Origin of the sequence: Nocardioides sp. (genome assembly GCF_047602075.1) — a bacterium.
Taxonomy (GTDB): Bacteria; Actinomycetota; Actinomycetes; order Propionibacteriales; family Nocardioidaceae; genus Nocardioides.
In genome coordinates this window covers 1,188,784-1,246,454 of record NZ_JASGIF010000001.1, presented here as the reverse complement: position 1 = coordinate 1,246,454, position 57,671 = coordinate 1,188,784, and the positions used below count along the sequence as shown (strand labels likewise).

Below are 57,671 nucleotides of genomic sequence, written 5' to 3'. Positions count from 1 at the left end.
GCGAGCACGAGATCGCCGATGGCGACATCACGCATGCATGGGAGAACGCGGTCCGACTTCGCCCACGGTTCTTCGAGTTTCTGAGATGAGCTGATTGACATGGACACCACGACCAAGTCCGACAAGGCCGGTCTCGCCGAGGTCGATCCCATGACTCATGCGTCCCGAGATGCGACCCCCTTCCGACGCATTCTGGCTGCTTGTCGTCAGGTCGCCGAGGCGGAACAAGAGCTCCGAGATGCCGTGAAGGCGGCCCGCGAAGCGGGCGACTCCTGGGCGATCATCGGCGCCGCCCTCGACACCTCCCGACAGGCCGCGTTTCAACGGTTCGGGAAGGACTGACGCAGGCTCGCAAGCCCGGGATCTGGTGTCTGGTCGGGCGGGCGCTGCCCGCAGATGATCTACGGCATCCCTCCCACGGTCACCCTCCCGACGAACCGCGACAGCCTGGACGTCACCGGCTTGACGGGCGCGATCTGGATGGAGGACCTCCACGGGCTGCACATCGCCTCCGCCGGGCTCCACGCCGCCTGACGCGAACGTCGTGGGTCCCTGGCAGGATGCGCCCGTGACCGATCCCGACTCGCAGCCCGAGGAGCAACCTCGCGTGCTCCACGCCTGGGTCGACGAGTCGATGCACACGGCCTCTAGCTTGCTGGTGGAGGGCATCTATCTGTTGGCAGCGACTGTCGTGAGTCCGCAGGAGTGCGAGCCGATCCGGGACACGCTTCGTGGCCTTCTGCTCGGAAGAACCAGAGGCTGCACTGGTATCAAGAGAATCCTGACCGTCGAAGGACGATCGCTGCGGCGATCGCCGAGCACTCGCTCGCGCACACCGTTGTGGTGGGAGTGCCCCTCAACGAGCACAAGCAGGAGCGGGCGCGGCGGCTCTGCATGGAGTTGCTCATCCTCGAGCTCAACAGGCTCGGTGTCAGCCAGGTCTGGGTTGAGAGTCGCAAGGCGCGGCAGGACCAGCGCGATCTGCGCATGCTCGATGCGGTACGCAGCACCGGCCTGATCGACATGACGCTGCGTATGGACTTCGTGCAGCCGTTCGCTGAGCTGATGCTCTGGGTGCCCGATGCCGTTGCCGGGGCTGTGGGGTCAGATCGGCGTGGCGAAGATGCAGTGCCGCTGAGCCACTTGGCGGAGACCGTGACGATCCTGCCGAGGCTTCTGGGCTGAGAAAAGCGTCAGCCCCGGGTGCCAACATCCGTCAGCGTGTCCGGGGCTTTCTTCCTCACACCGGAGCCCGGGGAGGCATCTCCACGGTAGCACGAGCGCCCGACCCACCCAAGAGGTTTCCCGGCGTCGGATCGTGCACGCTGACCTGCTGGCGATGCTCCGTGCCGACTCGGTGCTGGGATTTGCGCCGAGAGAAGAGCCGTTGACGCTGGCGGTGAACCTGGAGCCTTGCGTGATGTGTCTTGGTGCAGCCATCACGCTCGGTGTCGAGCGCGTCGTCTATGCCCTCGAATCGCCAAACGATGGCGCGGTCGAACTCCTCAAGGCGTGGGAGCCGCCGATCGAGCAACCCTTCTTCAAGCGACCAGACGAGGTCCTCGGCGGTATTCGTAGACAGCGGTCACAGGAGTTGTTCGCAGAGTACGCCGACGGCGACGGCCCGCTGGGAATGCGCACCTGGGCGAGGGGACTCGCCGAGCTGTGAGTTGACCGCTAGACGGCATGTTCCTAGAGGAAGTGCCGGGCTCGCGGCGCCCCGCGTCTCGACCGGCGGCGTTCTCCTCGACTCGACGGGCCTCCGGCCCGCCTTCGCTCGTCGGCCTGGCCCTGCTCGTCCCCACGTTCTGGGGCTGGCCTTCTTCCCGATCGCGGTGCTGCTCATCTGGTGGGGCGCGATCCTGCCCGAGGAGCGGTTCTTGCGCGCGCGGTTCGGTGCGAGGTACGACGACTACACGCGACGGATGCGTCGCTGGCTGTGAGGTGGGGCCTGGCCGATCGCGAGGACCACGCCGGTCGTCGTACGCTTCGTTCTATCCGGCGGCACAGACGTAGGAGACGCGATGGCGAGGATCGGTCAGCGGTCGGGCGCGGCGGCGACGGCGATGCTCGGGCTCGGGGTCTACCGGCCGGAGCGGGTGGTGACGAACGCCGAGATCTGCGAGGTGCTCGACTCCAGCGACGAGTGGATTCGCACCAGGTCGGGCATCCGGACGCGGCGGTATGCCGGTGAGGGCGAGACCCTGGTCGCGATGGCGACCAGAGCCGCCCGCGGCGCCCTTGAAGCATCGGGTGTCGGCGTCGACGAGATCGGCACGGTCATCGTGGCGACGTCCACCCATACTCAGCACTCGCCGGCGGCGGCGCCGCTGGTTGCCCACGAGCTCGGCTCGCGGGCGGCGTCGTTCGACATGTCGGCCGGCTGCGCCGGCTTCTGCCATGCCCTCTCGGTGGGCTCGGACCTGGTCCGGAGCGGCAACGCGAGCCATGTCCTGGTCATCGGGGTCGAGATGCTCAGCCGTTTCCTGGACCCCACGGATCGCGGCACGGCCTTCATCTTCGGCGACGGCGCCGGAGCCGTGGTGGTCGGCCAGTCCGACGAGCCCGGCATCGGCCCGGTGGCGTGGGGCTCGGATGGCTCGCAGTCCCACGTGATCAGGCAAGAGCCCGGCTGTGAGCACGTCGATGCCGACCACCCGATGGCCGTGCGCATGGAAGGGACCGCCGTCTTCCGTTGGGCGCCGTTCGCGATGGCCGACGTTGCCCGCGAGGCCGTCGCGGAGGCTGGTCTGACGATGTCGGATCTGGATGCATTCATCCCACACCAGGCCAACATGCGGATCACCGAGACCCTGGTGCGCAACCTGAAACTGCCCGACGGCATCGCGATCGCTCGAGACATCCAAGACTCGGGCAACACCTCGGCGGCGTCGGTGCCGCTGGCCATCGAGGCGATGCTCCGCCATGGGGAGGCGAAGCCCGGTGACACGGCGCTGCTGATCGCGTTCGGCGCCGGCCTGAGCTATGCCTCGCAGGTGGTCACGCTTCCGGCCACGGCCGGAGTCAGCGCTTCGGTGGCTGGGTAGCAGCCACCACGGTGGTCAGGGTCGCATCGCGCTGTGTAGCCAGCGACCGGATCGACTCCCCGTCGGTGGCCTGCTTCATCCCGTCGGCGAGCCGCTCGATCGTCGCGGCGTCGAGACGCGGGTCGCCCAGGTCGTCCCACCAGCGATGGAAGCTGTCGGCGTAGCGCTCGCAGAAGGTGGCGATCCCGCCGTCATCGCCGCCGAGGTGGAACAGCTGAGTCGGCCCCATCACCGCCCACCGCAGCCCCGGTCCGGACGACACGGCGACGTCGACATCGTGCGGACTGGCCACGCCTTCGTTGACGAGGTGGATGGCCTCACGCCACAACGCAGCTTGCAGGCGGTTGGCGACGTGTCCCGGCACCTCGCGGCGCACCTCGATGGTGACCTTGCCGACCGACTCGTAGAACCGGCGGGCCGCCTCGACGACACCGGGATCGGTGTGCGCGTTGCCCATCACCTCGACCAGCGGGATGAGATGTGGGGGGTTGAAAGGATGGCCGAGGACCAAGCGTCCGGGATCCTGCCAACCGCCCTGGAGCTCGGTGAGGGTCAGCCCGGAGGCCGAGGACGCGACGACTGTGACGCCGTCGAGCGCCGGCTCGATGTCGGCGTACAACTGGTGCTTGAGCGCGACCCGCTCGGGGATGCTCTCCTGCACGAACCCGGCGCCCTCGACCGCGGCCCGGGCGTCGCGGTGGAAGGTGAGCTCGCCGGTGGGGGCGTCGGCGGTGGCGAGCCCGAGTGCGGTCAGCACCGGCCACGCCTCCTCGACCGCCTCGCGGACGCGGCCCTCCGCCGTCGGGTCCGGGTCGTGTACGGCGACCGAGTGGCCGCCGGCGAGGAACAGCGCGGCCCAGCTCCGGCCGATGAGCCCGCCCCCGAGCGCCGCGACCCTGGTGCTCGAGGAGGCGTCGGGCTCAGAAGGTGACACGGTCGGCTCCCTTGAGGGCGAGTCGTTGCCTGGTCTCGTCCGGGGTGGCCACGGTATAGCCGAGCGACTCGATGATGCCGCGGATCTTGGTGACCTGGGCGGCGTTGGACGGTGTCAGCTCGCCCGGACCGATGTAGAGGCTGTCCTCCATGCCCACTCGCAGGTTGCCGCCGAGCATCGCGGCCTGGGTGGCGAAGGACATCTGGTGCCTGCCGGCTGCCAGCACCGACCACTCGTAGGAGTCGCCGAAGAGCTTCTCGGCGATGGTGTGCAGGTGCTGGAGGTTGTCCAGGTCGGCACCCACGCCACCCAGCACACCGAACACCATCTGCACGAAGAACGGCGGCTCGAGCCAGCCCTGGTCGATCAGCCAGGCGAGGTTGTAGAGGTGGCCGAGGTCGTAGCACTCGAACTCGAACTTGGTGCCATGCCCGTGCGCGAGTTCTTTCACGACGTACTCGAGGTCGGCGAAGGTGTTCTTGAAGATGAAGTCGCGGGTCATCTCGAGGAACTCCGGCTCCCAGTCGTGCTTCCACTGGGTGTGCTTCTCCGCCATCGGGAAGATGCCGAAGTTCAGCGAGCCGACGTTGAGCGACGCCATCTCCGGCGAGGTGGCCACGGCGGCGCGGAGGCGCTCCTCGCGGCTCATCCCCAGGCCGCCGCCGGTGGAGACGTTGAGGACGGCGTCGCTCTCGGCGGAGATCCGCGACATGAAGTCGGCGAAGAGCTCTGGACGTGGATCGGGCTGGCCGGTCTCGGGGTTGCGGGCGTGCAGGTGGATGACGGCCGCACCGGCCTGCGCGGCCTCGATCGCGGCGTCGGCGATGTCTTCCGGAGTGATCGGCAGATGCGGCGACATGGTCGGCGTGTGGATGCCGCCGGTCGGGGCGCAGGTGATGATGACGGACTTGCTCATGTCAGGCTCCTGCCGCGCTCAGGTCCGCCGCCGCGACCCGGTCCGCGCCCTCTGCGTCGAGGCCGACCAGGGAGCGATAGGCCTCCAGGATCAGGCCGTGGAAGTGGTGCACCCCGTGCTCGGAGAGTCCCGGCTGCCTGGTGGTGTCGTAGACGATCCGGCCCTGGTCGAAGGCGGGGGTGCTCATCCCGCGCTGGACGCTCTCGACGATGGTGATGTCCTGCACCTGGAGCACCTCGTCGATGTAGCGGGCTGCCTCGACCTCCGCCGGCTCGAGCTCGCTGGTCTCGAGGAAGAAGTCCCAGGTCTCCAGGGTTCGGTCCGGTCCGGCAGGCAGAATCTGGAAGACCATGAAGTTGCCGCGACCGGGGTAGCGCAACAGGCAGGTGTTGGGCCACAGCCACCACACCGAGTGCTGGGTGACAGTCGCGCCCGAGACGTCGTACGCGACGTTCTCGTGCTTGCCGGCGTCGGCGAAGTGGCTGGACCAGATGCCGTGGGTCTGCACGTCGTAGGTGTCCATGTCGACTAGGTCGACGAACTCCTTGTGCGCGATGTGGCAGTGGTAGCACTCCAAGAAGTTGTCGATGACGTTCTTCCAGTTGCTGCGCACCTCGTAGCTCAGCCGCTTGGCGTGGGTCAGGGAGGCGACATCGGGCGCCCAGCGGGCGATCTCCTCGGCCAGATCCCCGGCCTGCTCGGCGAGCGGGCGGGCGCTCGGGTCGAGGTTGACGTAGACGAAGCCGCCGAACTCCTCGACCTGCACCTTGTCCAGGCAGATCTGGGTCTTGTCGAACGTCTCCATCTGGTCGGCCTTCCGGGCCCCCCTGAGCTGGCCGTCCAGCCCATAGGTCCAGGCGTGGTAGGGGCAGGCCATCACCCTGGTCGTGCCCGAGCCGGACAGCAGTTCGTGGGCACGGTGCTTGCAGACGTTGTAGAACGCCCGCAGCACTCCCTCGCGGTCACGCACCACCACGATCGGCATCTCCGCCACCGTGGCGGTCACATAGCTTCCTGGCGTCGCGAGCTTCTCGATGTGGCAGACCCACTGCCAGGTCCGGGCGAAGATCCCCTCGAGATCGGCGCGCAGCCACTTCGGATCGGTGTACGCCGGCGCGCGCAGCGACATGGACAGGGCGGGGTCGGGGTTGTATCCCGATGCGATGGAGACGACGTCGTCGACGGTGACCGAAGGCATCCTCGCAACGTACCGGAGATTTGGACGATCGTTCAAGACTCGTCGGCACGTCGGGATCCGAGCGACGCCGCGATCGTGACCCGCGGGCGCGGGTGGCGACCCGATGATCTTCCGCCGGCCGTGCACCGGGTCGCCGCCGACGTGGCCGATCCGGATCCGGTGGAGCGTCTGGCCGACGCGGCGCGCGAGGCATTCGGGACGATCACGTTGCTGGTCGACAACGCCTGCGTTCGAGTGGAGAAGACGGTGTCGGCCCAGTTCAGTCGGCCCAGTTCAGTCGGCCCAGCTCAGTCGGCTAGGGCGATCTCCTCGGTCCGCGCGACGCCACGGCGGATCGAGGTCTTGTCCAAACCCAGCAATGCGGTGAGCCACATGCCGTTCTGAAGGATGTCGATGTCGGCCGCTCGGCGCGCGCACTCCCCACGGCTCAGGCCGGGGCGGGCAGCACCGATCAGGGTCGCCAGGCCGACGCGATAGCGGTGCTGGGCCTCGGTGTTGATCTGGGCGAACTCGTCGTGTGCCTGGGCGAGCGCCCAGAGCTGCATCCGCAGGGCGAGATACTCCCTGGTCAGGAACTCGGGATCTGCAACTCGGTGCAGGGCGTTGCGTAGTCGCTTCTCGGGGGAGAGTCGTGGCTCGGGCTCGATGATGGCGAGGTCGTGCTCCTCGATCTGGCGCAGGGCGGCGGCGATCAGCGCCGTCTTGTCGTCGAAGTAGTAGTGCAGCAGCCCGAGCGCCACCCCGGCCTCGCGTGAGACCGTTCGCATGCTCACTCCCGAGATGCCATCGCGGGCCAGCACGCGGAGCACTGCCGCCAAGATCAGCGCCCGCCGGTCGACCTTCCCGGCGGTGTCAGGAGACCGACCACTCACCCTGACCACCCTAGCGACCAGAAGGTATGACGTCCCGTGGCTCGGTCAGCCGCCCCAGCCATCGGGAAGACCTCGACCACACCGCGCCACGGCTCCAACCCGTCGGTGAACTGGTCGGCGAAGATCCACCGGTTGGCGGCATCGCGGACCGTGTCGAGCACGGCGCGGCCGACGGCGATGTGATCGGCCTGGTTGAGGTTGCGCCCGCCGAAGGTGTCACCGAAGTTGCCGGTGATCACGATCTCCGGCCGATGGCGGCGGAGCGCCTCGGCGATCGCGCGGCGCAGCGGCGGCGCCGAGCTCCATGTCACCGGGGTGGGCAGCTGCACAGTGCCCGCTCCCAGTCCTCGCGGAGGAGTTCGAGCGGGGTGGGTTCCATGGCACGAGGATGCCACGCGGGGCCCGCGGGCATCGTCGTGCCCGCGGGCTCGACCCGGATCAGCCCCGGTGCGACACCCGCCCGGTGGTGAACTTGGTGTGCGTGACGGACTCACACTGTGGGCTGGAGTCGTCGTCGTCGACCCACGCATTGTCTGGACCAGTGCCACAGACCAGCCGGTCTTTGCCGCCGTCGGCCCACAAGGAGTCGGGACCCGGTCCGCCGTAGACCTTGTCGTCCCCGTCGCCGCCGTGCAAGGCGTCCTTCAACTGCTGGCCGAGGAGTCGGTCATCGCCGGGACCGCCGTCGACGACATCTCGTCCCTTGCCTCCCCGCGCCCAGTCGTCCCCAGCGCCGGTGTCGACGCGATCCCTGCCTCGGGCACCGTTGACGAAGTCGTCGCCGTCGCCGGTGTAGACGGTGTCGTTACCCCAGTCGGCCAGCACCCACATGCGGTACTTTGCCGAGAGGGTGCTCCCGTCGACGGTGTCGTTGCCCAGCCGCGTCCACACCTCGAGGAACATCGTCTCGTCGCCGCTCCACTGGTAGGGGATGCTGCACCAGGCGCTGATGCCCTTGCTGACGGAGCGCACCTCGCAGGTCTTGGGGATCTCCGGCTTGTCGTCGACCTTGCGCCACCGCTCGGTGCCGGTGTCGACATAGAGGAGGCCGCCGTCGACCTCGGTGATGGTCAGCTTGCTGTTCTGCTGGCCGGCGGTGTAGCGATACCCCCAGTCGGAGACTGTCAGCCGCGCCATGTGCTTCAGGGGGATCGGCGTTGGACCGTCACCCATCAGCTCGGTTGGCGGCAGCGAGCCGTCCTTGTGCGAGTCTGCATTGGCTGCGGGCGTCGCGATGAGGGCCAGACCGGCAGCCGTGGTGGCTGCAACAGCGGTCAGGGCAAGGGCATGTATCTGGCGTCGGAACACGTCATCCTCCGAGAGAGTGGGGAGGCCCACACAGTAGGGGTGCGCGACACGCCGCGGACGAAAATCTGAGAATTCGCCGACTTCTCCGGATCCAGTGCTCTTCTACGCTATCCTTCGCCGTCGCTACCTCGGTGTTCGCCTGGCATCTGATCGATTTGACGGTCATGCGTCGCACTTGACGGCGACATCACCCAGGAGCCCCTACTGGCGGCACCCCTGCACGGATCGAGGCTTAGAGGTTCCGCAGGTAGGCGCGTGTCGTTACCGAAGAACAGGCACGAGCCTCGGTAACAGAAGGGGTGTCTAACGCCGCCTTCCTTCCCCGAGGTGCTCGTGCCTGCCTTGCCATCCTCTGTCATCGAACCGGTCTGGGACCAGTTCGCCGCGCTGCTACCTGAACACATCGACACCCACCCTCTGGGCTGTCACAACCCACGTATCCCGGATCGGGTCATCTTCGACAAACTGATCCAGGTTCTCGTCTTGGGCGCCGCCTACGAACGCATCGCTGACTCCACATGTTCGGCGACCTCGATCCGCAACCGGCGCGATGAGTGGATCACGGCCGGGGTCTTCGCTCGGCTAGAGCAGATGTGCCTGGATGCCTACGACAAGATCGTGGGCCTTGACCTGGGCGACATCACGGTCGACGGGTGCATCGTCAAGGCACCCTGCGGCGGTGAAGCCGCAGGTAGATCCCCGGTAGATCGCGGGAAGCAGGGCACGAAACGCTCGCTCATGGTCGAGGCCCGCGGCATCCCGATCGGGTGCGTGGTCGCCGGGGCACACCGCAACGACTCCCCGCTGCTACGCCCGACTCTGGAGCGCCTGGCTCGCTTCGATGAGGGTCTGGGTGTCGGGCTACCCGAGGACATCACCGTGCATCTGGATGCCGGCTACGACTCGGGCAAGACTCGTGAACTGCTTGAGGAGTTGGGCTGCCACGGCGTCATCAGCGCCAAGGGAACCCCACTCCAAGCAGACCAACGCTGGGTCGTGGAACGGACCAACTCCTGGCACAACCGCGGCTTCAAGAAACTCACGATCTGCGCCGAACGCCGAGCCCGCGTCATCGAGGCATTCATCGCCCTGGCCAACGCCGTCATCATCACCCGCCGGCTACTCGCCGAAGCCTGGCCAACCCACCGATGGGCCCTACGACCAAAGCGACGCCCGTGACCTACCTGCGGAACCTCTTAGCCCAGGCGTTCGACCTTCAGGGACGAGAACACCGCGTGCGTGGTGCCGACGACGCGCAGGCCGACCGAGCCGCGGGTGTACGTCGCATCGCTGGCCTGCAACCGCTGGTCGGGGGCGCCTGCCAGATAGGCCGTGATCTGGTCGCCGCGTGCCTCGGCGATCACGGTCAGGGATTTCGCGCCGTCGATCGAGACGGCCCGCGAGTCCAACACCGTCCAGGTCGAGCCGTCCGAGCGGCCGAGCACGAGGCGGCCGCGGGCAACCCATCCCACGAAGTAGCCACGATGCGCGTCGACCCCCACGGCCGGCGCGCTGGTGCGCAGCAACACGCCGGCCGCCTGCCGACCCTCGACCATGCGGAGGTCGGTGCTGACGCGCAGATCGGTGAAGTCGCCGTCGCGAAGGACGACCTTCTCCGCACTGCGAAACACGTTGACGGGATGTGCCGGAGGACGGCCCAGGTGCAGCCCGTCCCCGGCCCACTCGACGTACTGCTGGTGGCCGAAGTAGTCGAACTCCCCGCGCAGATCCCTCCGCAGGTCCCAGCTCTGCCCGTCCCGACGTGGCTTGATCGGTGTGCCACCGGGCAGCGCCAGCGGGGTGCCCGCCGCGACGGGTTCGCCGAATGTGGGCAAACCGTCGGGAGTCCAGTCCATGGGCTGCACGTGCGTGACCCGCTTGAAGTTGCGACGCCGGTTGATCTTGGCGTGGAAGGCCAGCCACCACTGGGACCCGTCGGGCGTGGTCACTGCGCTCCCATGGCCGACACCGAAGGTGCTCTCCGTCGAGGTGAACACCGGCTCGGGATGCTTGTGCCAGCAGGCGGGGTCGAGCGGGTCCTCGCCGATCAGCTCCAGCAGTGCGAGCTTGTACGACGGCAGCAGGGCGCTGCCGCAGGAGAAGAGGAGGAAGGTCCGGCCGTCCCGCATCAGCACCTGCGGCGCCTCGTTGATCGCCTCGTCGGAGTCGTCCGCGATCCGCTCCCAGGGATAGTCGAACGGGGAGGTGAGTTGGACCCGCGGTCCGCCGAGAGCGGTCGGCGTGGCGAGGGGCGCGATATAGAGGTGCTGCACGGGGGTCTGCTCGTCGGGCCAGCCCGACCACACGGCGTAGCGCTGCCCGCCCAGTTCGAGGACAGTCATGTCGATCGCCCACTGAGCTGGTCCGTCGGCGTCGCCCGTCGCGAGTGGACCATGCAGGGTGTAGCAGCCCTGCGGATCGTCGGAGTCGGCGACGAGGACATAGGCCCGGTGCTCGCGGTTGTGCCCGTCCGACGCCGCAAGGTAGATGTGCCAGCGGTCGTCGAGGTGGTGCAGCTCGGGCGCCCAGACCTCACGCGAGTGCGGCCCGGTCTCGGGCGCGCGCCACACCACCCGCCGCTCGCCTCGGCTGGTGAGCCGCGTCGATCGGCTGACCGCGACCCCTCGGTCCCCCTCGCTCTGGCACCACAGGTAGGTCTCGCCGCTCCGCACGACGAACGGATCGGCACCCTCGGCGATCGGGTTGACGAACCAGTCGAGACCCAGGGCCCCCGCTGCGGGGTCCGACAGGGTCGCCGGCGGCGGAGTCTCCGCGGTGTCGTCCCTCCGCAGTCCCACCGCCCGCAGCGCACGGCCGACCCGGCTGCGGGCGCTGGCCAGCGCGTCGGAGCGGGTGGGCACGGAGCCACCCTCTCATCCGTGGAGGACCACGGTGTGATCACCGCCTCGTGGTGCCACCGAGGTCGAGACGTCTGGCCAACCAGAACGCCGTCTCTCGACGGCAGCCCCTAGCGGTGGGACCCATTCTTGGCACAGGTTCTGGAGCCAAGACCGCGGGGGACGGCACGATCGTCGGCGCCGTACCCGTGACACGCCAGGTGCGTGATCGTCACTGCCGGTGTGACGGGGGTGCCGAGCCTGCTTTCCCAGCTCGTCCTCGCCGAACTCATCGAGACCGGTGTGCTGGAACGCCAGCTGCGCTCACCACGGCTCCGCCACCGGGAACGCCGTGACGCTGCTGCCGTCCGAGCCATCACGACACACATGTCAGGCTGGTTCGGCAGATTGACCAACAAGGCCCCGGTGCCTGGGGTCGCGGTCACCGCGATCGCGGTCAGCCAAAGCTTCCCAAGTCGCGGTCCCAGCATTCGAAGAACTTGGCCTGACTAGAAGTGCCATGACACACCATCTTGGTAGAGCCGAGATTTGCGGGTGGCGCATCCGGTGACGATCCAGGCGAAGCCTTAAGCGGGACCTCTAGGTGGCTGCCGCCGAGTTCGGCGACGATTCGCGGCAGCGACGGAACGGGCGCCGCCGCCACCTGACTCGTGCCACTTGATCGAGATTCGGCGTTCCCGCCGGTGTCTGTGCAGGTCACGGGGTTGCGTCGTCGCTCATTGACACACCCCGCCCCTCGGCAGCGCCTGCTCATGGCGTTCGTGAGGAAGACCCCGGGCAGCTCCGGCAGCATCAAGATCCCGAGCTCGCGGAGCCCCGCGACGGACGAGACATCGCCCCTGAGCATGTCGGTACCGGGCAACAAGGCCGGGTCATCGTCCCGCCAGCCCCCAGATCACCATCCGCGGCCCCGGGTACGACTCAATCGCGTCGACCTGATCCCGCCGGACGGGGCCGATCATCCTGACCGCGCCGCAGATTAGCGCTCACTGACACACCCCGGTGGCACGAGTCGGGTCTAGGTGGCTGCCGCCGAGTTCGGCGACGATTCGCGGCAGCGACGGAACGGGCGCCGCCGCCACGCGAAGCGCGTAAAGCACGCTTGACGTACAGCGACCTTTACTGTCATGCTTGCTTTACATCACAGATCAGCCCCAAGGAGCACACCGTGAGCAGTTCCACCAACCCCCGACTCCGCACCCGATGGGGCCGCTCCCGCTTCGGCGGCGGTGGCGGTCTCCTCGTCGGCACGTCCATCGCCCTCGGCCTGTTGCTCTCGGCCGGCATCGGCTGGGCGTCCACCGTCGTGGAACCCGACCCCGCCAGAACCTGGGCGTTGTTCCTCGTCGCCGCCGCGGCCACCTTGCCGATCTCCGTCATGCTGGTGTGGGTGCTGCTGGTGGATCGGTCGACGATCTCAGGTGCCACCGACGACCCGGAATCCTCGATCGAAAGCCACTGGTACGACCGCGCGGCCGTGGGCGCGTTCACCGACCTCCTGGTCGCCCTCGGCGTGGGCACCGCGGTCTTCAGCTTCGTCAGGATCGACCTGGCACCCAGCATCATTCTGATCGCCCTCTTCCTGATCGCCGGCGCTAGCTTCGGCCTGCGGTACTGGTGGCTCTCCCGAAGGGAGGGCTGATGCGCAACTCGCTGGCTGAGCAGCGCGCCCGGCGCGGTTGGTCCCAACAGCACCTCGCCGACCAACTGAGGGTCTCCCGACAGACCGTCATCTCCTTGGAGAAGGGCCGCTACGACCCCTCGCTACCGCTGGCCTTCCGGATCGCGGCCACGTTCGAATGCACGATCGAGGATCTCTTCTTCCCCGACGGCGCGACAGGCTGACCCTCCGCCACCATTGGGGAAGGGACCTCTGGGAACACGTTCTGAACGACGAACATCGGGTGGGGCGGGTGGGGCTCGAACCCACGACCCAAGGATTATGAGTCCTCTGCTCTAACCGACTGAGCTACCGCCCCCACGGAGCGCGAGTGCTCCGACGTGGAGGCTACCGGGAGGTCAGGTGGCAGGGATCGACAGGCGTCCCTCGGGGACCAGCGCGCTGGGCGCAGCGCAGCGACCGTTCAAACGGCAGCGCACCACCCGCTCACGGCTGGCAGCGCCGTTGGCGCCGATCAGCACGAAAGCACGCGGTGTGCCCCAGACCGGCGTGGGGTATGCCATCCAGCGCACCTGGAAGGTGTGCCGAACCAGCCCCGTGGCGACCGCTCTGACGACGAGGTCCGGCCCGCGCGACTGGGTGCGGGCGAGCACGTTGGTCCCGTCCGGGGAAACCCTGGGGTCGACCATGGCAGCGGTCCAGGAGGGCGTCGCAGGCATAGAGAGGGAAGTCGGGCCGGACTCTCCGGTGCCGGGATCGGTGACGAAGAGGAGATCGTGGCCCAGGTCAGCCCCCGCGGCGTTGACGCCAAGATCGGTCACCGTCCCGTCGGGTCCGTCCTCGTAGTCCCAGATGACGGTGTCGGTCGTCCCGATCACGGCCTGCGACCCGGATAGGTCCAGCACCTTGCCGTCGCTGTCGAAGAGCCGACTCGCCAGTCGGTGCCCGGTCAGGTCGAAGATGCCGACGAACTGCCCGTCCTCGCCGTCGGTGTAGGCCCGGGCGGCATAGTGCTGGCCGTCCTCCGCGAGACGGAACCCGACCACGTCGCCTTCGGACACCGAGTGGGTCGACAGCAGGGTGCGCTTGCCCCGGGATACCAGCCATACCGTCCAGGTGTCTCCCGAGAAGCCCTTGACCAACCATCCGCGCGGAGTGCGACCGATCAGGCGCAGTGAGTGCTGCAAGGCGGCGCTCTTGCCCCAGGGCAGCCTCGTGGCGCCGCCATCTGCCTTGTGCAACACGCGCCCGGCAAGCCAGGGCACGTCGGGGGCGCGGTGTCGCATCGGGAGCGAGCGCACCTTCACCACCGTGGAGTCGGGCGCCGCCGCGACCCCGAGTGCGGGTGCGGCGAAGACGCCGACTATGACTGTGCTCGCGACGCTCGCGGCCAAGATAGGTCGTCCACGACGACAGAACCGATAGAGCCGACAGCGCAGCATTGGTCGTACCCCCTTCGTGGTGCCGGAGGCGCAAGGCGTCTGCGGCACACCTGACGCTGGCTACTCCGAGAACGCTAGCGCACCGTAGCCCCGGAATGAGACAAGCAATCGGGGGAGGAGCGGGCGGACCGGTCCGATGCGGCAGACTGAGCGCGACCCCTACCCGGCGGCAACCGGTCCTCGTGATTGCTTCGCGGTCGCCTGTCCCCTTCGAAGGAGTTCGACGTGTTCAGCCCGAACGTTCTCGACGACCTCGTGTGGCGCGGCCTCGTCGCCCACTCGACCGACCTCGACGATCTCCGTCAGGCACTCGCGAGCGGCAGCATTCGGTACTACGTGGGCTTCGACCCCACCGCGCCGAGCCTGCACATGGGCAACCTGGTCCAATTGGTGACGGCCCGGCGCCTGCAGAAGGCCGGGCACACGCCGTACATCCTGGTTGGCGGAGCGACCGGCATGATCGGTGACCCGAAGGACTCCGGCGAGCGGACCCTGAACTCCGCAGACACGGTCGCGGAGTGGACCGAGCGCGTGCGCAGCCAGGTGAGCGGCTTCGTCTCCTTCGAAGGGGAGAACGCCGCCACCGTGGTGAACAACCACGACTGGACGGCCGACATGTCGGTGATCGACTTCCTGCGCGACATCGGTAAGCACTTCCCGATCAACAGGATGCTGGCTCGCGACACCGTGCGCCGGAGGCTGGAGTCGGGCATCAGTTACACCGAGTTCAGCTACGTGCTGCTGCAGTCGATGGACTTCTTGACCTTGAACAGGCTGTACGGCGTCACGCTGCAGCACGGTGGCTCCGACCAGTGGGGCAACATCACCGCCGGTGCGGAACTGATCCGGCGGGTGACGGGCGGACAGGCCCATGCCTTCGCCACGCCGCTGATCACCAAGGCCGACGGGACGAAGTACGGCAAGACCGAGGGCGGGGCACTGTGGCTCGACCCCGAGATGATGACGCCCTACGCCTTCTACCAGTTCTGGCTCAACGTCGAGGACGAGAAGGTCGGCGAACTGCTCCGCATCTTCACCGAGTTGTCACACGAGGAGATCGAGGCGCTCGACACACAAACCGTTGAGAAGCCGTTCCTGCGGGCGGGCCAGAAGGCCCTGGCAGCCGAGGTCACCACGCTGGTGCACGGCGCCGAGGAGACCGAGCGGATCAAGGCCGCCTCGGCTGCCCTTTTCGGGGGCGGTGATCTGCACGACCTCCCGTTGGCAACCCTCGATGCCGCGCTCGTCGAGGCGGGGGGAGGCCGCCTCGACGGAGGTGTTGCGTTGCCGACGATCGTGGATCTCTTGGTCGACGCTGGTCTCGCCAACAGCCGCGGGGACGCGCGACGCACGGTCAACGAGGGGGGCGCCTACCTGAACAATCAGCGGGTCACCGACCCGGAGCTGGTGCCAGGTGCCGACGACCTGCTGGCGGGTGCCTGGCTGGTGCTACGTCGAGGCAAGAAGCGGTTCGCCGGCATCCGCGTCGGGTGATCTCAGGTCGCTGTTGCCTTGTCCAGGGCGCTGACCTGCGCAAACGGGCGAGGTGTACGGCGGTCAGGGTCGCGCGGAGACGACTGTGCGCCGACTCACAGCGTCGTGATTTGACCCCTCTCCCAGCACTCGCCTAATCTTGTTCCTGTCGCGCCGGGTGCGGCGGGGAGCAAGTCCTTCCGGACGGGCTCTCGGCCCCGAACCGACACTCTCCTTCCTCACCAAACCCGGTGACTTCCGGTGCGCCCCTAGGCGACCCGGATCGGCTGGGTCCACGGTGCGCGGAAGGGACCGGGATCGGTTCGCCGTCGATTTGATGGCGAGGATCGAGCCCGGTAGCATTGACCAGCCCCAACACGCCAGTCCCGCAAGGGATTTGCGATGGTGCGTGTCTGATTTTTGAGAACTCAACAGTGTGTGATAGTCGATGAATTGATTTGTTTACTCGTTGATCCTTGGGCTCTGTTTTTTGGGGTGTTTTTGGGTTGATGTTTTTGATGATTCTGTGACAGGCTAGCTTGTCTGTTGCCAGATCGGTTTTCTGTTTAGTGCTGAATGCTCTGGGGTCCTGTTTGGGGTTTTGGGGTTTTTGGTTTTCGATGGAGAGTTTGATCCTGGCTCAGGACGAACGCTGGCGGCGTGCTTAACACATGCAAGTCGTGCGGAAAGGCCTCTTTTGGGGTGCTCGAGCGGCGAACGGGTGAGTAACACGTGAGTAATCTGCCCTGCACTTTCGGATAACTGTCGGAAACGGTGGCTAATACGGGATAGGACTACATGGCGCATGTTGTGTGGTGGAAAGCCTCTTCGGGGGTGGTGTGGGATGTGCTCGCGGCCTATCAGCTTGATGGTGGGGTAGTGGCCTACCATGGCTTTGACGGGTAGCCGGCCTGAGAGGGTGTCCGGCCACACTGGGACTGAGACACGGCCCAGACTCCTGCGGGAGGCAGCAGTGGGGAATATTGGACAATGGGCGGAAGCCTGATCCAGCAACGCCGCGTGGGGGATGACGGCCTTCGGGTTGTAAACCTCTTTCACCTATGACGAAGTTCTCACTTTTTGGTGGGGGTGACGGTAGTGGGAGAAGAAGCACCGGCCAACTACGTGCCAGCAGCCGCGGTAATACGTAGGGTGCGAGCGTTGTCCGGAATTATTGGGCGTAAAGGGCTCGTAGGCGGTTTGTCGCGTCGGGAGTGAAATCCGCCAGCTTAACTGGTGGCTTGCTTTCGATACGGGCAGACTAGAGGGATGCAGGGGAGAACGGAATTCCTGGTGTAGCGGTGAAATGCGCAGATATCAGGAGGAACACCGGTGGCGAAGGCGGTTCTCTGGGCATGTCCTGACGCTGAGGAGCGAAAGTGTGGGGAGCGAACAGGATTAGATACCCTGGTAGTCCACACCGTAAACGTTGGGCGCTAGGTGTGGGATCCATTCCACGGGTTCCGTGCCGTAGCTAACGCATTAAGCGCCCCGCCTGGGGAGTACGGCCGCAAGGCTAAAACTCAAAGGAATTGACGGGGGCCCGCACAAGCGGCGGAGCATGCGGATTAATTCGATGCAACGCGAAGAACCTTACCTGGGTTTGACATAGGAAGAAATCCATCAGAGATGGTGGGTCCGTAAGGGTTTCCTACAGGTGGTGCATGGCTGTCGTCAGCTCGTGTCGTGAGATGTTGGGTTAAGTCCCGCAACGAGCGCAACCCTTGTCTTATGTTGCCAGCACGCCCTTCGGGGTGGTGGGGACTCATGAGAGACTGCCGGGGTCAACTCGGAGGAAGGTGGGGATGACGTCAAGTCATCATGCCCCTTATGTCCAGGGCTTCACGCATGCTACAATGGCCGGTACAGACCGTTGCGATCCCGTGAGGGGGAGCGAATCGGAAAAAGCCGGTCTCAGTTCGGATTGGGGTCTGCAACTCGACCCCATGAAGTCGGAGTCGCTAGTAATCGCAGATCAGCAACGCTGCGGTGAATACGTTCCCGGGCCTTGTACACACCGCCCGTCACGTCACGAAAGTCGGCAACACCCGAAGCCCATGGCCCAACCCCACTTGTGGGGAGGGAGTGGTCGAAGGTGGGGCTGGCGATTGGGACGAAGTCGTAACAAGGTAGCCGTACCGGAAGGTGCGGCTGGATCACCTCCTTTCTAAGGAGCACCACCCCCTACAGTGTCTGCTGCCGACCACGGCAGCAGACCACTACTGGGTGGAACTCATAGTGGAATCATCGACAACCCCGCCCGACCCCCCTGGGGCCGGCCCGGGGTTCCCCGTGTTCCCCACCCGAATCAGTGGGGGGACACGCCCCTCCCGGTGGCCCGTCTGGGCTGGTGTGGTGGGGGTGTGGGGTGTCGCATGCTGTTGGGGTTCTGAGGAATCAGCCCGTGTGCTGCCAGTGATGGTGGTGGGGGTTGGTTGCTTGGAGGGCCCCGTCCCCTTCTGGCCAGGTTTCTGGTTGGCCAGGTTTCTGGTTGGCCGGTTTGTTCTGGTTGTGGGGGTGTGGGTGGGTTGTTTGGTTTTTGTATAGTGGATGCGAGTGTCTTTGTAGTGTATGTTTTGTGGTTCTTTGCAGTGTTTGTCTGAGTGTAGTTTGCAATGGCACTTTGTTGGGTGTTGTTTTTTGATGCTCTGCATGGTGTGTGTTGTGTTGGTTTGTTTGGCAAGCTGTGAAGGGCGCATGGTGGATGCCTTGGCATCAAGAGCCGATGAAGGACGTAGGAGCCTGCGATAAGCCCTGGGGAGTTGGCAACCGAGCTGTGATCCGGGGGTGTCCGAATGGGGTAACCTGGCTGGAGTCATGTCCAGTCGCCTGCACCTGAATGAAATAGGGTGTTGGGAGGGAACGCCGGGAAGTGAAACATCTCAGTACCGGTAGGAAGAGAAAACAATAGTGATTCCGTGAGTAGTGGCGAGCGAAAGTGGATGAGGCTAAACCCGTGGCATGTTCAAGCTGGCAGGTGTTGTGTTGCGGGGGTTGTGGGACGCGATGGGCCCGGGCTGCCATACTGGGTGCGTAGTGAGAAACCATTGGGTGAAGACGAGGCCGTTGGAAAGCGGTGCCGTAGAGGGTGATAGTCCCGTAGTTGTAAGCCTGTGGCTGCGTTGTCGTGTTCCCGAGTAGCACGGAACTCGTGGAATTCTGTGTGAATCTGGCGGGACCACCCGTCAAGCCTAAATACTTCTTGATGACCGATAGCGGACGAGTACCGTGAGGGAAAGGTGAAAAGTACCCCTGGCGGGGAGTGAAATAGTACCTGAAACCATGTGCCTACAATCCGTCAGAGCCTCATCCTTTTGGGTGGGGTGATGGCGTGCCTTTTGAAGAATGAGCCTGCGAGTTTGTGTTGTGTTGCGAGGTTAACCCGTGGGGGGTAGCCGTAGCGAAAGCGAGTCCGAACAGGGCGTAGCCGCATCTTTTTGGGTGTGGTGTAGTAGCGCGATCAAGACCCGAAGCGGAGTGATCTAGCCATGGGCAGGTTGAAGCGTCGGTAAGACGTCGTGGAGGACCGAACCCACTTCAGTTGAAAATGGAGGGGATGACCTGTGGTTAGGGGTGAAAGGCCAATCAAACTCCGTGATAGCTGGTTCTCCCCGAAATGCATTTAGGTGCAGCGTTGCGTGTTTCTTGTTCCAGGTAGAGCACTGGATAGCCGATGGGCCCGACCAGGTTACTGACGTTAGCCAAACTCCGAATGGGAGCAAGCCATAGCGTGGCAGTGAGACTGCGGGGGATAAGCTCCGTAGTCGAGAGGGAAACAGCCCAGACCATCAGCTAAGGCCCCTAAGCGGCGGCTAAGTGGAAAAGGATGTGGAGTCGCAGTGACAACCAGGAGGTTGGCTTGGAAGCAGCCATCCTTGAAAGAGTGCGTAATAGCTCACTGGTCAAGTGATTCCGCGCCGACAATGTAGCGGGGCTCAAGTCGTCCGCCGAAGCTATGGCACCCATGCGTTTGTCCTAGCCTGTCTCTCTTTGTGGGGGTGGGTTCAGGTGTGTGGGTGGGTAGGGGAGCGTCGTGTCGCCGGTGAAGCGTCGGAGTGATCTAGGCGTGGAGGCGACACGAGTGAGAATGCAGGCATGAGTAGCGAATCGCGTGTGAGAAACACGCGCGCCGAATGATCAAGGGTTCCAGGGTCAAGCTCATCTGCCCTGGGTAAGTCGGGACCTAAGGCGAGGCCGACAGGCGTAGTCGATGGACAACCAGTTGATATTCTGGTACCGGCAAGGTAGCGACCCTGACGAGGTCCGTGATGCTAACCACCCAAAGCCACCCACGACCATCGCCTTCGGGTGCTGGCGGGGTGGGGCTGCGTGGGACCCGACCGGGTAGTAGTCAAGCGATGGGGTGACACAGGAAGGTAGCCCAGCCGCGGCGATGGTTGTCCGCGGGTAAGGATGTAGCACGCAGCCCAGGCAAATCCGGGTTGTACCCGCCACTGGCGGGGGTGTGAGATCTGATGCCGAGCCAGATAGTGGTGAAGTGGGTGATCCTATGCTGTCGAGAAAAACCTCTAGCGAGCTATGCGCCGCCCGTACCCCAAACCGACTCAGGTGATCAGGTAGAGAATACCAAGGCGATCGAGCGAACCATGGTTAAGGAACTCGGCAAAATGCCCCCGTAACTTCGGGAGAAGGGGGACCCGACCCGTCAACACCCTTTGCGGTGGGTAGCGGTGAGGGTCGCAGAGACCAGGCCCAAGCGACTGTTTACTAAAAACACAGGTCCGTGCGAAGTCGTAAGACGATGTATACGGACTGACTCCTGCCCGGTGCTGGAAGGTTAAGAGGACCCGTCAACACCCTACGGGTGTGAAGCGGAGAATTTAAGCCCCAGTAAACGGCGGTGGTAACTATAACCATCCTAAGGTAGCGAAATTCCTTGTCGGGTAAGTTCCGACCTGCACGAATGGAGTAACGACTTGGGCGCTGTCTCAACCATGGGCTCGGCGAAATTGCACTACGAGTAAAGATGCTCGTTACGCGCGGCAGGACGGAAAGACCCCGGGACCTTTACTATAGTTTGGTATTGGTGTTTGGTACGGTTTGTGTAGGATAGGTGGGAGACTGTGAAGCGGCCACGCCAGTGGTGGTGGAGTCAACGTTGAAATACCACTCTGGCCGTACTAGATGTCTAACCTCGGACCGTGATCCGGTTCAGGGACAGTGCCTGATGGGTAGTTTAACTGGGGCGGTTGCCTCCTAAAATGTAACGGAGGCGCTCAAAGGTTCCCTCAGCCTGGTTGGCAATCAGGTGGCGAGTGTAAGTGCACAAGGGAGCTTGACTGTGAGACAGACACGTCGAGCAGGGACGAAAGTCGGAACTAGTGATCTGGCCACGGCATGTGGAAGCGTGGTCACTCAACGGATAAAAGGTACCCCGGGGATAACAGGCTGATCTTCCCCAAGAGTCCATATCGACGGGATGGTTTGGCACCTCGATGTCGGCTCGTCGCATCCTGGGGCTGGAGCAGGTCCCAAGGGTTGGGCTGTTCGCCCATTAAAGCGGCACGCGAGCTGGGTTTAGAACGTCGTGAGACAGTTCGGTCCCTATCCGCCGCGCGCGCAGGAAACTTGAGAAAAGCTGTCCCTAGTACGAGAGGACCGGGATGGACGAACCTCTGGTATGCCAGTTGTCCCGCCAGGGGCACCGCTGGTTAGCTACGTCCGGACGTGATAACCGCTGAACGCATCTAAGCGGGAAGCACATTTCAAGACAAGGTTTCCCACACCATATGGTGGTAAGGCCCCCCACAGACCATGGGGTCGATAGGCCGGAGGTCTACAGCAGCAATGCCCAGCCGACCGGTACTAATAGGCCGAGGGCTTGCCACACACACCACCACACCACACACCCCACCAGACAACACAGTCCAAGGGGACCACAGCGCACAACTACTGGTGCTCGCATCCACTACACAAAAACCAAAACCCCACCCAAACAACCCCACCCAAACAACAGGGGCCCCGGTATAACAACAAAACCACCCCAACAGCCAACAACCGGCACAAAAAGGGGTGGCATAGAGTTACGGCGGCCACAGCGACAGGGAAACACCCGGACCCATCCCGAACCCGGAAGTTAAGCCTGCCAGCGCCAATGGTACTGCAACCACACGGCTGTGGGAGAGTAGGACGCCGCCGAACAAACACCCGTAGAGGGCCACCACGGTGGCCCTCTACACCATTTACCACCCAAACCGGCCGAGGAGGGCACGTGGCGGAGCAGAGCCGTGGGAAGCGCCCGTCGAGTGGCGGGCGGAAGTCAGGTCCGTCCCGCAGCGGCGGCTCCGACCGCGCTCCGGACCGAGGTCGGCAGGACAAGGGCCGCCAGGGAGGCGGGAACCGCTCGAGCGGCGGTAAGGGCCGGCCACAGGACGCGCGCCGGTCGGAGGATCGCCGCAGCGGCCAGTCGAGCCGGCGCGAGCCGGTCCGCAAGGAGGTCCGCGGCGTGTCCGCGGCGACCTACGACGGGCCGCCGATCCCCGACGACATCACCGGCGGAGAGCTGGACCGGCAGGTTGCCGCACAGCTCAAGGGCCTGCCGGAGAAGCTCGCCGCGCGAGTCGCTCGGCACCTGGTGGCCGCCGGTCGGCTGATCGACGAGGACCCGGAGACGGCCTATCAGCACACTCTGGCCGCGCGGGCTCGAGCCGCTCGGCTGGCGGTGGTGCGCGAGGCCGCCGGCGAGGCGGCGTACGCCGCGGGTCACTACGCGGAGGCGCTCACCGAGCTACGCGCGGCCAAGCGGATCAACGGCGCAACCGCCTATCTGCCGATCATGGCGGACTGTCTGCGCGCGGTGGGCAAGCCGCAGGAGGCACTCCGACTGTCACGGAGCCCCTCGGTGGCCAACTTCCACCCGGCTGCGAAGGCGGAGATGACGCTGGTCGCCGCTGGCGCGCGCAGGGACATGGGGGACCTGGACGCCGCGCTGCGCACCTTGGAGGCCGCACCCTTGATGTCGCGCAGTCGAGAGCCGTGGGTGGCCCGGCTTCGCTACGCCTACGCCGACACGTTGCTCGCGGCCGGTCGGGAGCAGGAGGCACTGACCTGGTTCCACCGGACCCATGCGATCGACAGTGACGAGGTCACCGACGCCGCACAGCGGGCCGAGGAGCTCGAGCGCTGACCTCACGCGGGACGAGCCCGTCGAGACCAGGCCATGATCTCGACGGGCTCGACCGACGACGCTCCTAGCGGAGCGGCTCCTCGTCCGCGTCGTGCAGATTGTGGCCATCGAACTGGTGGCCGTCGGCCGGGTGAGCCAGGCTGGACTGCAACTCGAGCTCGTGGTCGACGTGGTGATGCGCCTCGTCGAGCTCCTCGGCTGTGGGCGGCTGCACGTTGTCGGCGTAGTTGAGCGCGGAGAGCTGGGCGCGCAGGTTCTGTAGACGCGTCCCGCGGGCTGCCACGCCGTTCTCGTCGGCATCGGACTCGATGCTGTAGACCTCGTCCGGCTCACGACCACCGACCAACCGGTAGGCGTGCTCCTCGGAGACGGGCAGGTGCCGCTCGGAGTAGCCGCCTTCTGGCGAGCGCATGATCACACCGGACTCGTAGCCGTGCAGCAGCATCTCCTTGTCGTGACGCTGGAGCGAGATGCACCAGCGCCTGGTGATCAAGAAGGCGACCAGCGGCCCGACGAAGATGAGAACCCGGTTGATGTAGGTGATCTGGTTGATGCTCAGATGGAAGGTGGTGGCGATGATGTCGTTGCCGCCGGCCTCCCACAAGATGCCGTAGAAGGTCATCAAGGCGACCATCGTCGCGGTGCGGGTCGGCGCGTTGCGTGGCCGCTCGAGCAGGTGATGGTCGCGCTTGTCGCCGGTGATCCAAGCCTCGATGAACGGCAACATGAGCAGGATGGTGAACATCACGCCGGGCAGCACGATGATCGGCAAGAAGATGTTCCACGAGATCGTGTGGTGCCAGATGTGGGTCTCCCAGCCGGGCATGATGCGCAGGGCACCGTCAGGCCAGCCCATGTACCAGTCCGGTTGGGAGCCGGCGGTGACCTTGGACGGGTCGTAGGGTCCGAACTTCCAGACCGGGTTGATGGTGAGGAGACCTCCCATCAGTGCGGTCATGCCGAACACCACGAAGAAGAACCCGCCCGCTTTGGCCATGTAGACCGGCAGCATGGGGTAGCCGACTACGTTCTCCTGCGTCCGGCCAGGACCGGGCCACTGGGTGTGCTTGTGGTAGACGAGCAGCAGCATGTGGGCGGCCACCAGCGCGAGCAGGATGCCGGGGATCAGCAAGATGTGGATGGCATACAGCCGCGGGATGATCGACTCGCCCGGGAACTCGCCACCGAACAGCAGGAAGGACATGTAGGTGCCGATGATGGGCATCGACTTCATGAAGCCGTCGGCGGCTCGGATGCCGGTGCCGGAGAGCAGGTCGTCGGGCAACGAGTAGCCGGTGAAGCCCTCGAGCGTGCCGAGCAGCAGAAGCAGGGAGCCGATGACCCAGTTGAGCTCGCGGGGCTTGCGGAAGGCGCCGGTGAAGAACACCCGCATCATGTGCACCATCATCGCGGCGACGAAGAGCATGGCTGCCCAGTGGTGCATCTGCCGCAGCAGCAGGCCGCCGCGCACGTCGAAGGAGATGTGCAGGCTGGAGGCGTACGCCTCGGACATGTGGATGCCGCGTAGCTGGCTGTAGGAGCCTTCGTAGAGGACCTCGCTCATGCTCGGTCGGAACCAGAAGGTCAACAGCGTGCCGGTGATGAGGAGAACGACGAAGCTCCACAGCGCGATCTCGCCGAGCATGAAGGACCAGTGGTCGGGAAAGACCTTGCGGAGGTTCTTCCGCATCATGCCCGCGAGGCCGAGCCGGTCGTCTGCCCAGCCGGCGGCGGCTCCGACCTTGCTCGGAGGCTTGGCGGTGGCCGGCTCGTCGCGGTTGCTGTCCGCGACCTTGCTGGTGTCGATGCTCACTGCGAGTCACGCTCCCAAAAGCTCGGTCCGACCGGTTCGGTGAAATCGCTCTGGGCAACCAGGTAGCCCTCTGCGTCCTCCATCAGGGGCAACTGCGGTAGTGCCCGGGCGGCGGGGCCGAAGACGACCTTCCCGGCGTCGGCCAGGTCGAAGGTGGACTGGTGGCACGGGCACAGCAGGTGGTGGGTGGTGCGCTCGTTCAGCGAGATCGGGCAGCCGACGTGGGTGCAGATCTTGGAGTAGCAGACGATGCCGTCCACCGCCCAGTCATCGCGGCCCGGCCCAGGCTTGTTGTCGGCGGGGTCCATCCGGAGCAGGATCACCGAGGCCTTGGCCTTCTCGACCTGCAGTTGAGCGCCCTCGACAAGGGGCTCGCCGTCCTCGTCTGTCTCGAAGAAGGCGGCCGGCTGAGCGTTCACCAGGTCGCCGACCTCGAGCTCGGAGACCTTGATCGGGGTGCCAACCACGTCGCGGACCACGCGCATGCCCTTGTCCCAGATGGTGTGCTTGAGCACGCTGATGTCGAGGGGACCGAGGTCGCGCAAGAGCAGGATGGGGGAGAGCCCGGCGAGCCCGATCGCCCCGAGCAGCGTGTTGCGGATCAGCGGGCGGCGGCCGATCCCGGACTCCTCCAGGCCGAGCTGGAGGATCTGCACGGTGGCCTCGCGGTCCTCCTCGCTGGAGGCGGCCGGGTGGCGGAGCTCGACGATCTCATGGTCGGCCATCAGCTTCCGGGCCCAGTGGATGATGCCGATGCCGATGAAGAGGAACGCGCCACCCATGCACAACCCGAGGGCCATGTTGGAGCTGCGGAAGTGCAGGAACGTTGACGGGTCGTCGCCGACTGCGAAGACGAAGTAGGAGACGAAGAAGAGCACCGCGCAGACCATCGAGAGGCCGAACCAGGCGGCGACCTGGCGCTCGGCCCGCCTCGCCATCTTCTCGTCGACGTCGGTGGGTCGCCACTGGTGCTCGGGGAGTCCAGGGTTGGCGATCGGCTCCTCGGCATCGAGGACGGGCAGGGTGGACTCGTCGTGGCTCACGCTTCCTCCACCTTCTTCTTGCTCGTGCGCGTGGTGTGGGCGGCGATCCAGGTCGCGATGCCGACCAGGACGGCGATGCCGAGCCAGGTGAACAGACCCTCGGCGACCGGGCCGACCGCGCCGAGTCCGAAGCCGCCGGCCTCAGGCTCCTCGCGGATCGACTCGATGTAGGCGATCACGGCCCGCTTGTCGTCGGGCGAGATGTTGCCGTTGGAGAACTTGTCCATCGGGCCAGGGCCGGTGAGCAGTGCCTCGTAGATGTGCTTCGGGCTGGTGTCGTGCAGCGACGGTGCGTAGCCGCCGCGCGGCATGGCGCCGCCGGCGCCGTCGAAGTTGTGGCACGCGGTGCAATTGGCGAGGAAGATCTGCCCGCCCAGGACGATCGCCTTCTCGCGCTCCTCGTCCGACATCCCGGCGGTGGAGTAGTCCTCCTCGTTGGGGATGGCCGGGCCTGGGCCCAGGGTGGCCACGAAGGCGGCGATCGCCTCGCGCTCCTCGTCGGTGAAGACCGTCTGCTTCGCCGGGCCCTGCTGGCCGGGCTGGGTCAGGGGCATCCGGCCGGTGCCGACCTGGAAGTCGACCGCAGCGGCGCCGACGCCGACCAGGGACGGCCCCATCTGGTCCTGGCCGTCGCCATCGGTGAGCTTGATGCCCTCCCCGTTGAGTCCGTGGCAGGTCGAGCAGTTGACCGTGAAGAGCTCTCGGCCCTGGGCGACCTGGGCGTCCGTGCTCGTCGTCTCATCGGCTTGCGCCGGCGCGAAGGCGGCGTACAGGCCGCCCATCGCCAGCAGACCGAGGGCCATCACGAGCAGGCCCGCCAGTCGGCTCCGGCGATGCCGGGAAAGCCGTCCGACGGATCGATTCAAGAAGCGCACCGTTTGGTCCTCTGCTTGTCGTGACTACTTGATGAGGTAGATCGCTGAGAACAAGATGATCCACACGACGTCGACGAAGTGCCAGTAATAGGACACCACGATCGCGCTCACCGCTTGCTCATGGGTGAACCGGCGGGCCATGAAGGTGCGGCCCAGCACGAACAGGAAGGCGATCAGCCCGCCCGTCACGTGGAGGCCGTGGAAGCCGGTCGCGAGGAAGAACAGAGTGGAATAGGCGTTGTCGGGGAGGGTGAAGCCCTCGCGGACCAGGTTGGCGTACTCGAACGACTGGCCAGCGATGAAGACCGCACCCATCAAATAGGTGAGCACGAACCACTCGCGCAGTCCCCACTTGCCGACTTGCAGCAGCGAGCCGGAGCGTCCCACCTGCCCACGCTCGGCGGCGAAGACTCCCATCTGACAGGTCACCGAGGAGGCGACCAGGATGATGGTGTTGACCGCGGAGAAGGGCACGTCCAACTTGGCGCTCTGCTCGGCCCACAGCTCGGGACTGACCGCGCGAACGGTGAAGTACGCCGCGAACAGGGCCGCGAAGAACATCAGCTCGCTCGCCAGCCAGATGATCGTCCCGACGCTCACCATGCTGGGTCGGTCGTGATGCCCGTGCAAGCGGGAAGCAGGTATCGCGGAAGCAGTCGCCACGCAGTCATTATGTCGGTAGTTCAGCCGACCGCCACCCCGACCCCCGGGTTAAACAGACAGATTGTCACGAGAACGTGCGCGAGGCCGGTGGGAGCGGCCTGGGACCTACGGGCGCTCCGAGGCTGCGGAGCGGTAGCATCGCCCCCGTGAGCGACGCGACCTCTGCCCGGACCCAGCCGCTGAAGGTGCTCGTCTACAGCGACGATGTCACCACTCGCCAGCAGGTCATTTTGGCGCTGGGGCGCCGCCCCCACCCTGATCTGCCCGAGGTGGAGTACGTCGAGGTGGCCACCGAGCCGGTGGTGATCCAGAACATGGACGCCGGTGGGATCGCGTTGGCGATCTTGGACGGTGAGGCGGTGCCGGCCGGGGGCATGGGCATCGCCAAGCAGTTGAAGGACGAGATCTACCACTGCCCGCCGCTGCTGGTGCTGATCGGACGCCCGCAGGACGCGTGGCTGGCGACCTGGTCGCGTGCCGACGCCGCCGTACCCCACCCGCTGGACCCGGTGCAGCTGGCCGAGACCGTGATCTCGCTGCTGCGGTCGCGAGTGCCCGCCAGCGCCTGAGCTGAGCCTGAGTCTGCTCGATCCTGCCCTGTCGATCCTGGGAGCATCCGATGACCCACTCCTGGCCCGAAGTGCTGTCCGGGCTGATCGCTGGCCACGACCTGACGGCCGAGCAGACCGCTTGGGCGATGGGCGAGGTGCTGGCCGGTGAAGCGACCCCGTCCCAGATCGCTGGCTTCGCGGTCGCGCTGCGCGGCAAGGGGGAGACCGTCGAGGAGGTCGACGGACTCGTTTGCGCCATGCTCGCCGAGGCGACGCCGATCGCCGTCCCGGGTCGGCTGCTCGACGTGGTCGGCACCGGCGGGGACCGCTCGATGTCGGTGAATATCTCGACGATGGCCGCGATCGTGGCCGCCGCGGCCGGCGCCCGGGTGGTCAAGCACGGCAACCGGTCTGCGTCCTCGCAGTCCGGCAGCGCCGACGTGCTGGAGGCATTGGGCATCCGGCTCGACTTGCCCGCCGCTCGGGTGGCGGAGGTCGTCGAGGAGGTCGGCATCAGCTTCTGCTTCGCAGCGGCCTTCCACCCCGCCCTGCGGCATGCGGCGGTGCCGCGCCGAGAGCTGGGCGTGGGCACCACGTTCAACTTCCTCGGGCCGCTAGCCAACCCGGTGCAGCCCGCTGCCCAGGCGATCGGCTGCGCGGACACGCGGATGGCGCCCGTGATGGCCGGTGTCTTCGCACGCCGTGGGGTCGATGCCTGGGTGTTCCGTGGCGACGACGGGCTGGACGAGTTGACCACGACGACCACCTCGACGGTGTGGTTGGTCCACGACGGCGAGGTAGCCACCGCCAGCATCGACCCAGCAGACCACGGGCTCGCCCGGAGCACGGTCGACGACCTGCGTGGGGGCGGCGCCGAACACAACGCCGACGTCGTACGCCGTGTGGTCGGCGGCGAGCCCGGCCCGATCCGCGACGCCGTCGTGCTCAACGCCGGCGCTGCCCTGGCCGTCTACGACGCAGCACCCGGGACGCCCGACGAACGGCTCGGCGCCGGGCTCGCCCGGGCCCAGCAGGCCATCGACGACGGAGCCGCTGCCGCGCTGCTCGACCGCTGGATCGCTGCGACCAGCAACTGAGTGTGGCTCTGGTCGGCGGGAGTCACGCGGCCTGTTCGGCTGAGAAGGTGTTTCCCAAACACGTTCTCAGTCGAGGCCGACGGAGAAGGCGGACTCCAGGTCGTGGCGGGAGTAGCTGCGGAAGGCGATGTGGGTCTCGGTCTCGGTCACGCCGTCCACCTTGTTGAGCTGGTCGGCCACCACCGCCGCGACGTCGTCGTGGTTGCGCACGCGGACCAGCGCGATCAGGTCGATCTGGCCGGTCACCGAGTAGACCTCGCTGACGCCGTCGAGAGAAGCGATCGCCTCGGCGACCTCGGGGATCCGAGCGACGTCGGCCTTCACGAAGACGATGGCGGTGATCATGGGCACACCCTAGTCCGAGAGTGCCTTCACCGCGTCGGCGAGCCGGTCGACGAAGAGATCGACATGGTGCTCCTCCCAGACCAACGGCGGCCGGACCTTCAAGACGTTGCCACGCGGGCCGGTGAGCCCGGCGAGCGCTCCCCGCTCCACGAGTGCCTCGAGGAGATCGCGCGCGGTCGTGCGAGGGCTGTCACCGACAATGTCGACGCCGACCACCAGGCCGAATCCGCGAACCTCACCGATCACGGCAGACTCGGCGGCCAACGCCTGCAGGCGCGACTTCAGATAGCCGCCCACCTCGACGGCCCGCTGAGGGAGCCGACGGTCCTCGAGGACGTCGAGCACCGCGTTGCCCGCCGCTGCGGCCGCGGGAGTGGCGGCGAAGGTGGAGAAGTACTCATACCGCCCCGCGAACCGATCGACGAGTTCTCGGCGGGTGATCACGGCACCGATCGGATAGCCAGCACCCATCGGCTTGCCCAAGGTGACGATGTCCGGGGTGATCCCGGCCTGTCGGAAGCGCCACAGGTCCGGCCCGCTCCGGCCATAGCCGACCTGGACCTCGTCGGCGACATAGAGCGCGCCCGCGGCATGCGCGCCCGCGACCAGGCCCTGGAGGTACGAGGCCGGTGCGTCGAGGACTCCCTCGCTGGTGAACCCGCTGTCGGCAATCACCAGCGCGGGACGATAGCCACGGCCGGCCAGGTCGGCGGCGGCGGCCCTCACGCGCTGCGCGGCGACTGCGGAACTGAGCTCACCCGAGCCGACAGGTGCCTCGAAGGTGCCGACGGCGGCAGGTCGGTGGTCGGGCGGCCACTCGTTCGAGCTCAGGTCGGCCATCCATCGGGTGCTCCCGTGATAGGAGTGCTCCACGATGATCGCGCCTTCGGCCCCGGTGGCCTCGGTCGCGAGGCGCCACGCCAACTCGTTGGCCTCGGTCCCCGAGGTGGTGAACAAGCAGGTGTCCAGGCCCTCCGGCATGGTGGCCACCAGCCGCTCGGCCAACTCCACGATCTCGGTGTGCAGGTAGCGCGAGTGGGTGTTCAGCCTCGCGAGCTGGCGGCCGACGCGGCCGACGACGGTGGGGTCCGCGTGCCCGACGACCGCGACATTGTTGTAGGCATCGAGGTAGCGGCGACCGGTCTCGTCGATCAGCCAAGGTCCCTCGCCTGCCACCATCTGGACCGGGCTGCGGTAGAACAACGGGGCAACCGACCCGCCCATCACTTCGGCCCGCCGCGCGGCAAGACGCTCGGTGGCGACGGGCGCCTGGCCGCCACGGGTGCCGGCCATTCGGTGGAAGCGCGCCGCGAGCTCCTCTAGCGAGAGCCCTCCCATGACCGTGAGAATGCGGTCGGCGGCGGCGTCGTACTGCGTGATGTAGGCGGTGTTCTCGGTGTGCACGGCGGCGCGGGTGCGCGAGATCAAGATGCCGACCGCCAGTCGGGCGAGCACCATGGCGCCGAGCGCATCGACTTCGGCGTCGGTGAGCAGCCGATGGCGTTGGTAGCCGCGGATCACCGCGGCCGCGAGATCCCAGGTCCCGGCTAGCTGGATCTCGGCGGTGTTGCGGATCACCGAGGTCAGAGACACGGCCAGATCGCAGGCGTTGGCGGTGTGGTGCATGTCGCCGAAGTCGATGATGCCGCTGACGAGACCGCCCGAGGCGAGCACGTTGGTGAGCGTGACGTCCGCGTGCTGGATGCCGCTGGGCAGGTGGCTGCTGGCACCGAGCGCAGGGGTGGCTCGTCGGATCAGCTCCCAGAGCGGATCGCTGGGCCTCAATTGGCCGGCGTCCTGCGCCGTGCGCGCTGCCTGCGGGAGGCGGCGGAGGTCCCAATCGAGATCACGGTCGCCCGCAGCGGGGTGGTAGAAGCCCTGGAGCGCCACACTGACTCGGGCGGCGGCGCTGCCCACCTGCTCGGCCATGTCCTCGGTGATCGGAGAGCCCTCCAGCGGAGCTCCGGGCACGATCGTGATGAGCCGAGTCAGGCACCGGCGACCGCTCTGGTCGGTGATCGGATGGATCGCGTCGCCGGCGAGGGTGGGCACGGTGCGGGGCAGCGGCAGGTCCGGATCGCACCGCGCGGCGTGAGCCATCGCGGCCACCTCCATGTCCACGACCTCGGCGGGCTCGGCCGGGTTGGAGACCTTCAGCACGTGGCTGTCGTCCACCAGGATGTTGAGGTCCCGCTCGCTGGCCAGAGGGGTCACGCGCGGTGCCGCCAGTCCCCACGTCTCGCCGACGAGGTCGCTGGCCGCCGCCAGGGACAATTGGGGAGCTCTCTCCGATAGCACACTTCCGGGCACGGTCGATGGTCTCATTGACGATCAGCTAACGCGTCGGCCGAGCCGCCGTGGTCAGTTCGTGACGCTCGTCGAACGGGACCAGGGCCTCGCGAGCACGCAGCGCGAGGTCGTGTCTGGCGAGATGTCGCGCTGCTCCGCGCACCGGGCAGGTCCATGCGCCGTCGACCTCCACGAGCCGCACTCCCGGCTGCTCGAGCCAGTGCAGGATCCGCTCGGTCTCCTCGGCGCTCGCCGCGGGAACGGGTCCAGGCCCTGCCGCCACGGTCTCGGCGGCGGCGCGCAGCTGCGCGACGTACGCGTGGGCATCGCCGCCAGGTGGGATCACCCCGGCCGCCGCGAGGCGGCCGTGCCGGATCACGTGGACCTGCCAGCGGCCGCGCTCGTCACAGCGGATGGCGGTCAGCTCACTGCGCCCGGTGAGCGCGGCCAGCCGCTGGGTGCGAGAGGCGGCGCGGAGGAACGCGCCGAGGCGGTCGCGGTGCACGCCGGCCTCCTCGTAGCGCTCGTCCGCGGCCAGGCCGGCCATCTTGGCCCCGATCACGTCGACCACCGCCTCGGGGTCGTGGATCAGGGTGTGGCGCAGCGCCTCGATGATCGAGGCGTACGACGCCGGGTCGGCGCTGCCGTCGCAGGGGGACAGACAGCGCCCCATCTCGGCCAGCACGCAGGCCGATCTGGACGGCTCGCGAGGCAGCCGGCCCGAGCACTGCCGGATCGGGAAGGTCTCGTGCAGGGCGGCCAGGCACTGCTCGGCGACCCGCTTGGACCCGAACGGGCCGAGATAGCAGGCATCGTCGTCGAGGACTCGGCGCACCAGCGACAGCCGTGGCCAGGGCTCATTGGTGAGTTTGAGAAAGTGCATCTTCTCGGGGAACCGGGATCGCCGGTTGTAGCGCGGCTTGTGCTGGGCGATCAGCCGCAGCTCACGCACCTCCGCCTCCAGAGGAGTCGCGCACTCGATCCCCTCCACCGTCTCGGCCAGGGCGACCATCTCGCCGATCCGGCTGCGGGTCTCCGAGGCGGTGAAGTAGCTGCGCACCCGAGTGCGCAGATCGCGAGAGGTGCCGACATAGAGCACGTGGCCGGAGCCGTCCCGGAAGAGATAGACGCCGGGGGCGTGGGGGAGCGGCTTAGCGAGGTGGCGTTTGCGGCGCTGCTCCGGCGAGACCCGCGCGGTGTAGGCCTGCAGCTCCTCCAGGGTGTGCACGCCCAGCGCGCCGAGCCGCTCCAGCAGGCCGTGCAGCACGTCCACGGTCGCGCGGGCGTCGGCCAGTGCTCGGTGGTTGGGGGTGGTGCTCGCCCGGAAGGTGCGTGCGAGTGAGGAGAGCTTGCAGTCGGGCGCCTCGTCGCGGGTCACCACCCGCCGCGCGAGCCGGACGGTGTCGACGACCTCGAAGCCTGGCCACGGACGGCCCTGCGCCTCGGCGAAGTGCTGCAGGAAGCCGACGTCGAACGGGGCGTTGTGGGCGACCAGCACGCTGCCGGCCGCGAACTCGAGGAACGCCGGCAGTGCTGCCTCGATGCGCGGGGAGTCGGCCACCATCGAGTTGGTGATGCCTGTCAGCACCGCGATGAAGGGCGGGATCTCGGCCTCCGGGTTCACCAGCGTCTGGAACTCGCCCAGGATCTTCCCACCCTCGACCCGGACCGCCCCGATCTCGGTGATCATCGACCCACCCTGGGCCGACCCGCCGGTGGTCTCCAGGTCGACCACGCAGAAGGTGACCTCGCGCAGCAGCCGGCCCATCTCGTCGAAGCCGCGCTGCGCCTCCCACCGCGGAGCTCGGGTCACCGCCTCGGTCATGGTCACCGACGCTATGTCCGACCCCCGACATGAATGCGGTGCCGCGCGGAGGAGGCGCCGATAGGGTCGTCTGGTGATCACCTTGCTGCCGGATCGGGCTCATCGCTGGCGATGTGCGGGATGTGGGAACCTCACCCGTTTCGACGTGACCCGGACACGCCGCACGGCAGAGTTCTGGCACCTCGACCTGGGCGGCGAGGCGAGTGTCGAGGAGACCGAGGTGCTGGGGGAGACGATCGAGTCGGTGCGCTGCCGTTGGTGCGGCCGCGACGACGCCATCGAGCTGGTCCCGCGAGCGGAGTAGCGCGTTCTCCGCGGAGGATGTGTCGGAGGGCTCCGGCAACCTTGTTGGCATGACGACGCGAATCGACTGTGACACCTGTGTGGTGCGCGGGGCTGGCTGTCACGACTGTGTGGTGACAGTGCTGCTGGGACCACCGCCTGAGCTGAGCTTCGACGACGACGAGCGGCGTGCCCTCGACGTCTTGGCCGGAGCCGGACTGGTCCCGCCGCTGCGGATGGTCCAGCCGATGTCCGGCCCGGAGATCGAATCGGCGTGACTGCGCCCGGCTCCGTGACCGCGCAAGCACCCCGACCCCGCGACGGTGCGTGCCTGACACGGCACCACCATGTTTCTCCTGAGACAGATGGGTCTGATGTGACGCACGTGAAGGCGAATCTCGGCACGTGAGACGAGTCACCCAGGAATCGCCGTGGCCAATTTGTGACCTTTCCCGGGACCCGGCTAGTGTCAGGCGCGATGGTGCTCGTGGAAGTGGGTCAGACCGGCCCGCGCGAGCACCGCGTCGAGTCTCGAGACGCGGTCGGGGGGACGACCGCGAGCGAGAGCCGGGGACCCACCGCACTCTGGGGTGAATCAGGTCCAAGACGTCCGCGTGCGGACGTGGAGGTGCTGTAGGGCCACGTCGTGCCCGAACCCGTCAGCTCACCCGGTAGACGTACGACACCCAAGGAGTAGGTCCGCTCGTGCCCCACGGTCGGAAGCGCTTCCTCGCGGCATTCGCCGCAGTGGCCGCCCTCGCCAGTTTCGGTCTTATCCAGAGCACCCCCGGATACGCCGCCCCCAGCATCGATGACGTGCAGAAGCGCGTCGATCGCCTCTACGACGAGGCGGAGCAGGCGGCTGAGCGGCACAACAACATCCAGCTCAAGCTGGAAGATCTCCGCGCCGATCTGTCTGCGATGCAGGCAGACGAGCAGCGCCAGCAGCGGCGGCTCAGCGTCGTGCAGACCCAGGTCGCCGACTCGATCGTGCGCCAATACCAGGGCGAGGGTCTCTCGACCGTCGGCCAGGTCGTCGTCTCCGACGACCCGAGCGGATTCCTCGGCGAGCTGTCAACGGTGTCTGCGGTCACTGACGTGCAGACCGGGCTCTACGCCGACTACGCCACCCAGCTCAAGGCGCTCGACATCAAGCACAGCGCTACCGCCAAGCGGACCAAGCAGATCACCGCGGCGGAGAAGGAGTCGGCCGAGGCAAAGGCGACCGCGGACAAGAAGCTCTCCGAGGCCCAGGCCGAGCTGGACAAGCTCAAGGAGGAGCAGCGTCAGGAGCTGCTCTCCAACGACGGCAGCACCGTCGCTCCCTCGAACGTTCCCGCTTCCGGCCGCGCGGCCGCCGCCGTGCACTACGCGCTGGCCCAGGTCGGCAAGGCCTATGTCTACGGCGCGGCCGGGCCGAACGCCTTCGACTGCTCCGGACTCACCATGGCTTCGTGGGCGCAGGCCGGCGTTGGCCTGCCGCACTCCTCGAGCGCGCAGTTCGGCTCCGGGCCGCACATCTCCGAAGGCGCCCTCCGCCCCGGCGACCTGGTGTTCTACTACAGCCCGATCCACCACGTGGGGATGTACATCGGCAACGGGCTGATCGTCCACGCGGCCAACCCGGGCGCGGGCGTCCGGGTCGCCCCCTTGCACTCGATGCCGTACGTCGGCGCGGTCCGCCCTGGCTGATCAGCCTCGGCATCTCCTCGGGCTGCGGCCCGTCTGGGCGACGGTTGCAGCATCGGCGCTGTTGACGACGGCGTGTGCTGTCGCCACGTCGGGAGCGGCCGCACCGGACTCGACGGATGGCCGTCTGGCCAGGTCGGATCCGAGCGGGTCGTCGACCGCCGCCCTGCCAGGACTAAGCGCCGGCGCGAAGGCGTCGACGGACCATGCGGTCCCGTTGCGCGAGCAGACGCAGGTCACCGTCCGGCGCAGCGGGGGAGTTGTGGTGATCCGTGCTGCAGGCGCGCCCAATGCGGCCGTGGGCTATCTCCGTGCCGCGAGGCAGGCCGTTCGGACGGTGGCCGGGGTGCTGCCGCGCTGGCGGCCACATCTGGTGGTCGAGGTCCCCGCCGACCGGGCGACGTACGCCGCGGCGATCGACGGCAATGTGGGCGAACGCAAGGAGCTGGCCGCGGTGACCACGCAGGTGCGAGCCTCCGCGCCCGCCCGTGTCGTGCTCAACCCGGAGGTGTTCCCCGGCATGGGTCGTGACGGCGTCAGAGTCGTGCTCGCGCACGAGGCCACCCATGTCGCCACCCATGCCAGCGCGAGCGATCTCCCGATCTGGCTCGTCGAAGGGTTCGCCGACTATGTGGCGCTCCGCGATATGCGGGTGTCGATGAGCCGCAGCGCGGAGCAGCTGATCGCCTGGACGAGGCAACACGGGCCGGTGGACCGACTGCCGGGGGAGCGCTGGTTCGCCGCCTCCGGCCTCCGGCTCGAAGCGGCGTACGAAGCGTCCTGGCTGGCCTGCGTCGCGATCGCCGACGATCGTGGCGAGGCGGGCCTGGTGGCCTTCTATCGGCGTGCCGAGCGCTCGGGCCGCGTGGAGCCGCCGCGAGGGCTGGTAGACGAGGTGAATGCGCTCGTAGCCATGCTGGAGTAGCTGGTGCCGACGGTCGGCACATGCGTCGTACGCACCAGCAGCCGTCGAACTACTCGTCGGCAAAGGCCAGGTAGGCCGGACGGAGCAGATCGAGCAGTGGTCGGTCCCGCAGCGAGAGGCCGGGGTCGGGCAGCGCATCCAGCGCTGAACCGGTCGCCGCAGGTCGAGTGAGTGGAGGAATCGGGGCGGCGGTGTCGAAGTAGCTGTCCATGCACTCCTCGAGCGGGCGGCTGGCAACACTGGCCTGAGCGCTCGCGGCGGATGAACGGAGCGAGCGAAGCGCCGCCAGGAGCGTCTCGCGATCGCGCCCGCGCCAGGCCAGGATCGCGAAGGGGTCGTCGTCGAAGGCCTCGGCGAGCAGATAGAACGCGGCAGCGATGTGCTTGCAGGGCACCGCGCGGTCGGGGCAAGTGCAGTCGAGTGACAATTCGTCGACATCGGCGGGGAAGAGCCGAGCACCGTGGGCGGCGAACAGGTCCTCGATCTCCTCGGGCATCTCGCCGGCGAGCAGCTGGGCGGCGTACCAAGCTTCGCCTGCCAGCGCCTCCTCCAGCTCGACCCACTTGGCTTTGCCGTAGGCAGCCAGGCCGATCCGGACTCGGTAGGGCCGAGGCCGGCTCCCCTGCACGTCCGCAGTCACCGCGCCGGCGTCCACATCCAGGTTGAGCACCTGACCGCGACGGGCGTAGTTGCGGCCTCGCTGCAGTCGGTTGCCCAGGCCGAGATGCTCGAGCGCGGAGACGAACCGTTCCGACCACCAGGTCTGGCCGATCGCGCCACGCGCACTCCGCGCCCGCAGGCCACCCTCCACCGTGCGCGGCCTCGACTGTGGGAACCAGCTATTCATCGACGGCACCCGCAGAGAGCGTGAACACCTCACGCAGATCCCGAGCTGACAGTTCGGTGAGCCAGCTCTCGCCGTCTCGCACGACGAGGTCCGCGAGGGCCTTCTTCTCCTCGATCATCTCGTCGATCTTCTCCTCCAAGGTTCCGGTGGTGATGAACTTGCGGACCTGGACCGTGCGGTGCTGTCCGATCCGGAAGGCGCGATCGGTGGCCTGGTTCTCCACCGCCGGGTTCCACCACCGGTCGAGGTGGATCACGTGGTTGGCGGCCGTGAGGTTCAAGCCGGTTCCTCCTGCCTTCAGCGAGAGCAGGAAGATCGGGGGACCGTCACCGGACTGGAAGTCGGTGACGAGCTCGTCCCGGCGCTTCTTCGACGTGCCGCCGTGCAGGTAGGCCACGTCGGTGCTGAGCCGGGCCGCCAGATGGGGGAGCATCATCTCGGCAAACTCGGTGTACTGGGTGAAGCAGAGGGCCCGGTCGCCCTCGGCGAGAAGCTCGTCGAGGATCTCCTCCAGGCGATTCACCTTGCCCGATCGCGTCCCGATCGACGATCGGTCATGGAGCAGCAGGGCAGGGTGGTTGCAGACTTGCTTGAGCTTGGTCATCGCCGCCAAGACGTTGCCGCGGCGCTCGATACCCTTGGTGCCCTCAATCCGCTCCATCATCTCGTCCACCACCGCCTGATAGAGCGACGCTTGCTCGGCGGTCAGCTGGCAGTGCTGCTTGATCTCGATCTTCTCGGGCAGGTCGTCGATGATGGTGGGATCGGTCTTGAGCCGTCGCAGGATGTAGGGGCGCGTGATGGCACGCAGCCGTTCGGCCGGCTCGGTCGCCCCGTGCCGCTCGATCGGGATGGCGTAGCGCGTCCGGAACTGCTCGGGGCTGCCGAGGCTGCCCGGATTGACGAAGCTCAGGATCGACCACATCTCGGCGAGTCGGTTCTCGACCGGCGTGCCGGTCAGGGCGACCCGACTGCGGGCAGTCAGTTGATTGGCCGCCTTGGCCGATCTGGACAGGCTGTTCTTGATCGCCTGTGCCTCATCGAGCACGACGCGGTCCCACTCGATCTCGGACAGCTCGTCGATGTCGCGGGTGGCCGTCGCATAGGTGGTCACCACCAGGTCGGTGCTGGACAGATGATCCCGCAGGTCGTCACCACTCAGGCGCTCGCGGCCGTGGTGGGCGTACACGCGCAGCGCCGGAGTGAACTTGGCCGCCTCACGCTGCCAGTTGCCGACCAGCGACATCGGGCACAGCAACAAGGTCGGACCCAGGTCCGGCTCCTCGGAGCGCCGGGTGAGTTCGAGGGCAAGCAGTTGGATCGTCTTGCCCAGTCCCATGTCGTCGGCGAGGCATGCTCCCAGACCGACTGAGTCCAAGAACGCCAGCCAGGCAACGCCTCGGAGTTGGTAGGGGCGCAACGTGGCGTTCAACCCGTCGGGCGGTGAGACGGGCTGGATCGCTGCTCCGAGGGAGCCGTCGAGCAGGTCGCCGAGCCAGCCTTCGGAGCGCACGCTCATCACCGGCAAGGGCAGTTCGGAGTCGTCAGGGTGCGTGAGAGCCAGGGCAAGGATCTCGGCCGCAGTCATCTGCTTCTTGCGCTTCTGCTTGAGGAACGCGAGACCACGCTTGATCTGATCGGGATCGATCGCGACCCATTGGCCACGCAACCGGATCAGCGGTGCCTTGGTTGCGGCCAGCACCGCGATCTCATCCGCGGTGAGTGCTTCTCCGCCCACGGCAAGATCCCAGCGGAAGTCCATCAACTGGTCTTTGCCGAACTTCGCGGTCTTGGTCACCACTCCGTCGACTGGCGTCGACGCCGAGAGCTGGAGCCCGAGCGCACGGTGGTGGTCCCACCAGTTCGGAAGCAGCACCCCGAAGCCGGCTTCGTCCAAGGCGGGCGCCACGGTCGTGAGGAAGCCGAAGGCACCTTCGGCGTCGAGTTCCAGCCACCGCGGCTGTGCCTGGCGTAGGCCAGCAGCCAAATCTGGGAACAGCCGACTGGCACGGCCGAGCTCGCTCAACAGCAACTCCTGCGGGCGGGGCAGCCACCGGTCCAGGCCGCCGTCGTCCTCCCAGATCTGCTGTGCGGGCACCAACAGGCTCGGGTCCGCGCTGGCCTGCAGCAGGAACTCCAGCCGCCAGCCGTCCGTCGTGTCTCCGGAGACGTCGGGTTCGTCGAGGAGAGGCTCGTCTTCGGACAGGGACTCGGCGCCTGGCTCGACGAGTCGGAAGCTGGCGCGCGCAAGCCCCGCCGTGCCGCGACCGATCCCGTCCCAGGGTGTCAAGGCCTCGGCGAGTGCTGCGGTGTCGGTCGGCTCCGCCTGGAACTCTGCGTCGCTCGCCGTCAACGCGGTCAGCCACGCTTCGAGCGCAGGCAACACTCGCGGCCGGCGACCTCGCCGTGGTGGGGTGAGCTGTACGCCGTCCTCCAGCCGCCGCCGGGCGGCTGCGTCGACGAGTGCAGAGAGCACCGTGGTGGCGAGTTCGGTCGGGTCGTCCTGTCCGGGGACCGCGCGGCACACCGGCGGCATCGCCAGCGCGAGGCTGTGCAGGAGCACGACATCGTGTCCTTCGAGCTTGGGTCGCCAGCACGCGTGAGCGTGTCCCTCGCGGACCTTGACCGCCGGGATCACTCGACCTTCGCGGACCAGCTCGGTTGCCAGCTGTGCGATCTCGCCGAGATAGTCCAGGGAGGCGCCGCGTCGCACCTGGGTGGTGCCTTCGGTCAATGCAGCGAGCGCGGTGCTCGGGGGCAGGGTCACCACCGGCACCGTCCACGCGAGCAGCTCGGGTGCCGACCTCGGCGTCGGCCGTGGGCTGGGCCGCAGCAACCGGGGTGAGTCGAGGGGCGCGCTGCGCAGCGACGGCAACAGCAAGGTCGTCTCACCGGACTCGCCGCGTGGCATCTCGCCGAGCAGCTCGTCCAGCGTGTCGGTCAGGGTGTCCGCTGACGCGGCGAACGGATGCGGTCGTGCCGAGCGGACGGCCTGGCTGGGACTCTTCACGGCCAGATCGGAGTCCTCCGCCCAGACGCGAAGGCCATCACCGGGCGACCAGAGCCCGTGAAGCACCAACATGCGTCGGATGACCGTTCTAGGAAGGGGCGGGCGGGGACCGACAAGACTCTACGACCTGCGGCATCCGGATCGGCCACGAGCCCCTCGTCCGTCTGGGGCAAATTTGGTTGAGGAGACCGACCCGCCGTGGGCGCCATGGCCATGCGGAGTCCCGCATCGCGGTGTAACGCGGAACCGGAGGTCGGGTGCGCACTTCGCCTTGGCAGCGCCTTGGTCATCGCCCTGGTGTCCTCCCGATTCGATGTCCGGAAATGGCAAGTGGCCGCGGACCTTGCGGTCCGCGGCCACTCGGAGTGGTGCTAGATCACGAGTTGCAGCCGGTGGCGGTGCCGCCGCCACCGTCGATGCAGCTCTTGGTGTTGTCGAACACGTCGCTGACCATGCCGCCGAAGGCGAACACCGCAACCACGATGACCGCGGCGATGCCGGCGACGAGCAGGCCGTACTCCACGGCGGAGGCGCCGCGCTCGTCCATCTTGGCGAGGCGGGCGTCGAGCATGATGCGCAGGTAGTTCAGCATTTGATTTACTCCTGTGTGTTGGTGTCGATCCTGATTGGTGTCCGAGGATCGCTCTCGGCGCCTCGTTGACTCAATCTTGGCGTCTTCGGCAGCTTCTTGTGATCGGAATTCGGTCGAATGGGGGTAGTCCATTCGGGCCATTTCGACTGGCCCTCGAGGTGGCCTGCTCGCGCTCTGACGCCACCAGTGCGTAGTCTGCCCGTGGGCACGGCAATGTCGCGTGGCCGCAGACCGACAGGTCTGCGGCCACGCGACACGGCTTCTGTGCCGTCGCTACTCGCAGGAGCGCGCCATGTGGCTGGCGATGGTGTCGCAGCTTCCGCTGAAGAGAACGTCTCGCACGCTCCCGCCAAAGGCGAAGACTGCAACGGCGATCACGGCGGCGACGCCAGCCACCAGGAGTCCGTATTCGACCGCTGACGCGCCCCGCTCATCAGGCCTGGCAAAGCGGCCGACGAGGGTGATGTGGAAGTGGGACAGCATGAGTCGTCAACTCCTAGGGGGATCCGGTGGTCGTGGCGACGCCCGTGCAATCAGTCTCCGACGTCTTGCTCGGTCATGGGACGAGAGTTCGGTTGGACTGGGGTAGCCCGATCGGACTATGCGCGCCTGCCCCTGGCGTTCAGGGATTCGTTGTGCTGGTCAGTTGCAAGACGTTGTCTGCGAGACCGCCTTGCACGACTCGTCGAAAGAATTGGTTACAGAATCTCCGAGTGCGAAGGTCGTCACGATCATCGCCGCAGCTATCCCGACCACGAGGAGGGTGTACTCGACGGCAGAGGCACCGCGCTCGCTCCTGGTGAAGCGCGAGCGGAGCAGGATCGACAGGTAGGTCAACATGAATGCCTCGCGTGCTCGATGGTGGACCCAGATTCCCGGAACGGCCAGCATCCATGATGCGGCGCGCATCGGTGTGTTCGTGGGCTTTTGACCGAACCCGCCCATTGACCTCATCGCCCTCGCTCACCCCGTCGGGCTTTGGGCGACGCTGGAGAGCAAACCGATCCGCATCGCGGTGACCAGCGCTTGGGCCCGGTTGGTCGCTCCGAGCTTGGTGTAGATCCGGCCGATGTGCGACTTTACGGTCGACTCACTCATGTAGAGCTCGTGCCCAATGGCGCTCGATCCCAGCCCGTCGGCGAGCAACACCAGCACTTCGTGCTCGCGCTCGGAAAGCCTGGTGGACTCGGCAGTGCCGCGGCGCAGCATGGCTTGCGCGAGACCGCTGCACAAGAAGGTGCGGGGCGAGGCGGCGGCGTGCAGCGCGGCCCTGACCACCTCGCTTGCCGGAGCGTCCTTGCCGACGAAGCCGGAGGCGCCGGCCTCCATCGCCGCGAAGATCTGGTCGTCACCCGCGTGCATGGTGAGCACCACCAATCCGACCTGCGGGTGCTCCTTGCGCAGCCGACGGACGATGTCCAGGCCGGTGCCGTCGGGGAGCTGTAGATCGGTGACGACGGCATCGGGCTGGGTCGCCTCGAAGACCGCCAGCGCCTCCGCCACGGTGCCTGCCTCACCGATCACTTCGGCGTTGGGTTCCAGCGTGAAGGAGTTGGCCAGGCCCTTGCGGATCAGCTCGTGGTCGTCCACAAGCAGGACGCGAACAGGTGTCTCGGACATCAGGCAACAGCCTCCTCGGTGCGAGGGAGTCGAGGGCCGACACTCGTGGCCAGCCCGGGAAGGCGAATGGCGACCCGAGTGCCGCTTTCGGACCGATGGTTGATGGTCAGGTCGCCACCAACGAGTCGAGCGCGCTCGTGCATGATCTCCAGGCCATGGGAATCGACCCGATGCCGCTGCAGCCCCCGGCCGTCGTCCTCGACCACAATCTGAGCCTCGGGTGGGTTGATCAAACACTCCACAGTGATCGAAGACGCGTGGGCGTGCTTGACGGCGTTGTTCAGCGCCTCTTGGGTGATTCGGAACAGCTCGGCCTCCACGTCGGGCCGCAGACGGGTCGTGCTCTCGTCGACGGTGACCTTGATGGGGATCCCTGAGAGGGCGCTGAGGTGACGAGCGACCGAGCCGACAGCGGCGCCTAGGCTCTCGCTGTCATCGATCTGCGATCGCAGGGTCAGCACGTGGCGTCGGACTTCAGCCACCACTTGGGTGACCTGCTCGCGCAGGAGATTCAGTTGCCGAGTCTGGTCGGCTGAAGTGGCCGTCGCAATGAGCCCGTCGATCAGGTAGCCCATCGAGGCGATGTCCTGGGCGACCCCGTCGTGCATTTCGCGGGCGAGGCGGCGTCGCTCATCTGTTGTCGCGGTGTCACGCAACTGGGCGAACAGCAATGCTGTGTCCAGCCGCACGGCGGTTCCCGACAGCGTATTGGACAGCGTCGTGAGCAGCGATCGGAGCCCGATCTGATCAGGGATCACAACTGAGGAGAGGGTGCCGGCTACAACCCCGACAATGGGGCCGTCAACCTCCAAAGGGATTGCGAAGGTCGCACCCGCGATGGCGATCGCCTCGGAGTGGGCCGCCTCATCTGCGAGCTTGTCTTCCAAGACGCTATCTGCCTCTCCGTCGCCATGCCGCACCAGGGTGGTGGAGCCATCGTTGCAGCGGGCGTGCACGCTGATTGAGCGACATGGCACGGCGTCTTGCACGGTGTTTGCGAGTTGCTCGCCGAGCGCGACCGGGTCAAGGCCTGAACTCAGCCCACCGGAGATGTCGAGAAGCTCGCTGAGGAGGCGGCGGGCCGCACGGTAGGGCGCATCTGGAGTTGGGTCATCCGCGACGGCGACGCGGAAGAATCCGGCGACCAAGCCAAGCCCGAGACTCAGCACGAATGAGGAGAACAGCGCGAGCCCCTGTGTCGAACTCATCGGACCGTGCAGGCCAAGCGCGATTCCGATGACGACGACCAGTTCGGCGGCGAGTGCGTCCCCGGTGCCGTCGTACCCGTGCCGGAGACCTGCGAGGAACGGAGGAACGACCAAGGCAAGCAGAATGCCAGGAGCGGTCGGCAGTGCCAGTGCGCAGATGACGCCGACCGCTCCCGCTTCGGCTATCGATGCGGCCAGTGGTGACCCAGCACTGCGTTGATCGGCACAACCCGCGCCGATCCATACGAGTGCAAGCGCTCCGAGATAGGGCAAGCCTGAAGTGTCCCCCTGCCAAAACACTGGCACTGCCAACGCCAAGAATACGAAGGTGCGGGTGGCGACCGATAGTCGAATGTAGCGAGTCATAGCGATCAGAAGGTGTGCATGATGCTGATAGCAGCGGGCCCCATCACCGCGATGAACAGGCACGGCAGAATGCAGAAGATCAGCGGGATGGTGATCTTGACCGGCACCTGTTGTGCCTTCGCCTCTGCATGCTGGCGGCGCTTGACGCGCATCTCCGAGGACTGCACCCGCAGCACCTGGCCGATCGGGATGCCGAACGAGTCGGCCTGGGTGAGGGCGCTGACGAAGCTGCGCAGGTCGGCCAGGTTGGTGCGATCAGCCAGCGCGCGGAGTGCTTCGGTGCGGCCTTGACCGATCTGCATTTCGCGGAGCACTCGAGCGAACTCCTCGGCAAGTGGGCCGGTGGTGTTGCGGGCCACCTGCTGCAGGGCTGCGTCAAACCCGAGGCCTGACTCCACCGAGATGGTGAGCAGGTCGATCGCGTCAGCTAAGCCCTTCTGGATCTCGTTCTGCCGGTCGTAGGACTTTTGGTAGAGGTAGAAGTTCGGCGCGAAGAAGCCGATCACTATGCCGCCAACGACGATCACTAGTCTGGCGGTGCTACCGGGGCTGAGGAGGGCGGCGAACGCACCGCCCACGATGAAGCCACCGATCGCGCAAAGTACCTTGGCCGAGACCACTCGGTCCACCGTCCAGCCAGCCGGGTTGCCGGCCAGCTCCAGTCGGCGATGGATCCGGTTCCCGGTGTCGGCGCCGCTGAGGCGACGACCGATGCCGAGGAAGCGCTTGAGCAGCGGGTCCAGCACTCGCTCGCTGAAGGGTGCATCAAGGTCATCGGTGAGCTTCCTTCGGGGCACCACTGATGGCCTCCAGGAGTGCGACGGACTTGTTGATGCCGGACGCCTCCGCCTCGCCACGCAGCGCCATCGAGACCAACATGATGGCGCCGCCGACAAGCACCAATCCGAGCACGAAGAGCATGACCATCTCAGACCTCCACCTTCACGACTCGGCTCATCCAGAAGATGCCGACACTCAGCAATAGTCCGGCGCCGCCGAGCATGAGCCAACCCATCGGCTCGGTGAAGAGCGGCATCACATAGGTGCGGTTGACCAGGACCAGATAGATGAGGAACACAGGTGGGAGGCCGCCGATCACATATGCCGACAACTTGCCCTCGGCGGCCAGCGCGGCGACCTGTCGGCGCATGTACTCCCGCTCACGGATGGTGTCGGCCACCGTGTTGAGCAACTCCGCCAAGTTGCCGCCCACCTGACGCTGGATCTTGATCGCCATCACGATCCACGCGAAGTCCTTGCTCTCGAAACGTTCGGTGATCCCCTCCAGCGCGTCCTCCAACGAGACGCCGAGCCGGGCCTCGATCAGCACCCGCTTGAACTCACCGGCGATCGGTTCGTTGCCTTCGCGCACGATGGTGTCCACCGACTGGGCCAACGAAAGACCCGCCTGGAGCGAGCCGGCCATCAACTGCAGGGTATCCGGCAGGGAGCGGTTGAACGCCTTGAGCCGACGACCGCGCTTGAAGCCGAGGTAGAGCCAGGGCACCACGAAGCCGCCAAGTGCGAAGATGAAGCTGACGAGGAAGCTCTTGGTGAGCAGGAGGCCGACGGTGCCGGCGATGGCGACGATGCTGAGGTGGATCAGCAGCCATTCAGCCGCCTTGAACTCGCTGCCGGCGGCCTCCAGCCGTCCCGCGATGCGGGCCTCGAGACTCTTGTTTCGCCGCAACATCAGCGCGGCGGCCTGCTTCGCGCTCTCTAGAGCGGCTTCCTTGTCCGGCGTCGCGGTCGGCCCGGCGTGAGTGCCCGCAGTGGCAGCCTCGGCGTACTTCCAGACCCGGTCTTCTGGGGTCAGCACGGCCTTGGGCTTGCTGGGCACCAGCATGGTGAACATGAACACCAGGCCGACGGTTACCGCTCCGATGCCCCCCCACATCGCCCAGTTGCCGAACATCGACGTCGTGCCAGACTCCAGGGGGGCGGTGTGTGCAGGCTCCTTCTTCTCAGGTGCGGCCTTCGCCAGCGGTCCGAACACCGAGGCGGTCAGGTCGCCGGAAGCGGAGGGCAGGCTGACGTCGATGTTGCCCTCGGTGCTCGTCACTCCATCGGGCATCTTCGCAGTGATCAGGATCTGACGGCTCAGCGCGTCGGCCTCGCTGGTGAAGGCCTGCTTGAGCGCTTCGGTGTCGGCGTTGATGACCTGGCCGTTGCCGGCGTTGGCGAGCGCCTCCAGCGGTGCCAACGACTCGCCGGACTGCTCCAGCGCCACCACGTCGACCAGCAGGTCGCCGTTGGTGATGGCTTTGGTCGCCTTCGTTAGTGGAGTCTGGCTGGTGTCCGCACCGTCGGAGAGGACCAGGATCGAGCGCTGGCCCTCCGTGCCCGCCTGGTGGGCGGCGGCGATGACGCCGTCGTAGAGGCGGGTGTGCAGGCTCAGCGTCAGCCCGGAGATGACCTCTCGCGCGGCGTCCCGGTCCAACGTCGGTGCAAGCGCCTGCTCGACGTCGCCGTCGAAGGTGGTGATGCCGACGTAGATGTCGTCGGGCACGGTGTCGAGGAAGGTGTTGGCCGCAGCCTGCGCTGCCTCGAACCGTGCACCCTTCATCGAGTTGCTGGTGTCGATCGCCAGGATGGTCGTCCGCTTGATCCGGGTGTCGTCGCTGGCCACCTCGGCGCTGGACTCCGCGTCGTTGCCCTCGATCTGCACCGCGACGCCGTCCAGGTCCACCTTGGCACCCTCCGGCACCGAGACGAGAACCTGGACGCCCTTGTCGGTGGGCTTGACGTGGGTGATGGCCACCTGGTCGTCGGCCGCGTGCGCTGGCGCGAAGCCGAGCATGACGGCCAGGACCGCGCCGAGCGCGATCAGCAGGGAGCGGAGACGGGCGGTCACATCGACCTCGCGAACATCATCGGGTCCACGGTGACGTTGGCGTGGGCCATCTTCTCCAGGAACTTCGGGCGCAGCCCGGTGGCCTTCAACGAGCCCTGGGCTCGGCCCTCGGCGTCGAAGCCGGCGGTGTGGTCGTAGAGGAAGATGTCCTGCAGGGTGATCACGTCACCCTCCATCCGCTCCACCTCGGTGATGTGGGTGATGTGCCGTGATCCGTCCTTGAATCGGGACTGATGCACGATCAGGTCCACCGCGGCGGCGGTCTGCTCGCGGATCGCCCGCACCGGCAGGTCCATGCCGGCCATCAGCACCATGGTCTCGATGCGGGCCAGGGTGTCGCGAGGACCGTTGGAGTGGACGGTACAGATCGAGCCGTCGTGACCGGTGTTCATGGCCTGCAGCATGTCCAGCGCCGAGGCATCACGAACCTCGCCGACGATGATGCGGTCGGGGCGCATACGCAGCGAGTTCTTCACCAGGTCGCGGATGGTCACCGCGCCCTTGCCCTCGATGTTGGCCGGCCGGGACTCCAACCTGACGACGTGGTCCTGGTGCAACTGCAGCTCGGCGGCGTCCTCGATGGTGACGATCCGCTCGTCGAGCGGGATGAACGACGACAACACGTTGAGCGTCGTCGTCTTGCCTGCGCCAGTGCTGCCGGAGACGATGATGTTCAGCCGACCACGGACGGCGGCGTCGAGGAACTCCGCGGACTGCGGGTTCAGCGAGCCGAACCGGACCAGGTCGTGTACGGTCAGCGGATCGGCGGCGAACTTCCGGATGGTCAGCGACGAGCCGTCGATGGCCAGCGGCGGGATCACCGCGTTGACCCGGCTGCCGTCGGGGAGGCGGGCGTCCACCATCGGGCTGGACTCATCGACGCGCCGACCGACCCGGGAGACGATCTTGTCGATGATGCGACGCAGGTGCGGCTCGTCGGCGAACTGGGTCTCCGCCTGGACCAGCTTGCCCTTCCGCTCCAGCCAGATGTTCTGGTGCCCGTTGACCATGACCTCGCTGACGTCCTCGTCCAGCAGATAGGGCTGGATCGGGCCGTAGCCGAGGATGTCGTCGCTGATCTCCTGGGTGATCCGGCTCCGGTCACTCGCGCTGAGCGGCCGGTCCTGGTGGCTGAGCACGTCGAGCAGGGCCGCGCGGACTCGCGACTCCAGCTCGGCCTGCTCCATGTTGGCGTCGTAGAGCTGGGGACCCAGCTCCTTGAGCAGCTGACCGTGGACGCTGGACTTGAGCTCCTCGATCCGGTCGTGCTGGCTGGTCGCGAGCGCGCGCCTCGACAGCTTGCTCTCGGGCGGCTTGGCTCCGTTGCCGTTGCTCGCCGCGCCGTTGGCCGCGCCCAAGGTCGACGAGAGGGTGGTGGTTGTCGCCGCGGGCGTGGCGGGTGCGGCAGCATGCTTGCTGGCCGGTGCGGCCGGGACCGCGGCCGCTGGCGCGGCCTGGTCGACGGAGGCTGCCTGCTGGGCCGCAGCGGCGGCCAAGCGATCACGAAGTGAGCTCATCGGCGTTTCCTGCTGCGTCGTCGGGAGGTGGTCTCCTCCGCGGGCTGGTCGGCTTCGTCGCCGAAGGGGCCTGCGAGGCGGCCCGCCAGCTCGCGCAGAGTGCGGCTGGAGGGATGATCGGGGGTGGCCGAGACGATCGGTCGGCCGGCGTTCGTCGCGGCAGCGACGTCGATAGACGTGGCGATCTGGGCCGCGATGGACATGTTGAGGATGGCCTCGACCTTCTCAGCGCCGATGCCGACCGCGTCGTCGGCCCGGTTGAGCAAGAGGTGCCGGTGCTCGTGTGCCATCCCCAGCATGTCCAGCGTCTCGAGCGCTACCTTGACGTTCTTCAGCGTCGGGACGTCCAAGGTGGCCACCAGGACCAGCTCGTCGGTCTCGTCGAGGGCGGTCAGGGTCTGCTCGTCGAAGGCCGGGGCGGTGTCGACCACGACGTAGTCGAACTTCTCCCGGAGAGTGCGCAGCATTCGAGTCACCAAGGTGGCGGTCACCCGATCGTGGGCATCGGGCAGACTCGGTGCCGCCAGGACCATCAGGCCCGAGTCGTGGCGGGTGAGCAGGCCGTCGAGGGCCCCGTAGTCCAAGGTGTCCTCGGTGCCGATCGCGTGCTCGATCGAGTGTGAGGGGAACAGTTGCATGGTGATCGCCACGTCGCCGAAGGCGAGGTCGAGGTCGACCAGGCAGACCTGCCGCACCCCGCGGTCGGAGAGCGCCATCGCCAAGTTCACCGCGACCGTGGTCTTGCCCACGCCACCCTTGGGGGAGAAGACCGAGATCACCTTGCCGGTGTGCTGCGGTCCACCCGGGCCGCGCAGCGCGACCCAGAGTTGCTGGGCGCGGTCGGCTGCGGCGCCGATAGCTTCCAGGTCGTGACTGGCGACCACGTCGCGTGCGCCCGAGTGCATCGCTTTGGTGAGCACTTCGGTGTCCACCGCGGCGCGCACCAAGACCACGCTGATGGTCGGCTTGCTGATGCGGAGGTGATCGCTGATCGCGAGCGCCTCCTCGAACGGAACGGTCGGCCCGAGAACGACCAGGTATTCGTCGTGGCGGTTGTCCAGCCACAGCGCGAGACGCTCCGCGGAGTCCAGCCCGTGGGCGCCTGGCGGCAACGCCGTCAGGAGCGCACCGACGGTGCTGGTATCCGGGTCGATGACGACTGGCATGTGAGCTCTCCCCGTTGGGTCAGTGGTGGTGTGGTGCGATCAGTAGAGGTTGGTCCAGCCAGTGCCGGGGCCCATGCGCACCTTGCTATCCCCGGTCAGCAGGGCGAAGGCGATGTCACCGTGGTCGCTGACCTCGTCGGTGGCGAAGAGGATCTTCTCGGCCTCCTCCTGGGTCACTGCGACCGTGAGCACTGTCTGCGGAATCTCCGAGGTAGTCTCGGCGCCGTCGTCGGCCACCGTGGTCTTCTTGGTGGTGGTGGAGGTAGAGCCCACGCCGAGCACCAGGACTCGGTCGAGCAGGAGCCGAACCTTGTCGGGCGGGCCACCAGTCCCCTCGGCGCCGCTGCTGTTCGGGAGGTGGTAGATCGCGACCTCAGAGCCCGGCGTTACGAAGCCGGCGACACGGCCGGGATCGCTGAGCTGAACCGAGATGGCCTGCATACCCTTGGGAATCGCCAGCGCGCTGGTCTGCACCTGGGAGCCGAACTTGTCGGCGATGATCTGCTCGCCGGGGTAGATGGTCGTGATGGCCACCGAGCCCTTGAGCGAGTCGATGCTGTTGAGCGCACCAGGGAGCTTGTCGGCCACCGGCACCGGCTGCAGTTGCAGTTTGCCGCTCTCGGCGGCGGCATCGATGGTCTCGCCGGGGTCGATCTGCTGGACCGCGCGCAGCACCTTGACAGTGTCGTACTTCGACTGTGCCCGGCTGTCGGCACCGCGGACATACAAGAAGACCAGGCTGGCGCCGATCAGCGCGACCACGGTCGCCAGGAGCAGCAAGACTGAGCGTCGGTTCATGGTGCTGCGGCACCCCTTCGATGGAGGAGCAGACTCGCGCTGCTCCTTGGTGGGCTTGTCATGCGAGCACCAGATGCAGTAGCCTCCCGGCCCGTTTCCGGCGCTCGGCGGCGACTCTAATGGTCTAGTCAGAGGCCTGTCCCGGAAATGAAAGAACACGTAAAGAGGCCCCCGGAGAGGTCCCCAAAGCCGGGATTTTTCAGGGTTCCGGGGTTAGAGTCCGCGCTGACTCAGACCGGTCTAGTCCCACCGTCGCGGCCCACGGTCATGAGTCGCTACTGGACCCTTGAGCCGGACCCGCGGTCAGGGCAGGTAGAGGGCGGTGATGTCGTCCTTGCATTCGCGCATCACCACGTTGCGTCGGAGCTTGAGGCTAGGTGTGAGTTGGCCGGTCTCCTCGGTCCACTCACCGGGGAGGATGACGAACTTCCGGATCGACTCGGCCCTCGACACGGCGGTGTTGGCGTCCTCGACGGCTGCGTCGATCGCGGCACGGAGGTCGGGGTCGTCGACGAGGTCAGCGATGGCGCCGGACTTCTGGTTGCTCTCGGCCCAGAAGGCGAAGGCCTCGGGGTCGATGGTGACCAGGGCGCCGATGAACGGTCGCCCGTCGCCGACCACCATGCACTGCGAGACCAGCGGGTGGGCACGCAGACGGTCCTCGAGGACTGCCGGTGCCACGTTCTTGCCGCCGGCGGTGACGATGATCTCCTTCTTGCGGCCGGTGATCCGCACGAAGCCCTGGTCGTCGACCTCGCCGATGTCGCCAGTGTGCAGCCAGCCCTCGGCATCCAGCGTCTCGGCGGTCGCCTCGGCGTTGTTCCAATAGCCACCGAAGACCTGGCCACCGTGGAAGAGCAGCTCGCCGTCCTCGGCAACGCGCACGGTGACTCCGGGCAGGGGGCGGCCGACGCTGCCGATCTGGACGGCGTCGGGAGAGTTGACGGTGAGCGCCGCCGTGGTCTCGGTGAGGCCGTAGCCCTCCAGCACGGCCAGCCCGATGCCGCGGTAGAAGTGACCGAGCCGGGGGCCGAGCGGCGCGCCGCCGGAGATGGCGTAACGACACCGGCCGCCCAGTGCCGCCGCCAAGCGGCCATAGACCAGACGGGCGAACACCGTGTGCTGGGCGCGCACCGAGATCGGGATCCGACCTCGCTCCATGCCCCGGGACCAGGCGACGGCGACCTCGGTGGCCCGACCGAAAAGCCGCCCCTTGCCGTCGGCTGTCGCGTTCTGCGAGGCGGTGTTGTAGACCTTCTCGAAGACCCGTGGCACCGCCAAGATGAACGTCGGTCGGAACGACTGCAGGTCAGGCAGCAGGCGGGCGATATCGGCGCTGTGCCCGATCCGCACCCCGTGGTGGACCGCGACCGCCTGGATCACTCGGGCGAACACATGCGCCAAGGGGAGGAAGAGCAGGGTGCAGGCGTCGTCGGCATCGATGACCTCGTGCAGCTCGGTGACCGCGCCGTTGATCTCAGCCTGGAAGTTGCCATGGGTCAGCGTGCATCCCTTCGGGCGACCGGTCGTGCCCGAGGTGTAGATGAGGGTCGCCAGGTCCTCGGGGCCGGCCTGGGTGCGCCGCTCCTCAAGGATGTCGTCGCCGATGTCCGCGCCCAGCCGAGTGAGCACCTCGACGGCCTTGTCGGCCAGCGACCACACCTGGTGCAGCTCGGGGAGGTCGGCGCGGACCTCCGCGATCCTGGCCAGGTGGTCGGCGCCCTCGGCCACGACGGCGCAGGCGCCAGAGTCGCCCAGGATCCAGCCGATCTGCTCCGCGGACGACGTCTCATAGACGGGCACCGTCACTGCCCCGGCGAACCAGATCGCGTAGTCGACCAGGGTCCACTCATAGCGCGTGCGCGAGATCAGCGCGACGCGGTCGCCCGGACCGACGCCGGCGGCGACCAGGCCCTTGGCGACCGCTGAGACCTGGGTCAGGAACTCCGCGGCGCTCACCTCGACCCACCCCGTCTCCTGGCGGCGGCTGAAGAGCGTCCGATCCGGTGTCGTCGAGCCGTGGCGCACCACGGCGTCGGTCAGGTTGCCCTCCACCGGGAGGTCCGCTGCAGGTGTGCCGTACTCCCTCAAGGACTCCTCCTCCGGCTTCGCGATCACCGACCCCGCACTGCACGGTACCGCTCGGGCCGGGGACCGTCCGACGCGGTCCGGTACGCTCCCCGAGAGCGCCCGGCGCACCGGTCCGGGGCCTCCCCGTCGTCCACCCCGCACACCCAGGAGTCGAAGGTCTGATGCCCGAGCAGACGACCTCGTCGATCGTCATTGCCGCCGATCCGGCCGCGATCCTCGACGTGGTCGCCGACTTCTCGGCGTACCCCCTCTGGGCGAAGGGCGTGCGCTCGGCGGACGTGGTGGCCGAGTTCGACGACGGCCGAGCCGAACAGGTCCGCTTCCAGCTGGACATGCCGCCGATCCGGGACGACTACACCCTGCAATATCGCTGGAGTCCCGAGGGCGTCGCCTGGTGGCTGGTCGAGGGTCGCGTGCTCACCCATATGGACGGCGCCTACCTCTTGCGCGACCTCGGAGACGGGACGACCGAGGTGACCTATCGGCTGGCGCTGGACGTCGCGATCCCGCTCATCGGCCTGATCAAGCGACGCGGCGAGAAGATCATCATCGACTCGGCGTTGAAGGGGCTCAAGGGCCGGGTCGAGGGACCGTGAGCCGCTCGAAGCCGCGCGACCCTGCCGGTGACTGACGTGCGCACGCTCCTGTTCACCGGCAAGGGTGGGGTAGGCAAGTCGACGATCGCGGCCGGCACCGCCGCCCTGGCCGCCGAGCGTGGCCTGCGCACGCTGGTGCTCTCGACCGACGCCGCCCACTCGCTGGCCGACGCGCTCCAGACGCCCGCCGGACCGGAACCGACGCCCGTCGCCGAGCGCCTCTGGGTGCAGCAAGTCGACGCCCAACTGCGCTTCCAACAATCCTGGTCGGTGATCCAGGGCTACCTGCTCTCGGTCCTCGACATCGCCGGCGTGGATCCGGTGGCGGCGGAAGAACTGACGGTCATCCCGGGCGCCGAGGAGGTGCTGGCGCTGCTGGAGCTCCGCGTGCAGGCGCGCTCCGGTGACTACGACCTCATCGTCGTCGACTGCGCGCCGACTGCCGAGACGCTGCGACTGCTCGCCCTCCCCGAGGCGCTCGGGTGGTACATGACCCGCGTGCTGCCCGTCGAACGACGCGTCGTCCGCGCCCTGAAGCCGGTGCTGACGCGGGCCACCGGGATGCCGATGCCCGAGAACACCGTCTTCGACGCGATCGAGCGGCTCCACCAAGAGCTCGACGAGGTGCACGACCTGCTCACCGGGCCGGACGCCTCCGTGCGGCTGGTGCTCACCCCGGAGAGCGTGGTGCTCGCCGAGGCACGCCGCTCCCATACCACCCTCTCCCTCTACGGCTACCGCGTCGACGGTGTCGTCGCCAACCGGGTCTTCCCGGCCGGCGGTGACGATCCATGGCTCACCGGCTGGGTGGCCGCCCAGACCGAGATCCTCGGCCAGATGGCGGAGTCCTTCGCCGGACTCCCCGTGTGGACCTCGCCCTATCGGCCCAGCGAGCCGCTCGGTGCCGCGGTGCTGACCGAGGTCGCCAAAGAGGCGTACGACGACGCAGACCCGGTCGCGGCCCCGGTCGGAGCGGACCCGCTCCGAGTGACCCGAACCGCTGGCGGCTCGGTGCTGCACCTCGCGCTGCCGAACGTGACGAGTGCCGAGGTCGATCTCGCCAGGAACGGTGACGACCTGGTCATGACCGTGGGGGCCTATCGTCGTCTCCTGACTCTGCCGGCCGGCCTGGCCAGGCACCAGGTCGTAGGCGCCCGGGTGGACCAGGGCGAGCTGCAGGTGAGGTTCGAGGAGAGATCGTGACAGGCGAGGAGACGCCACCCGAGGTCGGCTCACTGGGGGAGGAGACCGCCAAGCTGCTCGGCGCGCTGGCCGGCTGGGCACGCGAACAGGGTGCGGACCTGGGCGCGGGTGCCAACGCCGCGGCGGCCCACGCCGCCGCGAGCATGCAGGACCTCAACGAGCATCTCGCCACCGACGCGGCCGAATGCCGCTACTGCCCGATCTGCCGCGCCATCGAACTGGTCCGGGACACCCCGCCCGAGGTGCGCGCCCACCTGCTCACCGCCACCACCTCACTGATGCACGCGGCCGCCGCGCTGCTGGCGACCACCGTGCCCGACCAGCGGTCGGGTGGATCGTCGCGGGGCCCCGACGTGGAGCACATCGACGTCCACGGCAGCGGGGACGAGGGGGACTGGGCCGAGGAGAACGGCGGCGACGCCGATGCGGCGCCGGGCGACGCCGGGGAGCGCGAGCCGTGAGCCTGACCATCGGCATCGACGTCGGCGGCACCAAGATCGCCGGGGGAGTGCTCGACAAGGACGGCACTCTCCTGGAGGAGCATCGGGTCCGCTCGCCCGCCAGCGACCCGCAGGAGGTCGAGCGGGCGATCGTCGACCTGGTCGACATCCTGCGCGCCGACCGCGACATCGCCGCGGTCGGCGTAGGAGTGGCGGGCTACGTCGACAAGGCCCGCTCGGTGGTCATGTTCACGGCCAACATGGCCGTCCGAGACCTCGACCTCCGGGCCGACCTGGAGAAGCTGCTGGACCTCCCCGTCGTCGTGGAGAACGACGCGAATGCTGCCGCCTGGGGCGAGTTCGCCTTCGGCGCCGGAGCCGACGTCGACGACTTCCTGCTGATCACCATCGGCACCGGGGTCGGAGCCGGGATCGTGCTCGACGGGCACCTGCATCGCGGTGCGTTCGGCGTCGCTGGCGAGGTCGGCCATATGCGGGTGGTGCCGGACGGACGCCCCTGTGGTTGCGGCAATCGGGGCTGCCTCGAGCAGTACACCAGCGGCACCGCCCTGGTCCGCGAGGCCCGCGCCGCCATCGCTGCGGGCGATGCGCGGGGGTCGACGGTCCTCGACCGAGCCGGCGGCGACCTGTCCCAAGTCACCGGGCCACTCTTCACCCAAGCCGCGCGTGACGGTGACGCATTCGCCATCGAGCAACTCGCCACCCTGGGCCGCTGGCTGGGTGAAGGGATCGCGGCGCTGACCGCCGTCTTGGACCCGGCCGTCGCGGTGGTCGGCGGTGGCGTCAGCGCCGCGGGCGACCTGCTGCTGGAGCCCGCTCGCGAGGCGTTCGCCGATGCCCTGATCGGCCGCGGGCACCGACCGATGCTCGAGATCCGACCCGCCATCCTCGGCAACCGCGCCGGCATCGTCGGCGCGGCCGACCTGGCCCGGCGGTGAGCCCCGCGGTGTGTCAGGGGCCGTGAACCCGTGGCCGTGAACCAGCGCAGGGGTGTCATCGTCGGCGTCGACGTCGGCGGGACCAAGGTGCTCGCCGGTGTGGTGAACTCTCGGGGGCGCGTCGTCGACGTTGCCCACCGGACCACCCCCGGCCGCCGCGTCAACCCAGAGATGGTCGAGGAGGCCGTCGTCGCCGCCGTACTCGATGTTGCCGGCGACCGTCCGCTGCGCGGGGTGGGCATCGCGGCGGCGGGCTTCGTGGACGCCGAGAACGAGCGCGTCATGTTCGCGCCCCACCTGCCCTGGCAGGGCGAGAAGGTGCGGGCCGGCTTCGCCCAGCGGCTGGGCGTGCCGGTCGTCTTGGACAACGACGCGAACTGCGCCGCCGTCGCCGAGTGGGCGTACGGCGCGGCGCGCGGCGCCGACTCCGCCCTGATGGTCACGCTCGGCACCGGGATCGGTGGGGCCATCCTCCTCGGCGGTCGGGTGCTGCGCGGGATCAACGGGACGGCCGGCGAGTTCGGCCACATGCAGGTGGTGCCCGACGGGCGGAGCTGTGAGTGTGGCGGTCAGGGCTGCTGGGAGGAGTACTGCAGCGGCAGCGCGCTGGTGCGCTATGCGCGGGAGATGCTCGGGCAGGGGCCGACCATGCTCGAGGAACTGTGCGGTGGCAGCCCCGATCAGCTCACCGGGCCGATGGTCACCGAGGCTGCCGCCGCGGGCGATCTGGCCGCCCGGCACGCATTCGCGACGGTCGGGACCTGGCTGGGGGTCGGTGCGGCGAATCTGGCGGCCGCGCTCGATCCGGAGAAGATCGTGGTCGGCGGTGGCGTCGTGGACGCGGGGGAGCGGCTGCTGGCTCCCGCCCGGATCGCCCTCGGGCAGTCCCTGGTCGGCACCGGCCACCGAGTGCTGCCCGAGCTCGTGGCCGCGCAGCTCGGCCCGCAGGCGGGCCTGGTCGGTGCGGCGGTGTTGGTGCGTCGCCAGCTGCTGCGTCGTGAGCGGTCGGGCCTCAGACCTGGGCGCCGTCGTCCCAAGGATCGCGGGGCCCGCTGGGCATGGCGCTGACCAGATAGCCGAAGCCGCCCAGGAACCAGATCACCAGCAGGGCGCTGAGGAAGACCGGCACGGCGATCGAGAAGACCACGACGGCCAGCAGGCACAGCGGCGCCCCCAGCACACCGACCCAGGCCAACAAGACGGCCGGCTCCGGCCAGGGCAGGGCCGGGGGGTTCGGTGGCATGAACCGGTCGCTGCTCAGATCCTCATCCGGGTCGTCCCGCACGTCGTCGGAGCCCGACTCGGCATCGGGCGTCGCGCTTGCGGCGGGATCCTGGTTGCCCACCGGCGCGAGATCCTCGTCGGTCAGGTCGGGCCGATCGCCGTAGTTTTCGACGATCGCCTGCCACAGGGCGTCCTCCTGGGACTCCCGTTCCGCTCCGGTCTCCTCCTCCGGGCGCCCCTCGCCGCGAGTGGCGTCGGAGTCGCTCACGAGCCTGCCGTGACCTTGGCGATGAACTCCGCAGACTCGGCGAAGATCGTCTCGGCGTCGTTGTCGAGGGTGGCCACGTGGAAGCTGTTGTCGAGCCGGCGCATGGTCACCTCCGACGACACCCCCTCGACGATCAGCGGCTCGGAGGACTCGTCGACCACGTGGTCGACCGTCGAGCGGAAGTAGAGCATCGGCGCTGTGATCCGGCCCAGATCGCCGACCAGCGGTCGCCAGGCCGACATCATCGAGTGGGCAGCCTTCAGCGGCGTCTTGGGATAGGCGTGCTCGTCCATCCCGGGCTTCTTGATGTCGTTGGCGATCGCAGGGAAGGCCGGCACCAGATGCTTGAGCACCGGCAGGGCCAGCACGTCCTTCCGCAGTGTCCGCACGGCTGGGTTGACCACCACGATGCCAGCAAGGCCGTCGGGGTGATCGGCTGCCAGGCGGAGCACTAGCGCGCCGCCCATGGACAGCCCGCAGGCGACGACGGCGTCGTTCTCGGCGCTGAGCTTGGCGTAGGCGCGCGAGATCTCGCCGTACCAGTCGTTCCACGTGGTCTGGTTCATCTCCCGCCAGGTCGTGCCGTGGCCGGGTAGACGTGGCACCTCGACGGCGTACCCCAGCTCGGCCAGATGCTCCCCCCACGGTCGCATCGAGAACGGCGAGCCCGTGAAGCCGTGGCTGAGCAGCACCCCGATC

Annotated in this window: 51 protein-coding genes, 1 tRNA gene, 3 rRNA genes, 1 pseudogene and 1 riboswitch (1 of these 57 running past the window's edge); of the genes and pseudogenes, 24 read left to right on the top strand and 32 right to left on the bottom strand. The window is 67.3% G+C overall.

Annotated features, from left to right (window positions below; all coding sequences use genetic code 11):
- Window positions 1-99 precede the first annotated feature (99 nt).
- From QM714_RS06305 to QM714_RS06285, 5 genes and pseudogenes are all read left to right on the top strand, one after another.
- Complete coding sequence (locus QM714_RS06305) at window positions 100-342, top strand: hypothetical protein (protein ID WP_415098653.1); 243 nt, start codon at window positions 100-102, stop codon at window positions 340-342.
- Window positions 343-396: 54 nt separating this feature from the next.
- Window positions 397-534: a hypothetical protein gene (locus QM714_RS06300; RefSeq protein WP_415098652.1), complete on the top strand. Its 138-nt coding sequence runs from the start codon at window positions 397-399 to the stop codon at window positions 532-534.
- Window positions 535-843: 309 nt separating this feature from the next.
- A complete protein-coding gene (locus QM714_RS06295; RefSeq protein ID WP_415098650.1) occupies window positions 844-1,185 on the top strand; it encodes a hypothetical protein in 342 nt (113 codons plus the stop codon).
- A gap of 118 nt (window positions 1,186-1,303) precedes the next feature.
- A pseudogene (locus QM714_RS06290) lies at window positions 1,304-1,669 on the top strand (deaminase); the annotation flags it as partial.
- A 355-nt stretch (window positions 1,670-2,024) separates the two neighbouring features.
- Window positions 2,025-3,047 carry a beta-ketoacyl-ACP synthase III gene (locus QM714_RS06285; protein ID WP_415098648.1) on the top strand — a complete coding sequence of 341 codons (1,023 nt, stop codon included), beginning with the start codon at window positions 2,025-2,027 and terminating at the stop codon, window positions 3,045-3,047.
- Here QM714_RS06285 and QM714_RS06280 read toward each other — a convergent pair.
- The 6 genes from QM714_RS06280 to QM714_RS06255 all read right to left on the bottom strand — a co-directional run bounded on the left by QM714_RS06280 (window position 3,025) and on the right by QM714_RS06255 (window position 8,275).
- Window positions 3,025-3,981 carry a 3-hydroxyacyl-CoA dehydrogenase NAD-binding domain-containing protein gene (locus QM714_RS06280; protein ID WP_415098646.1) on the bottom strand — a complete coding sequence of 319 codons (957 nt, stop codon included), beginning with the start codon at window positions 3,979-3,981 and terminating at the stop codon, window positions 3,025-3,027. The two genes, QM714_RS06285 and QM714_RS06280, sit on opposite strands and share 23 nt — an antisense overlap.
- Entirely contained in the window at window positions 3,968-4,897 is a 930-nt protein-coding gene (locus tag QM714_RS06275; RefSeq protein WP_415098644.1) for a 3-keto-5-aminohexanoate cleavage protein, read from the bottom strand. The genes QM714_RS06280 and QM714_RS06275 overlap by 14 nt, the downstream gene beginning before the upstream one ends.
- 1 nt (window position 4,898) lies before the next feature.
- Window positions 4,899-6,095, bottom strand: coding sequence for an aromatic ring-hydroxylating oxygenase subunit alpha (locus QM714_RS06270; RefSeq protein WP_415098642.1), 1,197 nt, complete (start codon window positions 6,093-6,095; stop codon window positions 4,899-4,901).
- Window positions 6,096-6,382: 287 nt separating this feature from the next.
- The gene (locus tag QM714_RS06265) at window positions 6,383-6,967 is read right to left on the bottom strand and encodes a TetR/AcrR family transcriptional regulator (protein WP_415098640.1); all 585 of its coding nucleotides are present in this window, start codon (window positions 6,965-6,967) and stop codon (window positions 6,383-6,385) included.
- Window positions 6,964-7,296: a PIG-L deacetylase family protein gene (locus tag QM714_RS06260; RefSeq protein ID WP_415098638.1), complete on the bottom strand. Its 333-nt coding sequence runs from the start codon at window positions 7,294-7,296 to the stop codon at window positions 6,964-6,966. Before QM714_RS06260 ends, QM714_RS06265 begins: the two co-directional genes overlap by 4 nt.
- Before the next feature lie 109 nt (window positions 7,297-7,405).
- Window positions 7,406-8,275 carry a calcium-binding protein gene (locus QM714_RS06255; RefSeq protein ID WP_415098636.1) on the bottom strand — a complete coding sequence of 290 codons (870 nt, stop codon included), beginning with the start codon at window positions 8,273-8,275 and terminating at the stop codon, window positions 7,406-7,408.
- Between the two features lie 333 nt (window positions 8,276-8,608).
- Between QM714_RS06255 and QM714_RS06250 the strand changes: the two genes are divergently transcribed.
- Window positions 8,609-9,454 carry an IS5 family transposase gene (locus QM714_RS06250; protein ID WP_415098634.1) on the top strand — a complete coding sequence of 282 codons (846 nt, stop codon included), beginning with the start codon at window positions 8,609-8,611 and terminating at the stop codon, window positions 9,452-9,454.
- A gap of 17 nt (window positions 9,455-9,471) precedes the next feature.
- Here the strand turns inward: QM714_RS06250 and QM714_RS06245 are convergent, their stop codons facing one another.
- Entirely contained in the window at window positions 9,472-11,136 is a 1,665-nt protein-coding gene (locus QM714_RS06245; RefSeq protein WP_415098632.1) for a family 43 glycosylhydrolase, read from the bottom strand.
- Window positions 11,137-12,301: 1,165 nt separating this feature from the next.
- On the opposite strand from QM714_RS06245, the gene QM714_RS06240 reads away from it, so the two are divergent.
- On the top strand, window positions 12,302-12,775 hold the full coding sequence (locus QM714_RS06240) for a hypothetical protein (RefSeq protein WP_415098630.1): 474 nt from the start codon (window positions 12,302-12,304) through the stop codon (window positions 12,773-12,775).
- Complete coding sequence (locus QM714_RS06235; protein WP_415098628.1) at window positions 12,775-12,978, top strand: helix-turn-helix transcriptional regulator; 204 nt, start codon at window positions 12,775-12,777, stop codon at window positions 12,976-12,978. The genes QM714_RS06240 and QM714_RS06235 overlap by 1 nt, the downstream gene beginning before the upstream one ends.
- A 60-nt stretch (window positions 12,979-13,038) precedes the next feature.
- On the opposite strand, the gene QM714_RS06230 is transcribed toward QM714_RS06235, so the two are convergent.
- Both QM714_RS06230 and QM714_RS06225 read right to left on the bottom strand, forming a co-directional pair.
- Window positions 13,039-13,112, bottom strand: a tRNA-Ile gene (locus QM714_RS06230).
- Between the two features lie 40 nt (window positions 13,113-13,152).
- Window positions 13,153-14,148, bottom strand: a complete 996-nt coding sequence (locus QM714_RS06225) for a hypothetical protein (protein WP_415098626.1) — start codon at window positions 14,146-14,148, stop codon at window positions 13,153-13,155.
- Window positions 14,149-14,421: 273 nt separating this feature from the next.
- On the opposite strand from QM714_RS06225, the gene tyrS reads away from it, so the two are divergent.
- From tyrS to QM714_RS06200, 5 genes are all read left to right on the top strand, one after another.
- Window positions 14,422-15,690 (top strand): tyrosine--tRNA ligase, encoded by a 1,269-nt coding sequence (gene tyrS / locus QM714_RS06220; protein WP_415098624.1) that lies wholly within the window; start codon window positions 14,422-14,424, stop codon window positions 15,688-15,690.
- A gap of 596 nt (window positions 15,691-16,286) precedes the next feature.
- A 16S ribosomal RNA gene (locus QM714_RS06215) occupies window positions 16,287-17,836 on the top strand.
- A gap of 510 nt (window positions 17,837-18,346) precedes the next feature.
- Window positions 18,347-21,519, top strand: a 23S ribosomal RNA gene (locus tag QM714_RS06210).
- 195 nt (window positions 21,520-21,714) lie between these two features.
- Window positions 21,715-21,831, top strand: a 5S ribosomal RNA gene (rrf, locus tag QM714_RS06205).
- The 16S, 23S and 5S rRNA genes sit together here, the layout of an rRNA operon.
- A 304-nt stretch (window positions 21,832-22,135) precedes the next feature.
- On the top strand, window positions 22,136-22,816 hold the full coding sequence (locus tag QM714_RS06200; protein WP_415098622.1) for a hypothetical protein: 681 nt from the start codon (window positions 22,136-22,138) through the stop codon (window positions 22,814-22,816).
- Window positions 22,817-22,880: 64 nt separating this feature from the next.
- Here QM714_RS06200 and QM714_RS06195 read toward each other — a convergent pair whose 3' ends face one another.
- From QM714_RS06195 to QM714_RS06180, 4 genes are all read right to left on the bottom strand, one after another.
- Window positions 22,881-24,629 (bottom strand): cytochrome b, encoded by a 1,749-nt coding sequence (locus QM714_RS06195; protein ID WP_415098620.1) that lies wholly within the window; start codon window positions 24,627-24,629, stop codon window positions 22,881-22,883.
- On the bottom strand, window positions 24,626-25,672 hold the full coding sequence (locus QM714_RS06190; protein ID WP_415098618.1) for a Rieske 2Fe-2S domain-containing protein: 1,047 nt from the start codon (window positions 25,670-25,672) through the stop codon (window positions 24,626-24,628). Before QM714_RS06190 ends, QM714_RS06195 begins: the two co-directional genes overlap by 4 nt.
- Window positions 25,669-26,475 (bottom strand): c-type cytochrome, encoded by an 807-nt coding sequence (locus QM714_RS06185; RefSeq protein WP_415101001.1) that lies wholly within the window; start codon window positions 26,473-26,475, stop codon window positions 25,669-25,671. Before QM714_RS06185 ends, QM714_RS06190 begins: the two co-directional genes overlap by 4 nt.
- A 96-nt stretch (window positions 26,476-26,571) precedes the next feature.
- Window positions 26,572-27,177, bottom strand: coding sequence for a cytochrome c oxidase subunit 3 (locus tag QM714_RS06180; RefSeq protein WP_415100999.1), 606 nt, complete (start codon window positions 27,175-27,177; stop codon window positions 26,572-26,574).
- 179 nt (window positions 27,178-27,356) lie between these two features.
- Between QM714_RS06180 and QM714_RS06175 the strand changes: the two genes are divergently transcribed.
- Complete coding sequence (locus QM714_RS06175; RefSeq protein WP_415098616.1) at window positions 27,357-27,779, top strand: hypothetical protein; 423 nt, start codon at window positions 27,357-27,359, stop codon at window positions 27,777-27,779.
- Window positions 27,780-27,829: 50 nt separating this feature from the next.
- Window positions 27,830-28,858 carry an anthranilate phosphoribosyltransferase gene (gene trpD / locus QM714_RS06170; RefSeq protein WP_415098614.1) on the top strand — a complete coding sequence of 343 codons (1,029 nt, stop codon included), beginning with the start codon at window positions 27,830-27,832 and terminating at the stop codon, window positions 28,856-28,858.
- A 66-nt stretch (window positions 28,859-28,924) separates the two neighbouring features.
- On the opposite strand, the gene QM714_RS06165 is transcribed toward trpD, so the two are convergent.
- The 3 genes from QM714_RS06165 to QM714_RS06155 all read right to left on the bottom strand — a co-directional run bounded on the left by QM714_RS06165 (window position 28,925) and on the right by QM714_RS06155 (window position 33,317).
- A complete protein-coding gene (locus QM714_RS06165; protein WP_415098612.1) occupies window positions 28,925-29,203 on the bottom strand; it encodes an Lrp/AsnC family transcriptional regulator in 279 nt (92 codons plus the stop codon).
- A 9-nt stretch (window positions 29,204-29,212) separates the two neighbouring features.
- Window positions 29,213-31,477: an aminotransferase class III-fold pyridoxal phosphate-dependent enzyme gene (locus QM714_RS06160; RefSeq protein ID WP_415098610.1), complete on the bottom strand. Its 2,265-nt coding sequence runs from the start codon at window positions 31,475-31,477 to the stop codon at window positions 29,213-29,215.
- Window positions 31,478-31,538: 61 nt separating this feature from the next.
- A complete protein-coding gene (locus QM714_RS06155) occupies window positions 31,539-33,317 on the bottom strand; it encodes a DEDD exonuclease domain-containing protein (protein ID WP_415098608.1) in 1,779 nt (592 codons plus the stop codon).
- A gap of 73 nt (window positions 33,318-33,390) precedes the next feature.
- On the opposite strand from QM714_RS06155, the gene QM714_RS06150 reads away from it, so the two are divergent.
- From QM714_RS06150 to QM714_RS06135, 4 genes are all read left to right on the top strand, one after another.
- On the top strand, window positions 33,391-33,621 hold the full coding sequence (locus QM714_RS06150) for a hypothetical protein (protein WP_415098606.1): 231 nt from the start codon (window positions 33,391-33,393) through the stop codon (window positions 33,619-33,621).
- A 49-nt stretch (window positions 33,622-33,670) separates the two neighbouring features.
- On the top strand, window positions 33,671-33,877 hold the full coding sequence (locus tag QM714_RS06145; RefSeq protein ID WP_415098604.1) for a hypothetical protein: 207 nt from the start codon (window positions 33,671-33,673) through the stop codon (window positions 33,875-33,877).
- Between the two features lie 234 nt (window positions 33,878-34,111).
- Window positions 34,112-34,292, top strand: a riboswitch (cyclic di-AMP (ydaO/yuaA leader).
- Window positions 34,293-34,304: 12 nt separating this feature from the next.
- On the top strand, window positions 34,305-35,291 hold the full coding sequence (locus tag QM714_RS06140) for an NlpC/P60 family protein (protein WP_415098602.1): 987 nt from the start codon (window positions 34,305-34,307) through the stop codon (window positions 35,289-35,291).
- 214 nt (window positions 35,292-35,505) lie between these two features.
- Window positions 35,506-36,213: a basic secretory protein-like protein gene (locus QM714_RS06135; protein ID WP_415098600.1), complete on the top strand. Its 708-nt coding sequence runs from the start codon at window positions 35,506-35,508 to the stop codon at window positions 36,211-36,213.
- A 49-nt stretch (window positions 36,214-36,262) separates the two neighbouring features.
- On the opposite strand, the gene QM714_RS06130 is transcribed toward QM714_RS06135, so the two are convergent.
- From QM714_RS06130 to QM714_RS06065, 14 genes are all read right to left on the bottom strand, one after another.
- On the bottom strand, window positions 36,263-37,060 hold the full coding sequence (locus tag QM714_RS06130) for an SWIM zinc finger family protein (RefSeq protein ID WP_415098598.1): 798 nt from the start codon (window positions 37,058-37,060) through the stop codon (window positions 36,263-36,265).
- A complete protein-coding gene (locus QM714_RS06125) occupies window positions 37,053-40,070 on the bottom strand; it encodes a DEAD/DEAH box helicase (RefSeq protein ID WP_415098596.1) in 3,018 nt (1,005 codons plus the stop codon). Before QM714_RS06125 ends, QM714_RS06130 begins: the two co-directional genes overlap by 8 nt.
- Before the next feature lie 376 nt (window positions 40,071-40,446).
- Window positions 40,447-40,662, bottom strand: a complete 216-nt coding sequence (locus QM714_RS06120) for a Flp family type IVb pilin (protein ID WP_415098594.1) — start codon at window positions 40,660-40,662, stop codon at window positions 40,447-40,449.
- A gap of 273 nt (window positions 40,663-40,935) precedes the next feature.
- Window positions 40,936-41,145, bottom strand: a complete 210-nt coding sequence (locus QM714_RS06115; protein WP_415098592.1) for a Flp family type IVb pilin — start codon at window positions 41,143-41,145, stop codon at window positions 40,936-40,938.
- 159 nt (window positions 41,146-41,304) lie between these two features.
- Window positions 41,305-41,571: a Flp family type IVb pilin gene (locus tag QM714_RS06110; RefSeq protein WP_415098590.1), complete on the bottom strand. Its 267-nt coding sequence runs from the start codon at window positions 41,569-41,571 to the stop codon at window positions 41,305-41,307.
- 54 nt (window positions 41,572-41,625) lie between these two features.
- Window positions 41,626-42,282: a response regulator gene (locus QM714_RS06105; RefSeq protein ID WP_415098588.1), complete on the bottom strand. Its 657-nt coding sequence runs from the start codon at window positions 42,280-42,282 to the stop codon at window positions 41,626-41,628.
- Entirely contained in the window at window positions 42,282-43,604 is a 1,323-nt protein-coding gene (locus QM714_RS06100) for a sensor histidine kinase (RefSeq protein WP_415098586.1), read from the bottom strand. The genes QM714_RS06105 and QM714_RS06100 overlap by 1 nt, the downstream gene beginning before the upstream one ends.
- Before the next feature lie 257 nt (window positions 43,605-43,861).
- Complete coding sequence (locus QM714_RS06095; protein ID WP_415098584.1) at window positions 43,862-44,653, bottom strand: type II secretion system F family protein; 792 nt, start codon at window positions 44,651-44,653, stop codon at window positions 43,862-43,864.
- On the bottom strand, window positions 44,628-44,783 hold the full coding sequence (locus QM714_RS06090; RefSeq protein ID WP_415098582.1) for a hypothetical protein: 156 nt from the start codon (window positions 44,781-44,783) through the stop codon (window positions 44,628-44,630). The genes QM714_RS06095 and QM714_RS06090 overlap by 26 nt, the downstream gene beginning before the upstream one ends.
- A 1-nt stretch (window position 44,784) precedes the next feature.
- Window positions 44,785-46,710 carry a type II secretion system F family protein gene (locus QM714_RS06085; RefSeq protein WP_415098580.1) on the bottom strand — a complete coding sequence of 642 codons (1,926 nt, stop codon included), beginning with the start codon at window positions 46,708-46,710 and terminating at the stop codon, window positions 44,785-44,787.
- Window positions 46,707-48,227, bottom strand: coding sequence for a CpaF family protein (locus QM714_RS06080; RefSeq protein ID WP_415098578.1), 1,521 nt, complete (start codon window positions 48,225-48,227; stop codon window positions 46,707-46,709). The genes QM714_RS06085 and QM714_RS06080 overlap by 4 nt, the downstream gene beginning before the upstream one ends.
- Complete coding sequence (locus QM714_RS06075) at window positions 48,224-49,393, bottom strand: AAA family ATPase (protein ID WP_415098576.1); 1,170 nt, start codon at window positions 49,391-49,393, stop codon at window positions 48,224-48,226. Before QM714_RS06075 ends, QM714_RS06080 begins: the two co-directional genes overlap by 4 nt.
- Before the next feature lie 39 nt (window positions 49,394-49,432).
- Window positions 49,433-50,191, bottom strand: coding sequence for a Flp pilus assembly protein CpaB (gene cpaB / locus QM714_RS06070; protein WP_415098574.1), 759 nt, complete (start codon window positions 50,189-50,191; stop codon window positions 49,433-49,435).
- 303 nt (window positions 50,192-50,494) lie between these two features.
- Window positions 50,495-52,309, bottom strand: a complete 1,815-nt coding sequence (locus tag QM714_RS06065) for an AMP-dependent synthetase/ligase (RefSeq protein WP_415098572.1) — start codon at window positions 52,307-52,309, stop codon at window positions 50,495-50,497.
- Window positions 52,310-52,443: 134 nt separating this feature from the next.
- Between QM714_RS06065 and QM714_RS06060 the strand changes: the two genes are divergently transcribed.
- From QM714_RS06060 to QM714_RS06040, 5 genes are read left to right on the top strand one after another with little or no spacing between them, the layout of a single operon-like run.
- Window positions 52,444-52,878: an SRPBCC family protein gene (locus QM714_RS06060; RefSeq protein ID WP_415098570.1), complete on the top strand. Its 435-nt coding sequence runs from the start codon at window positions 52,444-52,446 to the stop codon at window positions 52,876-52,878.
- Window positions 52,879-52,914: 36 nt separating this feature from the next.
- Window positions 52,915-54,081: an ArsA family ATPase gene (locus QM714_RS06055; protein WP_415098568.1), complete on the top strand. Its 1,167-nt coding sequence runs from the start codon at window positions 52,915-52,917 to the stop codon at window positions 54,079-54,081.
- Window positions 54,078-54,542: a hypothetical protein gene (locus QM714_RS06050; RefSeq protein WP_415098566.1), complete on the top strand. Its 465-nt coding sequence runs from the start codon at window positions 54,078-54,080 to the stop codon at window positions 54,540-54,542. Before QM714_RS06055 ends, QM714_RS06050 begins: the two co-directional genes overlap by 4 nt.
- Window positions 54,539-55,480 (top strand): ROK family glucokinase, encoded by a 942-nt coding sequence (locus tag QM714_RS06045; protein ID WP_415098564.1) that lies wholly within the window; start codon window positions 54,539-54,541, stop codon window positions 55,478-55,480. Before QM714_RS06050 ends, QM714_RS06045 begins: the two co-directional genes overlap by 4 nt.
- A 36-nt stretch (window positions 55,481-55,516) precedes the next feature.
- Window positions 55,517-56,548 carry an ROK family protein gene (locus tag QM714_RS06040; RefSeq protein WP_415098562.1) on the top strand — a complete coding sequence of 344 codons (1,032 nt, stop codon included), beginning with the start codon at window positions 55,517-55,519 and terminating at the stop codon, window positions 56,546-56,548.
- Here the strand turns inward: QM714_RS06040 and QM714_RS06035 are convergent.
- Window positions 56,493-56,972 carry a hypothetical protein gene (locus QM714_RS06035; RefSeq protein WP_415098560.1) on the bottom strand — a complete coding sequence of 160 codons (480 nt, stop codon included), beginning with the start codon at window positions 56,970-56,972 and terminating at the stop codon, window positions 56,493-56,495. The genes QM714_RS06040 and QM714_RS06035 overlap by 56 nt on opposite strands.
- A protein-coding gene (locus QM714_RS06030; RefSeq protein ID WP_415098558.1) for an alpha/beta hydrolase crosses the window boundary here: on the bottom strand, window positions 56,969-57,671 show its 3' portion. 68 nt of this gene lie beyond the right edge of the window; 703 of the gene's 771 nt are visible here — the last part of the coding sequence; the start codon falls outside the window, past its right edge — the gene reads right to left on this strand; it ends in the stop codon at window positions 56,969-56,971. The genes QM714_RS06035 and QM714_RS06030 overlap by 4 nt, the downstream gene beginning before the upstream one ends.

Coding starts and splice junctions, on each gene's coding strand:
- QM714_RS06305 (WP_415098653.1), top strand. CDS start 100: ATGGACACCACGACCAAGTCCGACAAGGCCGGTCTCGCCGAGGTCGAT.
- QM714_RS06300 (WP_415098652.1), top strand. CDS start 397: ATGATCTACGGCATCCCTCCCACGGTCACCCTCCCGACGAACCGCGAC.
- QM714_RS06285 (WP_415098648.1), top strand. CDS start 2,025: ATGGCGAGGATCGGTCAGCGGTCGGGCGCGGCGGCGACGGCGATGCTC.
- QM714_RS06275 (WP_415098644.1), bottom strand. CDS start 4,897: ATGAGCAAGTCCGTCATCATCACCTGCGCCCCGACCGGCGGCATCCAC.
- QM714_RS06270 (WP_415098642.1), bottom strand. CDS start 6,095: ATGCCTTCGGTCACCGTCGACGACGTCGTCTCCATCGCATCGGGATAC.
- QM714_RS06235 (WP_415098628.1), top strand. CDS start 12,775: ATGCGCAACTCGCTGGCTGAGCAGCGCGCCCGGCGCGGTTGGTCCCAA.
- QM714_RS06185 (WP_415101001.1), bottom strand. CDS start 26,475: ATGGCCCTCGGTCTGCTGGCGATGGGCGGCCTGTACGCCGCCTTCGCG.
- trpD (WP_415098614.1), top strand. CDS start 27,830: ATGACCCACTCCTGGCCCGAAGTGCTGTCCGGGCTGATCGCTGGCCAC.
- QM714_RS06165 (WP_415098612.1), bottom strand. CDS start 29,203: ATGATCACCGCCATCGTCTTCGTGAAGGCCGACGTCGCTCGGATCCCC.
- QM714_RS06155 (WP_415098608.1), bottom strand. CDS start 33,317: ATGACCGAGGCGGTGACCCGAGCTCCGCGGTGGGAGGCGCAGCGCGGC.
- QM714_RS06145 (WP_415098604.1), top strand. CDS start 33,671: ATGACGACGCGAATCGACTGTGACACCTGTGTGGTGCGCGGGGCTGGC.
- QM714_RS06130 (WP_415098598.1), bottom strand. CDS start 37,060: ATGAATAGCTGGTTCCCACAGTCGAGGCCGCGCACGGTGGAGGGTGGC.
- QM714_RS06120 (WP_415098594.1), bottom strand. CDS start 40,662: ATGCTGAACTACCTGCGCATCATGCTCGACGCCCGCCTCGCCAAGATG.
- QM714_RS06115 (WP_415098592.1), bottom strand. CDS start 41,145: ATGCTGTCCCACTTCCACATCACCCTCGTCGGCCGCTTTGCCAGGCCT.
- QM714_RS06110 (WP_415098590.1), bottom strand. CDS start 41,571: ATGCGCGCCGCATCATGGATGCTGGCCGTTCCGGGAATCTGGGTCCAC.
- QM714_RS06105 (WP_415098588.1), bottom strand. CDS start 42,282: ATGTCCGAGACACCTGTTCGCGTCCTGCTTGTGGACGACCACGAGCTG.
- QM714_RS06090 (WP_415098582.1), bottom strand. CDS start 44,783: ATGGTCATGCTCTTCGTGCTCGGATTGGTGCTTGTCGGCGGCGCCATC.
- QM714_RS06080 (WP_415098578.1), bottom strand. CDS start 48,227: ATGAGCTCACTTCGTGATCGCTTGGCCGCCGCTGCGGCCCAGCAGGCA.
- QM714_RS06075 (WP_415098576.1), bottom strand. CDS start 49,393: ATGCCAGTCGTCATCGACCCGGATACCAGCACCGTCGGTGCGCTCCTG.
- cpaB (WP_415098574.1), bottom strand. CDS start 50,191: ATGAACCGACGCTCAGTCTTGCTGCTCCTGGCGACCGTGGTCGCGCTG.
- QM714_RS06060 (WP_415098570.1), top strand. CDS start 52,444: ATGCCCGAGCAGACGACCTCGTCGATCGTCATTGCCGCCGATCCGGCC.